This window comes from Martinezella rhizogenes (assembly GCF_027460065.1).
GTDB lineage: Bacteria > Pseudomonadota > Alphaproteobacteria > Rhizobiales > Rhizobiaceae > Agrobacterium > Agrobacterium rhizogenes_C.
In genome coordinates this window covers 1-57,671 of the sequence record NZ_JAPYZZ010000026.1, presented here as the reverse complement: position 1 = coordinate 57,671, position 57,671 = coordinate 1, and the positions used below count along the sequence as shown (strand labels likewise).

At 56.9% G+C, this 57,671-nt stretch carries 44 protein-coding genes and 4 pseudogenes (1 of these 48 running past the window's edge); 22 read left to right on the top strand and 26 right to left on the bottom strand.

Annotated features, from left to right (window positions below; genetic code table 11):
* Positions 1–705, bottom strand: partial view of a 4-aminobutyrate--2-oxoglutarate transaminase gene (locus tag O8B93_RS25530; RefSeq protein WP_269712645.1) — the 5' portion only. The gene continues 576 nt to the left of window position 1, outside the view; the window shows 705 of its 1,281 coding nt (coding positions 1–705); the start codon lies at positions 703–705; its stop codon lies off the left edge, out of view.
* Positions 706–849: 144 nt separating this feature from the next.
* Here O8B93_RS25530 and O8B93_RS25525 point away from each other — a divergent pair, with 144 nt between their 5' ends.
* Complete coding sequence (locus tag O8B93_RS25525; RefSeq protein ID WP_269712643.1) at positions 850–3,303, top strand: GcvT family protein; 2,454 nt, start codon at positions 850–852, stop codon at positions 3,301–3,303.
* A gap of 283 nt (positions 3,304–3,586) precedes the next feature.
* Here O8B93_RS25525 and fabG read toward each other — a convergent pair whose 3' ends face one another.
* Genes fabG through O8B93_RS25480 form a run of 9 tightly spaced genes read right to left on the bottom strand, consistent with a single transcriptional unit; the run spans position 3,587 to position 12,980 of the window.
* Positions 3,587–4,327 carry a 3-oxoacyl-ACP reductase FabG gene (fabG, locus tag O8B93_RS25520; RefSeq protein WP_269712642.1) on the bottom strand — a complete coding sequence of 247 codons (741 nt, stop codon included), beginning with the start codon at positions 4,325–4,327 and terminating at the stop codon, positions 3,587–3,589.
* Positions 4,324–4,767, bottom strand: coding sequence for a MaoC family dehydratase (locus O8B93_RS25515; protein ID WP_269712640.1), 444 nt, complete (start codon positions 4,765–4,767; stop codon positions 4,324–4,326). Before O8B93_RS25515 ends, fabG begins: the two co-directional genes overlap by 4 nt.
* A 1-nt stretch (position 4,768) precedes the next feature.
* Positions 4,769–5,176: a Zn-ribbon domain-containing OB-fold protein gene (locus tag O8B93_RS25510; RefSeq protein ID WP_269712639.1), complete on the bottom strand. Its 408-nt coding sequence runs from the start codon at positions 5,174–5,176 to the stop codon at positions 4,769–4,771.
* Complete coding sequence (locus O8B93_RS25505; protein WP_269712638.1) at positions 5,176–6,348, bottom strand: thiolase C-terminal domain-containing protein; 1,173 nt, start codon at positions 6,346–6,348, stop codon at positions 5,176–5,178. Before O8B93_RS25505 ends, O8B93_RS25510 begins: the two co-directional genes overlap by 1 nt.
* A 3-nt stretch (positions 6,349–6,351) precedes the next feature.
* Positions 6,352–8,076, bottom strand: coding sequence for an ABC transporter permease (locus O8B93_RS25500; RefSeq protein WP_269712637.1), 1,725 nt, complete (start codon positions 8,074–8,076; stop codon positions 6,352–6,354).
* A complete protein-coding gene (locus tag O8B93_RS25495; protein WP_269712636.1) occupies positions 8,073–9,620 on the bottom strand; it encodes an acyl-CoA carboxylase subunit beta in 1,548 nt (515 codons plus the stop codon). Before O8B93_RS25495 ends, O8B93_RS25500 begins: the two co-directional genes overlap by 4 nt.
* A gap of 10 nt (positions 9,621–9,630) precedes the next feature.
* On the bottom strand, positions 9,631–11,196 hold the full coding sequence (locus tag O8B93_RS25490; RefSeq protein WP_269712635.1) for a class I adenylate-forming enzyme family protein: 1,566 nt from the start codon (positions 11,194–11,196) through the stop codon (positions 9,631–9,633).
* A 31-nt stretch (positions 11,197–11,227) separates the two neighbouring features.
* Positions 11,228–11,860, bottom strand: coding sequence for a TetR/AcrR family transcriptional regulator (locus O8B93_RS25485; RefSeq protein ID WP_269712652.1), 633 nt, complete (start codon positions 11,858–11,860; stop codon positions 11,228–11,230).
* Positions 11,861–11,885: 25 nt separating this feature from the next.
* Positions 11,886–12,980, bottom strand: a complete 1,095-nt coding sequence (locus O8B93_RS25480) for an extracellular solute-binding protein (protein ID WP_269712634.1) — start codon at positions 12,978–12,980, stop codon at positions 11,886–11,888.
* Between the two features lie 196 nt (positions 12,981–13,176).
* Between O8B93_RS25480 and O8B93_RS25475 the strand changes: the two genes are divergently transcribed.
* From O8B93_RS25475 to O8B93_RS25465, 3 genes are read left to right on the top strand one after another with little or no spacing between them, the layout of a single operon-like run.
* Complete coding sequence (locus O8B93_RS25475) at positions 13,177–14,316, top strand: ABC transporter ATP-binding protein (RefSeq protein WP_269712633.1); 1,140 nt, start codon at positions 13,177–13,179, stop codon at positions 14,314–14,316.
* 14 nt (positions 14,317–14,330) lie between these two features.
* Positions 14,331–15,998 carry an acetyl/propionyl/methylcrotonyl-CoA carboxylase subunit alpha gene (locus O8B93_RS25470; protein WP_269712631.1) on the top strand — a complete coding sequence of 556 codons (1,668 nt, stop codon included), beginning with the start codon at positions 14,331–14,333 and terminating at the stop codon, positions 15,996–15,998.
* 1 nt (position 15,999) lies between these two features.
* Positions 16,000–16,542 (top strand): thioesterase family protein, encoded by a 543-nt coding sequence (locus O8B93_RS25465; protein WP_269712629.1) that lies wholly within the window; start codon positions 16,000–16,002, stop codon positions 16,540–16,542.
* 310 nt (positions 16,543–16,852) lie between these two features.
* Here O8B93_RS25465 and O8B93_RS25460 read toward each other — a convergent pair whose 3' ends face one another.
* The 6 genes from O8B93_RS25460 to O8B93_RS25435 form a co-directional block, all read right to left on the bottom strand.
* On the bottom strand, positions 16,853–18,505 hold the full coding sequence (locus tag O8B93_RS25460; protein WP_269712627.1) for a GMC oxidoreductase: 1,653 nt from the start codon (positions 18,503–18,505) through the stop codon (positions 16,853–16,855).
* 80 nt (positions 18,506–18,585) lie between these two features.
* Positions 18,586–19,668 (bottom strand): ABC transporter ATP-binding protein, encoded by a 1,083-nt coding sequence (locus O8B93_RS25455; protein WP_269712625.1) that lies wholly within the window; start codon positions 19,666–19,668, stop codon positions 18,586–18,588.
* A gap of 7 nt (positions 19,669–19,675) precedes the next feature.
* Complete coding sequence (locus O8B93_RS25450) at positions 19,676–20,560, bottom strand: carbohydrate ABC transporter permease (protein WP_269712624.1); 885 nt, start codon at positions 20,558–20,560, stop codon at positions 19,676–19,678.
* On the bottom strand, positions 20,560–21,447 hold the full coding sequence (locus O8B93_RS25445) for a carbohydrate ABC transporter permease (RefSeq protein WP_269712622.1): 888 nt from the start codon (positions 21,445–21,447) through the stop codon (positions 20,560–20,562). Before O8B93_RS25445 ends, O8B93_RS25450 begins: the two co-directional genes overlap by 1 nt.
* 98 nt (positions 21,448–21,545) lie before the next feature.
* On the bottom strand, positions 21,546–22,778 hold the full coding sequence (locus O8B93_RS25440; protein WP_269712620.1) for an ABC transporter substrate-binding protein: 1,233 nt from the start codon (positions 22,776–22,778) through the stop codon (positions 21,546–21,548).
* Positions 22,779–22,836: 58 nt separating this feature from the next.
* Positions 22,837–23,790, bottom strand: coding sequence for a sugar phosphate isomerase/epimerase family protein (locus tag O8B93_RS25435; protein ID WP_269712619.1), 954 nt, complete (start codon positions 23,788–23,790; stop codon positions 22,837–22,839).
* 222 nt (positions 23,791–24,012) lie between these two features.
* On the opposite strand from O8B93_RS25435, the gene O8B93_RS25430 reads away from it, so the two are divergent.
* Together O8B93_RS25430 and O8B93_RS25425 are read left to right on the top strand one after the other, a co-directional pair.
* Complete coding sequence (locus O8B93_RS25430) at positions 24,013–25,083, top strand: LacI family DNA-binding transcriptional regulator (protein WP_269712617.1); 1,071 nt, start codon at positions 24,013–24,015, stop codon at positions 25,081–25,083.
* Positions 25,084–25,701: 618 nt separating this feature from the next.
* A pseudogene (locus tag O8B93_RS25425) lies at positions 25,702–26,344 on the top strand (beta-galactosidase); the annotation flags it as partial.
* Between the two features lie 135 nt (positions 26,345–26,479).
* Here O8B93_RS25425 and O8B93_RS25420 read toward each other — a convergent pair.
* Genes O8B93_RS25420 through O8B93_RS25405 form a run of 4 tightly spaced genes read right to left on the bottom strand, consistent with a single transcriptional unit; the run spans position 26,480 to position 30,992 of the window.
* Positions 26,480–27,349, bottom strand: a complete 870-nt coding sequence (locus O8B93_RS25420) for a carbohydrate ABC transporter permease (RefSeq protein WP_269712616.1) — start codon at positions 27,347–27,349, stop codon at positions 26,480–26,482.
* Positions 27,350–27,390: 41 nt separating this feature from the next.
* Positions 27,391–28,362, bottom strand: coding sequence for a carbohydrate ABC transporter permease (locus tag O8B93_RS25415; protein WP_269712615.1), 972 nt, complete (start codon positions 28,360–28,362; stop codon positions 27,391–27,393).
* Entirely contained in the window at positions 28,359–29,849 is a 1,491-nt protein-coding gene (locus O8B93_RS25410; protein ID WP_269712614.1) for an ABC transporter substrate-binding protein, read from the bottom strand. Before O8B93_RS25410 ends, O8B93_RS25415 begins: the two co-directional genes overlap by 4 nt.
* 30 nt (positions 29,850–29,879) lie before the next feature.
* Positions 29,880–30,992 carry an ABC transporter ATP-binding protein gene (locus O8B93_RS25405; protein WP_269712613.1) on the bottom strand — a complete coding sequence of 371 codons (1,113 nt, stop codon included), beginning with the start codon at positions 30,990–30,992 and terminating at the stop codon, positions 29,880–29,882.
* Positions 30,993–31,747: 755 nt separating this feature from the next.
* Here O8B93_RS25405 and gloA point away from each other — a divergent pair.
* From gloA to O8B93_RS25390, 3 genes are all read left to right on the top strand, one after another.
* Positions 31,748–32,158: a lactoylglutathione lyase gene (gloA, locus tag O8B93_RS25400; protein WP_269712612.1), complete on the top strand. Its 411-nt coding sequence runs from the start codon at positions 31,748–31,750 to the stop codon at positions 32,156–32,158.
* A 40-nt stretch (positions 32,159–32,198) separates the two neighbouring features.
* Entirely contained in the window at positions 32,199–33,152 is a 954-nt protein-coding gene (locus O8B93_RS25395; protein ID WP_269712611.1) for a C-terminal binding protein, read from the top strand.
* 95 nt (positions 33,153–33,247) lie between these two features.
* The gene (locus O8B93_RS25390; RefSeq protein ID WP_269712610.1) at positions 33,248–34,657 is read left to right on the top strand and encodes an FAD-binding oxidoreductase; all 1,410 of its coding nucleotides are present in this window, start codon (positions 33,248–33,250) and stop codon (positions 34,655–34,657) included.
* Positions 34,658–34,827: 170 nt separating this feature from the next.
* On the opposite strand, the gene O8B93_RS25385 is transcribed toward O8B93_RS25390, so the two are convergent.
* The gene (locus O8B93_RS25385) at positions 34,828–35,262 is read right to left on the bottom strand and encodes a hypothetical protein (protein ID WP_269712609.1); all 435 of its coding nucleotides are present in this window, start codon (positions 35,260–35,262) and stop codon (positions 34,828–34,830) included.
* Between the two features lie 3 nt (positions 35,263–35,265).
* Positions 35,266–36,924, bottom strand: a complete 1,659-nt coding sequence (locus O8B93_RS25380; protein WP_269712608.1) for a GMC family oxidoreductase — start codon at positions 36,922–36,924, stop codon at positions 35,266–35,268.
* Between the two features lie 581 nt (positions 36,925–37,505).
* Here O8B93_RS25380 and O8B93_RS25375 point away from each other — a divergent pair.
* The 11 genes and pseudogenes from O8B93_RS25375 to O8B93_RS25325 form a co-directional block, all read left to right on the top strand.
* The gene (locus O8B93_RS25375; protein ID WP_269712606.1) at positions 37,506–38,876 is read left to right on the top strand and encodes an aspartate aminotransferase family protein; all 1,371 of its coding nucleotides are present in this window, start codon (positions 37,506–37,508) and stop codon (positions 38,874–38,876) included.
* Between the two features lie 68 nt (positions 38,877–38,944).
* On the top strand, positions 38,945–41,020 hold the full coding sequence (locus tag O8B93_RS25370; protein WP_309568518.1) for a hydantoinase/oxoprolinase family protein: 2,076 nt from the start codon (positions 38,945–38,947) through the stop codon (positions 41,018–41,020).
* A 112-nt stretch (positions 41,021–41,132) separates the two neighbouring features.
* Complete coding sequence (locus O8B93_RS25365; protein ID WP_269712603.1) at positions 41,133–42,872, top strand: hydantoinase B/oxoprolinase family protein; 1,740 nt, start codon at positions 41,133–41,135, stop codon at positions 42,870–42,872.
* Positions 42,873–42,923: 51 nt separating this feature from the next.
* A complete protein-coding gene (locus tag O8B93_RS25360) occupies positions 42,924–43,343 on the top strand; it encodes a nuclear transport factor 2 family protein (protein WP_269712601.1) in 420 nt (139 codons plus the stop codon).
* Between the two features lie 80 nt (positions 43,344–43,423).
* Entirely contained in the window at positions 43,424–45,010 is a 1,587-nt protein-coding gene (locus O8B93_RS25355; RefSeq protein WP_269712600.1) for a GMC family oxidoreductase, read from the top strand.
* A gap of 140 nt (positions 45,011–45,150) precedes the next feature.
* Positions 45,151–46,038: a fumarylacetoacetate hydrolase family protein gene (locus O8B93_RS25350; protein WP_269712599.1), complete on the top strand. Its 888-nt coding sequence runs from the start codon at positions 45,151–45,153 to the stop codon at positions 46,036–46,038.
* 167 nt (positions 46,039–46,205) lie between these two features.
* Entirely contained in the window at positions 46,206–47,186 is a 981-nt protein-coding gene (locus O8B93_RS25345) for a MurR/RpiR family transcriptional regulator (RefSeq protein ID WP_269712597.1), read from the top strand.
* 275 nt (positions 47,187–47,461) lie between these two features.
* Positions 47,462–48,208 carry an electron transfer flavoprotein subunit beta/FixA family protein gene (locus tag O8B93_RS25340; protein WP_269712595.1) on the top strand — a complete coding sequence of 249 codons (747 nt, stop codon included), beginning with the start codon at positions 47,462–47,464 and terminating at the stop codon, positions 48,206–48,208.
* Between the two features lie 25 nt (positions 48,209–48,233).
* Complete coding sequence (locus tag O8B93_RS25335; protein WP_269712594.1) at positions 48,234–49,163, top strand: electron transfer flavoprotein subunit alpha/FixB family protein; 930 nt, start codon at positions 48,234–48,236, stop codon at positions 49,161–49,163.
* Positions 49,163–50,482: pseudogene (locus O8B93_RS25330) on the top strand (NAD(P)/FAD-dependent oxidoreductase); the annotation flags it as partial. The gene O8B93_RS25335 and the pseudogene O8B93_RS25330, both read left to right, overlap by 1 nt.
* A 14-nt stretch (positions 50,483–50,496) precedes the next feature.
* A pseudogene (locus tag O8B93_RS25325) lies at positions 50,497–50,982 on the top strand (4Fe-4S dicluster domain-containing protein); the annotation flags it as partial.
* 448 nt (positions 50,983–51,430) lie between these two features.
* Here the strand turns inward: O8B93_RS25325 and O8B93_RS25320 are convergent.
* Positions 51,431–53,572, bottom strand: coding sequence for a methyl-accepting chemotaxis protein (locus tag O8B93_RS25320; protein ID WP_269712592.1), 2,142 nt, complete (start codon positions 53,570–53,572; stop codon positions 51,431–51,433).
* A gap of 15 nt (positions 53,573–53,587) precedes the next feature.
* Positions 53,588–54,517 (bottom strand): substrate-binding domain-containing protein, encoded by a 930-nt coding sequence (locus O8B93_RS25315; RefSeq protein WP_006311550.1) that lies wholly within the window; start codon positions 54,515–54,517, stop codon positions 53,588–53,590.
* A 406-nt stretch (positions 54,518–54,923) separates the two neighbouring features.
* Here O8B93_RS25315 and O8B93_RS25310 point away from each other — a divergent pair, with 406 nt between their 5' ends.
* Both O8B93_RS25310 and O8B93_RS25305 read left to right on the top strand, forming a co-directional pair.
* Positions 54,924–56,231, top strand: a complete 1,308-nt coding sequence (locus O8B93_RS25310) for a pilus assembly protein TadG-related protein (RefSeq protein WP_269712590.1) — start codon at positions 54,924–54,926, stop codon at positions 56,229–56,231.
* Between the two features lie 23 nt (positions 56,232–56,254).
* Complete coding sequence (locus tag O8B93_RS25305; protein WP_269712588.1) at positions 56,255–56,458, top strand: hypothetical protein; 204 nt, start codon at positions 56,255–56,257, stop codon at positions 56,456–56,458.
* 22 nt (positions 56,459–56,480) lie between these two features.
* Here the strand turns inward: O8B93_RS25305 and O8B93_RS25300 are convergent.
* Positions 56,481–57,422, bottom strand: a pseudogene (locus O8B93_RS25300) (IS3 family transposase); the annotation flags it as partial.
* 25 nt (positions 57,423–57,447) lie between these two features.
* Positions 57,448–57,671, bottom strand: a 224-nt coding sequence (locus O8B93_RS25295) for a transposase domain-containing protein (RefSeq protein WP_269712586.1), incomplete at its 5' end; no start/stop codon positions are given.

The following is a 57,671-nucleotide window of genomic DNA, read 5'->3' as shown; positions in this document are numbered from 1 at the left end:
CAGCAGAATGCCGTGCTGGTCCGCAATTTCCCGAAGCTTCGTCATGAAGGCTTTCGGAACCTCATAAAAGCCGCCTTCACCCTGGACCGGCTCGATGATGAAAGCCGCAACCCGATTTGGGTCGACGTCGGCCTTGAACAGTTTCTCGAGTACTTGCAGGCTATCGTCGATTGACGTGCCATGAAGTTCCACGGGGAAAGGTACGTGAAATACATCAGGCATCATGGCGCCAAAGCCGGCCTTGTAAGGCACGACTTTGCCCGTGAGAGTCATTCCCATGAATGTGCGGCCGTGAAATCCACCGGTAAATGCAATCACCGCTGAGCGGCCGGTTGCCGCCCGCGCGACCTTTACGGCGTTCTCTACTGCTTCGGCCCCGGTGGTGACAAAGACCGTCTTCTTTTTGAAATTGCCCGGAACCGCGTCGTTCAGTCGCTCCGCAAGTCGGACGTAATTTTCGTAAGGCACGACCTGATGGCAGGTATGGGTGAAGCGATCGAGCTGATCTTTGACAGCCGCGATAACCTTGGGATGCCGATGGCCGGTGTTGACCACCGCGATGCCGGCGGCGAAGTCAATATAGCGGCGCCCCTCGACGTCCCATATCTCCGCGTTCTGCGCCTTCTCTGCATAAATTTGGGTGGTGACCCCTACGCCGCGCGATATTGCATCGCTGCGACGGTTGGAGATGTCGTGGTTTAGCATCAGTAGTCCTCTCGCGTTAACGGGGCGCGCTAATTCTGCCCACGTGCAAAACTCAACATATTTTCTGTAGAGTTTCAATATCAGTGTGTTATTGTTCCTGCAAACAATTTGTCCTGGTCACTCAAGCTCGAAGGAAAATCTCCCATGGAAATGCCCACACAGGCGGACGTCGTAATCGTCGGCGGTGGTATCGCAGGATGCTCGATCGCTTACCATCTGACCAAGCTCGGGATCACTGACGTTGTCCTATGCGAACGGCAGCAGTTGACGAGCGGTACCACCTGGCATGCGGCCGGCCTTGTGACGCAACTACGCGCGACACGGCGCATGACTGAGCTGGCCCAATATACGGGAGAACTGTTCGGTCTTCTAGAAGAGGAGACCGGTCAGGCGACAGGCTTCAAGCAGAACGGTTCTCTACGCCTCGCCAAAACTCAAGCTCGTTACGAAGAGTTGGCCCGTGGCGCGTCCATGGGCAGGAATTTTGGTCTTCCTGTAGAGGCTTTGACCGTCGATCAGATCAAGGAACGCTGGTCACCGATCAACCCTGAGGGTCTCGTGGGAGGCTTCTGGTTCCCGAAGGATGGTCAGGTCAACCCCGCCGACGTGACGATGGCCTATGTCAAAGGCGCCCGGATGGGTGGCGCCAAGATAAAAGAAGGTGTCAAGGTAACGCAGATCCTGACCGAAGGTGGGAAGACGGTCGGCGTGATGACTGACAAGGGCCGGATCTCAGCTAAGAAGGTCGTCATCGCGGGCGGGATGTGGTCGCGCGACCTGGCCGCCGACATTGGCGTGACGATCCCATTGCATGCAGCCGAGCATTTCTATGTTGTAACGGAGGCAATTCCGGGCTTGCCGCGCGATCTGCCGGTCATGTTCACGGCCGACGAATGGAGCTACTACAAGGAAGATGCTGGCAAACTTCTTGTCGGCTTCTTCGAGCCGGGCGCAAAACCCTGGGGGCAGAAGGGCATTTCCGAAAGTTTCTGCTTCGATACGATCCCGGAGGACCTGGATCACATCAGCCCGTATCTCGAGATGGCGATGGAGCGTGTCCCTGTCTTACAGGAGACTGGCATCCAGCTCTTCTTCAATGGGCCGGAAAGCTTCACTCCGGATAACCGTTATCACCTTGGAGAGACGCCGGAGATTGATGGGCTGTTCGCCGCCACGGGCTTCAACTCCGTCGGTATTCTTTCGTCGGGTGGCGTTGGCAAGGCGATGGCTTCTTGGATTGCCGACGGACGTCCGCCTGTCGAATTGCTCGACGTCGACGTTCGCCGTACACAGGCTTTCCAGCGAAACAAGAAGTACCTTGAAGATCGTTCCGTCGAAACGATCGGTTCTTTGTACGACATGCATTGGCCAGGAAAACAGTTCGAAACCGCGCGTGGCGTCCGTCGTTCGCCGTTCCACGATCGCCTGATCTCCTCCGGTGCATTCATGACCGAGCTTGCTGGATGGGAGCGTCCCGGTTTTTATGGGGCCGCCGATGAAATCGAGAACATCGAATACTCGTATTCCAAGCCGAGCTGGTTCGACAACGTTGCGGCTGAATGTGCCAACACCGCGGAGAATGTCTCGCTCTTCGACCACAGCTGCTTCATCAAGTACATGGTCGAGGGTCCCGACGCGTTGAGGGCTCTTAACTGGATCAGCGCCGCCGAGTGCGATGTTCCTATCGGCAAGGTGGTCTACACGCAGTGGCTCAACGAGATGGGCGGCATCGAGGCAGACGTCACCATCACTCGTCTTGCCGAGCAGTCGTATCTCGTCGTGACCGTCGCTGTCTCCCAGCGACGCGATATGGCATGGTTCAAGCGGCGCGTGCCCAAGGACGCCCAAGTTTACATCACCGACGTTACTTCAGGCCTTGCGATGCTGGCGCTTTGGGGTCCGAAGTCGCGCGAACTTTTGTCGCGTGTCTCGCCGGACGACTTCTCGAACGAAGCCTTTCCCTTCGGAACCAGCCGTGAAATCGATCTTGGGTATGCACGTGCGCGCGCCAGCCGTTTGACTTTTGTCGGCGAACTCGGTTTCGAACTGTATATCCCTAGCGAGATGGCTGCCCACGTCTACGATGTTCTGACGGAAGCAGGGCAAGCCCTCGGTCTCAAGAATGCAGGTTTCTTCGCCCTCAATTCAATGCGCATGGAGAAAGGATATCGCCACTGGGGTCATGATATCGGCGAGGAGGACACACCGCTGGAAGGTGGCGTCGGTTTTACGGTCGCACTCGATAAGTCTGGCGGCTTCATCGGCCGCGATGCGCTGGTACGCCAGAAAACCGAAGGTGCGCTGAAGAGGCGGCTCGTACAGGTCAAGGTAACTGCAGGCGACGACGTTCCGCCGATGTTATTCCACTACGAGCCGCTGCTGCGGGACGGGGTTATCGTGGGATCGGTCATGTCTGGCGCATACGGCCACCGTGTGAAAGCATCGCTGGGCCTCGGTTACGTATCAAGTGATGAGGGCGTCACCAAGGAGTGGCTTGCCGGTGGAAAATGGGAGGTCGAGGTCGCGATGAAGCGCTACGCGATCGATATCCAGTTCGGCGCTTGGTACGATCCGCGTGGCGAAAAGGTAAAAGCCTAAAAAACGAAGTCGGGAGATGAGCCATCACCTCCCGACACTATCCCGCGAAACATTTCCCAGTAGGTGCAACCTTGCAGCTTGGCTTGGTCGCTTGAGCCAGCGGTCAAACATCCTGACAAGGCAAAGATGGTCCGCTATCCGAGGAACGGTGAAGCATTCTGCCGTTCCTGCATCCCGGCGCTGGAGCATGTCGGTCTAAACGGAATCGTTGGACATGCTTTATCTCTTTGTTTTATCGCATTTTCCGGACGTAAAACCGCTACGCAGTTTTACTGGAAATGCTCTAAAGGGCCGATCCGCCATTCACACCGAGCACTTGGCCGGTCACATAGCTGGCGTCGTCGGATAGCAGGAATGCGATCACCGACGCGATCTCAGCCGGTTCGGCCTCCCTCCGAAGGGGGATGTTGTCCAGCCAGCCTTTTCGAATATCTTCCGGAACGGCTTCGACCATCGGCGTGGACGTGGTTCCCGGCGCGACAGCGTTGACGCGTATGGCGTTTCTGGCCTGTTCGAACGCGACCGTGCGGGTAAGGCCTACCAATCCCGCCTTGGCAGAGGCATAGTTTGACTGCCCGAAGGCGCCCCAACGGGATTCAGAGGACAGATTTACGATGGCGCCGCCGCGTCCGACCATCAAAGGCACGATCGCCTGGCATCCAAGCCATGCGCCCTTTAAATTGACATCCAGAACCGCGTCCCAGTCATCCTCAGCCATCTTCAGCAAAGACTTGTCGCGCGTTAAGCCTGCGTTGTTCACAAGACCATCGGCGCCGCCGAAGGTCTGCTTGATCTTCGTAGCGGCGTCCTGCCAGCTCTGGCGATCGACGACGTCGAGGGCGACTGCAATCGATTGGCCGAAACTGTTATTGAGTTCGTCGGCGGTCGCCTGTGCGCCTTGAATATTGCGGTCGGCGACAACCACCGTGGCACCTTCTTCAGCAAGACGAATTGCGGTGGCTTTGCCGATGCCTTGCGCGCCGCCAGTGACTATTATGATCTTTCCTTGCAACCCGCGCATCATTGCTCTCCTCCGATAAGGTATTTGTTGTATCCGTCCTGCACGACTTCACCTCGTTGGTTTGTGATGGTCACTTCAACCTCCACCACACCCCGCGCGGGATCCTTCGAACTCGGCCGTTTCGACTTGACGGTGTAACGCTGAGTAATCCGGTCGCCTGGGAACACCGGAAGGAGCATCTTCCGCTGTGTCTCGAGAAATCCGAGTATCTTCCAGGCAGACAATTCGAAGCAGTTGAGGCCTTCGCCAATCGAATGGACGAGTAGTCCATGCGCTATACGCGAGGGAAACTTGGTGTTCTCGCGAACCCATTCCTCATCCATGTGCAGGGGATTGAAATCGCCGCTCAGCCCCGCGAAATTGACAATGTCGGCCTCGGTAATCGTTCGGCCTGCGGACACGTAGACCGCACCTTCAGAGATATCGTTGAATACAGTTTCCATTTCAGGCCTCGACGAAGCACGGCATTTTGACGCCAGGGTGAATTTCGCGGAACACCACCTTTAGCGGCATGTCGCATCGGATATTTTCCACCGGCGTGTCGATCACCCAACTCGTGATGCGTGCGCCCTCTTCAAGGTCAACCAGCGCGATGACGAACGGCGTCATCGATGCGAACTCCTTGTGAATTGATCGATTGACGACGGTGAAGGAGTAGAGGGTCCCTCGGCCAGAGGCCTCGACCCACTCTGGCTCGCGCTCCGGATGCCCGACAACGCGAGCGCGGGGATACATCTGTACCGTGCCGGTGGCTGGATCCTTCTGGACGAGCAGGATGTCGCGCTGTGCGGCAATGAACCAGTGCTCAGAGAGCGCGTTGTGGACGGGATAGACTGGCGTCATGTCGATCATTACTTGCCTCCAAGAATGAGAGTGGCAGTGGCCGAGAGCCATCCCCCCGTGCCGTTGACGAGGCAGAGTTCAGGTGAGCCGAGCTGGAGGCCGGGACTTTCGCCCCGGAGCTGGCGGACCGCCTCGATGATCGCGAACATACCTCTGCGCCCGGCATGGTTCGATGAGAGGCCACCACCATCGGTATTGATGGGAAGCCGCCCATCAGGCCGGATGCCGCCGGCAGCGATGAAGGCACCAACCTCGCCTTTCGGGACAAAGCCAAGCGCTTCCAGCGAAAGGGCGACCGTGATGGTGAAGGAATCGTAGATCTGTGCTACCTTGATGTCGTTCGGCGTCACCCCGGCAGTTTCGAAAGCCCGGCGGCCGGAGTGCGCCGCAACCGTGGTGGTCAAATCCTTCATCTGGTTCATCTGGCCGTGGCTGATTGCTTCGCCGAAACCCAGGATAGAAGGGCCGCCTCGTCGGCTGTCGCGTACCCTCTCCTTGGATGTCACGACGATGGCGCCTCCAGAATCGCTCACGACGCAGCAGTCCAGCTTCCGAAGGGGAGTTGAGATCATTGGAGATGCGAGTACGTCATCGATCGAAATCAAGTCGCGGTACATAGCGTGAGGATTGGGGTTTGCGTAGCGCCGAGCTTGCACCGCGATCTCAGCCAAATGTTCTGGCCGAAGTCCATAATCATGCATGTATCGCGTTGCCGCCAGCGCGTGTGCCGAGATGGTCGAAACACCGTAAGGCACTTCGAATTCACCGGGACCTGTCTGGCCTGTGTTGAAGTCGCTTGCGTTCAGCGGCCACGAGCGCCCGGATGAAGCGTAGCTGACGATCACCGTGTTGCAGAGGCCTGCCTTGATCGCGGCCACCGCGTTGCCGACGTGGCTGAGAGGAGCTGCTCCGCCGATATCCGTGCTGCAGACCCATGAGGGGACGATACCCACGTATTCAGCGATCTCGACCGCATTCAACTGCCAGCCGGCTTCCGAGGGAAATGATGCGGCTGTTGCGAAACCGTCCACGTCCGACAGAGACATTCCGGCGTCGGCGAGGGCCTCGGCGATGACCTCGGCATGGATCTGGTAGGGATGAATCCCAGGCGCCTTTCGACGCGGGGACTCGTACGCGCCCACGATGCACGCGGAGCCGCTTGGGAAACGTTCGGTTGTCATGGGTTAGCTTCTCGCTTTCGTGACAATTCTGCTGGATGTGAAGGATTTGACTGCGATGATGATCGTCCCGATAAACACAGGTGCGATCACGACTGTGGCGACAGCAGACACTGCAGGGGTTATTCCGCTCTTCAGGAACGAATAGATCGTTACCGGAAGGGTCTTATCGAGCCCGGTCTGGAACATGGCCAGTACGGCCTCGTCCCACGATGTCACGAAGGATATTAGGAATGCTCCGACGAGTGCGGGCATGACGATTGGCACGACAACGTTCCAGAAAGCGCGTCCGTTGCTGGCTCCCATGGTCCAAGCAGCCTGTTCTATCGAGACGTCCACTGCCGCAAGGGCGTTGGCAAGAATGAGAAAGACCAGGGGAAGACACAGCACCGAATGAGCGATGACCAGGCCGACGTCGGTTCCGATGAGGCCAAGTCGTCCTTGAACGTCGTAGATACCAATACCCAGCAAGATGACCGGAACGATCAGCGGCATTATCGCCCCTACCTGAATGACTGATTTCAGCATCATGGACTTCGAGCGAGTGCCGACACGCGCTAGCGCTAGGCCACACAGGGTTGCGCATACCGCGGTCATTACGCCGACACGTACGCTCTTGATGAAGGCATCGATCCATATCGGCGAGGTGAGGGCTTCGATGAACCACTTCGTGCTGAAGCCTACCGGAGGAAACTGGATTTGCGTCGTCTCGGTGACTGATGTCGGAATGACGACAAGCAGCGGGAGGATAAGCAGGATCAGATCGAAGACCAGAACGGTGACGCAGAGGGCAGTGACCGGCGTGGGGCGCAGTGGATCGCGTGCGGTTGCGCCGCGCGAGCCTTGCTGGACTGGCGAAAGCATGCCCCTGCCGCCAATCTTGAGCGCCAGCATATAGCCGACCACGGATACCGCAAGCAGCAGAATACCCATGGCCGCAGCCTTGCCCCATTGATAGTTTTGCACCTGTTGCTGGATAAAGATGGGGATTGTCAGGTTATGCGGGCCGCCCAGGATGGCTGGCGTGAGAAAGAAGCCTAGACCTAGAACGAAGACCAGCACGCTGCCGCCAAGAAGCGCGGGCCGAACCTGCGGGAAATAGATGTCAAGGAATACTCGCCGTTCCGACGCGCCCATTGTGCGGGCAGCGGTGAGAAGGGAGGTGTCGATCGACATCATCGCCGAGACCAGGATCAGGATCAGGTATGGCAGCAGATACGCGACCATCCCCAGGATAGTTGCAAATGTATTGTATAGCAGAGGCAAGGGACCTATCCCGAATATGCCTGCCAAGGAATTGACAATGCCCTGCTGGCCGAGGATCGTCGTGAACGCGAAGAGGCGAACGATAATCGAAACCCAGAATGGCATCAGCACCAGCACCAGCATCAATGACGATGTTTTCCTGGAAAGTCGCGAGATCACGTATGCCGCCGGGAAGGCGAGCAGCACCGTTACGATCATCGATACGAAAGCTAGCATCACACTGTGCAACGCCACCTGACGAAGCAGGTCGTCTTGAACGATCGCGGTATAGTGACCGAAATAGAGCGGGTCGGTGAAGTTAGATCGGCCTTTCTCATGCAGGCTGCGCATGATGATCGTCACGAGCGGCCATCCCAGCGAGACCGCGAGAATGAGAACGGCTGGGAAAAGCAGAACGAGACCTGCTGAGAAGCGCCCCAACGGCTGCTTTCTCCCGACGGGCGAGGTGACGGGCACATAGCTCATGTGGTTCGTCCCTCCATTGGCATACCGTAGTAGAGCGCGAGGAGGCGTGCGAGATACTTGCGGGTGTCGCGCGGGTCGATCATTTCCTCGGCCCCGAACTTCTCAACGGCCCGCCAGATAGACGTCTGCTCCTCGAAACGCTTTGTGAGCTTTTCCTTAAGCGCAGCGCGTTCGTCGGCTGGCGCAGCGTCGAGCTCTGCTCGGAAAGCTGCCTCGACGCCGCCTTCGATGGGCATGTCGCCCCATGCGGCGCTTGGCCAGATCAAGCGGAGGCTGAGCGGATTGCGGCTTCCCGTGGCTACGCCGCCGAGACCAAAAGAGCGCCGGATCTGAACTGTGATGACCGGTACCTTTGCTTGCTGAATTGCACGCAACGCCATTGCACCGAAGGTGAGCACGCCTGCTTCCTCGGCTTTCGGGCCGACCAGGAATCCTGGCACGTCGACGAGGTAGGCAATTGGGATGTGGAACCGGTCACAAAGCTCGACAAATTTGGCTTGCTTCAGCGATGACTGGACATCCAGCGATCCGGCGACGAAGCGGGCGTCAGAAGCCAGAATGCCAACCGTCCGGCCTTCGATACGCGCAAAACCGGTCCTAAGCGAACGGCCGTAGTCCGGCGCGATCTCGAAGAAGCTGCCTTGGTCGGCGACACAACGGATCAGCTTGTGGACGTCATATGCCCGTCTCAGGCTCGGCGAAACGATCGAGAACAGGTCGTTCTGGTCTCCCGCCGTCCAATCCTCAATAACTTTCGGGCGACGGCTCACGTTGTCAGGCAGGAAATCGAGGACTTGTCGTATCTGAGCAAGCGCCCCGTCCTCATTCTCTGCAGCATTGTCGATCAGGCCGGACGCGCGCGTGTGGACGGCAGTCCCCCCGAGGGCGAATTTATCGATCTCCAGTCCCAGAGCCTGTTTCACGACCGGTGGCCCGCCGGCGAATAGGCAGCCGTTATCAGACGTCATCACCGAAAAGTGTGAAATGTGTGCGCGGGCTGCGGAGCTGCCCGCTGTCGGGCCAAGAACTGCTGCCAGCACGGGGACGTGCTGAAGCAGGTCGAACATCGGAAATGTCGGATTTGCGGACTGCAGTTCAGGATAGCCGATCGCGTCCTGGAGAAGGATGGAGCCGCCAACGCCGTTAATCAGCATTACGAGCGGGATTTTGTAGCCAAGAGCGAACTCCTCGATGAAGCCACCCCATCCGCCCTTGTAGCGCGCCAGATGAACGCCGGTGCCGCCACCTTCGACACTGTAGTCTTCGGCACCGATCGCAACCGGGCGACCATCGATCTCGCATAGGCCGCAGACGAAAGTCGAGGCGAGGGGAGAACCGTCTTCCGTCGGCGTGGTCACGAAAGTACCGATTTCGAGGAACGTGTCCGGATCAGCAAGCTTGGCGATCCTCTCACGGGCGGTCGAGCGGCCATAGCGATGTTCGCGTGCGATGCGGTCTGGGCCGCTCGATGCAAGCGCGACCTCGCGCCTACGGTCCAGTTCCTCCAACAAAGCCTGCCATTCGGGGCTAACATTCTGGGTCATTGGATACTCCTCAGACTTTCACGAGCTCGGCGCAGATCTTGGCGAGCTCCGTCTTGTCGATCTTGGTTGCGTTGCGAATTGGAAAGTTTTCAACGAAGAGGATGTGCCGCGGCTTCTTGTATGAAGCCAGCTGCGTCAAGAGGAACGCCATGATTTCGGCTCCCGATCCGGTCACGTCCTTGTTTCGTGGAACAATTGCTGCGCACACGACCTCGGTAAATTCGGGGTCAGGGAGACCTACGACGGCAACGTCGAGGACCGTCGGATGCTGACGGATCACGTTCTCGATTTCGGCCGGATAGATGTTCTGGCCCTTCGATATGATGACATCCTTGCTACGGCCGACAATGGAGATCCATCCGTCCTCGTCGATGGTTGCGAGGTCCCCTATTTTCAGCCAGCCTTCGGATACGGTCTCGGCGTCGAGTTGCGGAGCGTTCCAATAATTGCGCATCACCGACGGGCCGGCAGTCCAAACGTCTCCGACCCCCCCGATGGGGACATCCTTACCATCGGCGTCGAGCAGTCGGATTGACTGACCTGGAGAGCAACGTCCGACTGAGCCGGGATGAAGCTCTATGTCGTCGCCCTCGATCAAGGTCGGCAGACCCGATTCAGTCGAACCGTACGCGATAGCGAGGTCGATGTGTGGCCAGCGACGTCGTACTTCCGCCATTAGAGCTGGCGGGCAGTTTTCGCCGCCGGTGTACCACCACTTCATCGACTGAAACGGCAGCGGATCGCGCTCGTCGGCGTCGATCATGTTCGGGTACATTGAGGGGAAGATGAGCGAGTGCGTGACACTCCACTTCTTGACAAACTCTCCTAGCCGTTCAGCACTCCACCCGCGGCTCGGCATGATGGCGACCGTGCCCCCAACGAGGAATGTCGGTATGGAGCTCTCGTTTAACGCTGCGGTGTTGTACATCGGCGCGTTGAGGAGCATCACGGCACTTTGGTCGAGATGACGGAAAAGACTGGCCTGCTGCATCGCGCACCACATCACCGCCAATGATCGCATCACCACGCCTTTAGGCTTCCCGGTCGTGCCTGACGTATACATGATCATCTGGGTGTCATGGGGTATCGTCGAAGGAAGGGGCGCACACTCGTCAGTGAGAGCTTCATATTCGATGCCGCCGGAAGCAGCCTCGAGCGTCACGATCTGCGGTGCAGCCGTGAGAGCGTCCATCGCTTGAGCCGCCACCCTCGCAGTCTCGGTTTCCACGAAGAATGCCTTCGCCTCGCTGTCCTCGAGGATCAAGGCGACCTCGCTCGACGTCAGACGAAAACTTACCGGAACGAATACGAGGCCGGCAAACGCACAGGCGAAGTAAAGTTCGAATATCTCGCCTCGATTGAAGAGCATTGAGGCAACGCGGTCACCAGTCTGCAGGCCCATCTCCCGGAGCGCGCCGGCCAGTCGGCGCGCTCTTGATCGCAACTGCTTGTAAGTCAGCGATCCATGCTCCCAGATGAGAGCCGTCTTGTCCGGCTGATGCAGAACCTGCGGACCTGCATCTCCGAGAATAGAGGATACGGTCCACCCGAGGGTAGATGAATTCACGTACGACATGTGCGTTCCCAGTTTGGTTTATTCTCGTCCGCTACGCGGATGCATATTGGGAGGGCGGCGTCGGCTCGCCCTTTTCGCCCGGCGGTTCGCTCGCCAGGCGTCTGATCCAGTATCGAATGGGCGATTGCTCCCGCAATTGCATCATAACTCCTGGATCGAGCAGGGAGTGGATGCTCAAACCGTCGGCAAGCCCGACGAGGTCGGCGGCGACGCGCTTCGGGTCGAGATCTGGCGGCAGGTCGCCGTGGGCCTGTGCCTGGCGGATGGCCCGCGTCGCCGACTTTCGCCACCCGAGAAGGTAGCTCTCGAGTTCCTGGCGCAGATCTTCTTCCGTCATTCCCTCAGCGTAGAAGAAAAAGAATATCCGGCAGAGAGCGAGGCGTCGCTTGTCAAGCGGGATACTGCCTTCCAGAATTTGCTCAAGGGCAGCGATGCCCTCAAGCGTATTTATGACGCGTGTGTTATGTTCGGCAAGAATCTCGGCAGCCCTTCTAAGGCCTCCCAGCAGCAGGTCCTTCCGGTTCGTGAAGTAGTGTCCGATGACGCCGGTGGACCAGCCCGAACGATCTGCAACCTCTCGGATGGTGGCGGCGGAAATTCCGGCCCCCGAGACGATGTCTAGCAGGACATCGCAGATTTGCTTACGACGTTCGTTATGATCCACCAAGCGAGGCATATCGGACTTTCTCTTAGTTGAGGGCGACCCAACGGTTGAAGCGATCGACTACGTTCGTGATGTTTTTGGCGTAGTAGTCGGCATTTTCTTCAATCGCCTGCTTAGCATTATCGCCTGCTACGATCCATGGGGCGAGATCTTCGCCGTATGCGGTACTGTCGAGCCCGACGATGTCGGTCGTGTAGGTGATCCCCTTGACCAATGCCTTCTGGCCTTCGGTGTCCCCAATGAAGTGGGCGATCATCGCTTGTCCCGCAACCGCGTTCGGCGCGCCGTTTGGCACAGCGTACACAGCCTGCGAGTACAGTGAATTCTCCCAAGCGATTGCCAGCGGCGCCTTGTCGTTCGTGACCGCCCCATAAACGCGGCCGCTCCACGCGATGCCCATTGCACATTCGCCGCTCGAAAGCAGTCGGATGGCATCGTCACCGTTCGACCACCAGAGGATATCGGACTTGATGCTGTCGAGTTTGGTGAAAGCCTTGTCCAGATCGAGCGGGTAAAGTTTGTCGCGAGTTATACCGTCCGCCAGCAGAGCCGATTCGAGCACGCCGCCGAACTGCGGGTACTTGAAGAGGCAGCGCTTGCCGGGATAGCGCTTGACGTCGAAGATGTCGGCAATGCTCTTCGGTGCGCTGTCCTTGAACTTGTCCTTGTTATAGGTAAAGACGATGCCGTATCGCAGGACATCGACGCCGTAGTCGTCGTGCGCCGTGGGATTGATCCTCTTGAAGTCGACGATCGAGGGATCAAGCTTCTGCAGATACCCGGCGTCACGTGCCTTGATGAAGTCGCCCTTGGTGGGGAATTCGATCATGCTCCACGGAATGCTGGCGCCGCTGTCCATCGCGGCAAAGAATTTGGTCATGTCGGAGTTGAAATCTCCCTTGACCTGAACGCCGGTCTCAGCGACGAAATCCTTGATCACGGTCTGTTCGCGAGTGCGAGTGGTGGCGCCGCCCGAAGCGTCGTGCCAGACAAGCTCTCCCGATATTTTAGCTTTGACATCTGCGGGCAGAATGTCCGCCGCCATAGCAGCGGCGGCGACCGAAAGCGTTGCGAGTGCTCCGAGCGCTATTGCGGCTGTCTTGTTAGTCCCGTTCCCCATTGCACTGTCCTTCCTTTTTACCTGGACGTTACATAACAACTGTAACAAAAAGATTCGGGACCGCAAGGCTTGATCAACTTTTTTTATTACAACGGTCTTGATAAAAAAGCGGTCACGGCCCTAAGATGACCTCAATGGCCGCCGCCGGAGCGGCCCGGACGCTCCGGCGAGGCAGAGATAAAAAGGGAACTGCACGATGAAGATACAGCGCGTTGAAGTGGCGAGGAGTAGCGCCGGGGAGGGCAATGGCAATCGCGCCAATGGCATCGACGTCACGGGCGTGGAAGTGCGCTTTGCAAACGGCTTCTATGGATTGAAGCAATCGAGCCTCAAGATCGAACCAGGTTCTTTCTGTACGTTGCTTGGCCCCTCAGGGTCGGGGAAAACAACGCTTCTTCGAACGATCGCTGGTCTTTTGACCCCCAGTTCGGGAAAGATTTCCATCGGTTCCAACGAGGTGACAAATCTTCCCGTTCAGGCACGTAATATCGGCTTCGTGTTTCAGAATTACGCTCTGTTCCCTCACATGACCGTGGCCCAGAACATCGAATATCCGCTCAAGCTCCATAAATGGCCACAGGACGACCGCCGAAGGCGCGTCCACGAAATCCTTGAGCTGATCGAGCTGCCACATGCCGCTGATCGAGCGATAGGTGAGCTGAGTGGCGGACAGCAGCAGCGGGTCGCTATCGGTCGTGCTCTCGTCTACCATCCCGCGCTCTTGCTATTGGACGAGCCGATGGGGGCACTTGATCGACGCCTTCGTCAACAACTCGGTGCGGACCTTCGTGAAATCCAGCAACGGACAGGCATCACGACAGTCTACGTGACCCATGATCAAGAGGAGGCGTTCATCCTTTCCGACAAGGTCGCGATCATGGATGGTGGCGAAATTCTTCAGTACGACACGCCGTCGGAACTCTATTTCCGGCCGAATTCTCGGTTCGTTGCCCGGTTTCTCGGAGAGGCCAATATTGTCGAGGTGACGAAGCTCGAAACGGCGCCCGACGGCAGGATGAAGGTGACGACTCGCATCGGTAGCATTCTCTTGAAATCTTCCGCTTTCCAATTTCTCCAAGGCGCACCTCATTCTGTCGTTCTGCGGCCAGAAGATCTAATTTTGAAGCCATCAAACCAGGCAGGCCCGGAACAGGCGACGCCGATTCCGGTAAAGATTGTGAAGGAGCTCTTTCTGGGGAGCCGCTGCGTCGTGACCGTGTCGGACCCCTCAGGCGATACGCTCCTTGTCGAATGCACCAAGTCGCAGATCCCACCGCAAGGCAGCGACGTGTGGCTGACGTGGAATCTGGCATCGGCAGTGCTCATTGATCGCTAGTTCGGGAGGACGAAATGAAGAAGATACTGATTGCAAACCGTGGCGAGATCGCCCTGCGTATTGTACGTGCGTGCCGCGACGGGGGATACAGATCCATAGCTGTGGCTTCGGAAGCCGACATGCAATCCATGCATGCCCGTGCAGCGGATGAAGTCCATGCGCTGAAGGGAAACTCGCCCCTAGAGACCTATCTGAACCAGCGGGCAATTCTCGATATCGCCGTGAAAAGCGGTGCCGACGCGGTGCATCCTGGGTACGGCCTCCTGTCTGAAAATGAGACCTTCGCGGCAGCAGTGGAAGCTGCTGGCCTTGTCTGGATTGGCCCTTCGGCACATGCAATAAGCCAGCTCGGTGACAAGGTGAAAGCCCGCGCTATAGCCCGAAAGGTTGGCGCACCGCTTCTACCGTCACTCGACGACGGTGGAACCTCTCGCGAGAATGCACGGGAGTTCGCAGAGAAGCACGGGCTGCCGGTTATCATCAAGGCCCAAAACGGCGGTGGCGGGCGGGGAATGCGTATCGTCAGGGAGTTGAGCGAGTTGGAGCCGATGATGGCGGCCGCTGAGCGCGAAGCGGGGCTGGCGTTTGGGCGGCCAGAATGCTTTGTGGAAGTTTATGCCGAAAACGCCAGGCACGTCGAAACGCAATGTCTGGCGGATAAACATGGAAATGTCGCCGTCCTCTCTACGCGCGACTGCACGCTCCAGCGCCGGCAGCAGAAGCTTGTAGAAGAAGCTCCCGCCCCGTTCTTAGATGATGATCAGTTAGAGCAGCTAAAGAGGGCTTCGGTCGGCATTCTCATGGAGGTTGGATATTGCGGCGCCGCCACGTGTGAATTTCTAGTGACAGAGAAGGGCGAGATTTATTTCCTGGAGGTGAACACCCGCGTTCAGGTCGAACATCCGGTCACTGAGGAAGTGACGGGTATCGACATTATCAGGGAGATGTTCAGTATCGCCGAAGGGAACCCGTTGCCGTTCTCGGACATGTTCGTGAGGGGACATTCCATCGAATTCCGTATCAACGCCGAAGACCCATGGGCTGATTTTCTCCCAGTCCCCGGGAAGATCAAAAGGATGCTGTTGCCAGGAGGTCCAGGTGTACGTCTGGACTTCGGATATGTTGAGGGCGACACGATCCCACCCTATTACGATTCTCTCATCGGCAAGCTGATCGTGACCGGTCGAGATCGCAAGCAGGCTATTGAGCGAGCTGCGCGCGCCCTCAACGAGTTTTCGCTCGAAGGTGTCAAAACGGTGGTTCCGCTTCATCGCGCGATTATTCAGCGACCGGAATTCGCTGCTGAGCGGCGTGAAGATTTCGGGGTTTATACTCGTTGGATCGACGTTGAAATGCAGAGACTCTCCGAGGAAGCTGTTGCCCTTCAGGCAGAACCTGTCACGGTGAAATCCTTGGCCGAAGTCACATCCTTGGTACTTGCCGAGGAGATCCGTGAGGTCCCGACATATCGTGCCGGCATTAAGGCTCCCCTCTCAGGCCTCGTACTCGAGCTTTGCGTAAATGAAGGCGACAAGATTGCTTGCGGTGACATTGTGGCAGTCATGGAATCTATGAAGATGGAGCAGTCGATAGTCGCTGAAGAAAGCGGGGTCGTGACAAAAATCAACGCCGCCAAAGGCGCATTCATTGAAATGGGTGACGATTTGATGGGGATCGATTGAGATGCCAGTCCTGACTTTTGAAGCGACGGCCGCTGACGATCGACCGCAGGAGAATGCTCTTTTGACGCTCGAGACAGTCGTCGAAGGGCAATGGATCGACTACAACGGGCACATGACGGAGTGGCAATACTATAAACTGCTGGCTGATGCAGGTGAGAACTATCTGCGTGCAATGGGCTTTACCGAAGAATACCGGCTTAAGGGCTTCAGCTTCTTTTCCGTAGAGGGACACCTTCGAAATCTAAGGGAGTGCCGCCACGGGACACCACTGCGCATCTACACGGAAACGATTGGTTTCGATGATCTCCGGCTCCATATCTATCAGTATGTCCTGGACGATACGAGAGGCTTGGTCCTAGCTACCGGTGAACATATGATGGTGCATGTAGACACGGGTACGCGTAGCGCAGTTCCGGTGGGTGATTACATGAGAGGCTGCCTCCGAAGCGCTTTGGAGAAATGGCGACCACTCAATATGCCGAAGGGTCTTCACGCATCAATTACTCCAGTTAAGGACGCAACGCCTTCGCTCATCAAGTCATAATAGCCCACGGAATTCAGCAACGTCAGAGCCTCTCGAGCGTGCTTCGTACGACGCGCGATCCTCTTGAACGTTCTCCTGCTGAAAAGCCTTGCTATTGTCGATGGGTGCGTTTTCAAACGACATGATGTCGTGAAGGTCAAGGTGCATGAGGAATAGCGAACATCAATGCCCCTTAACTCGCATTCGCGCGCGCTGAACCGCGTGCCACATACGCCATGAAGCCGTACCGCGAGAATTCCATCAGACCGGTGGCCAAGAGTTCGATTCCGCTTCCGAGCGTAGAAATACAACTTTGCCCGCTGAAGCGTGCCTACAACTGTCCTGCCCGGTACTGGTCAACGAGGTTGCGACAGGCGCGGATTGTCAGAGCCATGACTGTTAGGGTCGTACCGGCGATGCCGCTGCCGGGAAAGGCGCTGGCATCAGTGACGATGAGGTTCGGCACATCCCAGAGTTGATTGTAGGGATTGAGCACCGAAGCTTCCGGGGTTTCACCCATGCGTGCGCCGCCCGTTTCATGGATTGCCGCGCCCATGCACATGGTCTTGCGGAACCAGCTGCGGAACATGAAGCGGCTGAAGGCGTCGGCCTCGGGAAAAGCGCCCTTGCCCATCTCCTTGAGGCCGGTGGGCGAACCGATGAATTCAAGATCGCCGCCGACTTCCCTGATCATGGCGGTCAGCGTTTCCTCCTGGCGGCGAAGCAACTCCTGCTCCTCCGCCTGCATGACGCAGCGGATATGCGGCACAGGAATGTCCCAGGCGTCCTTACGCCTGACATCGAGCGTGATGCGATTGTCGGCATAGGGTAGCATGCGACCGAAGCCGAAGAAGGCGAGACGCGCGTCAGTGTGGCCGGAGACCGGCGTCCGGCCGACGCTACCCTGGTAGTCGAAATCGCCACGGGCAGCGTCGCCCTCGCCGAAGCGGGGTATGAATATCCCGCCCGATGGATTGTAGAACGGATCTGTCGGAGCGGAGCCATCGGAAGCCCAACCCTGCGCCTTCGAAAAGGAACCGAAGGCGAGGCACGGAAGCTGATCCATGAAATAGCGGCCAAGTGCACCCGAGGTGTTGCCGAGCCCATCGGGATGTCTTGCCGAAGCCGAATTCAAGAGCAGCCGTACGCTCTCTATCGGCGAGGCGGAGAGAACCACGATCGCGGCGCGTGCCGCCGATACTTGTCCGGTATTGCGATCAATGAATTCTGCGCCGGTGGCACGTCCGGTTTTCCCGTCCGTGGTGATGCGGCGAACGACGGCATCGTAGCGGACTGTCAGCCTGCTGGTGGCCTTGGCTTCCCGCAGCGGTCGCGGCATGCGTTCGGCATCCGGCGCGATGTAGCGCCAGGAGACGACGTGCCTTTCCGGCCAGCGGCTTTCGACCGCCTGTTTGAAGATCTGTTCGGCGGGCGTCAGGCTTGCCGGTTTGGCATAGACGCCGTCCGGCAGCGTCGACACATCATCTTGGTTGCCGTAGAGCCCGAGATAGGTCTCCACTTCGTCGTAGAAAGGTGCGAGCTCGTCATAGGAGACCGGCCAGTCAACACCCTTTCCCGCGCGTGATCGGATCTTGAAATCGTCATCGGTCCAGCGCAGCAGCACGCGGCCAAAACTGTGGAGGCGTCCGCCGCCCTGGCGACCGCGGATCCAGAGGAATGGCTCGCCCTTCGGCGTCGTATAGGGGTTCTTGCGGTCGTTGACGAAGAAATGGCTGAAGCGCTCGGTAAAAAACGCCGCCCGCGCCTGGATCGGCTGGCCCTTGATCGTCGCCCGCGCGCGCTCCCAGATATTGATGCTGCCAGCGGGCGCCTTCTTGCGCGCGGGATCGAAATCCTTCGGCCCGACAGCGGGGCCGGCCTCAAGAAGCAGCACCGAAAGTCCCTGCGCCGTCAGTTCTTTGACCGCGAAGGAACCCGCCGCGCCGGAGCCGATCACCAGTGCATCATACACAATCTCAGACATTTCCAAATCCTGTCCTGGTGCAATTGCTCAAAACCGCGCGCAACGCGCCGGCAATTGCGGGAAAACAAAGGGACGAGGCATCACAGCCGCGATCCGTCAGCGCCGAAGAGCGACGCCTTGGCGATATCGAGCCCAGGAGCCACGGCGTCGCTCGGCTGCAGGATGACGTCGCCCATCAGTCTTAGCGAGAGACTTTGATCCGCCCAGTCAAACCAAACGACGGCGTCCGAACCCATCGGCTCGACGACGGAAACACGGCCGGGAATGATGGGCAGGCTGCTTGCCGCCCCATCGGGTACAAGATGCTCAGGGCGAAAGCCGAGCGTTGCCGGTCCTTCCGCCGCGCCTGCGCTAAAGGAATAGCCGGAGAGATCGACGGCGAGCCCCTTGCTCAGGAAGACCGGCGAGGCGGCGGCGCACTCGATCATGCCCTCGATGAAATTCATTGCCGGCGCGCCGATGAAACCGGCAACGAAGAGATTGGCTGGACGGTGATAGATCTCGGCCGGCGAAGCGAGCTGCTGGATCACGCCATCGCGCATGATGGCGATACGATCGGCAAGCGTCAGCGCCTCGACCTGATCATGGGTCACGTAGATCATGGTGTTGCCGAGGCGCTGATGCAGCTTCTTTATCTCGACGCGCAATTCGTTGCGCAGCTTGGCATCGAGGTTCGACAGCGGTTCGTCGAAAAGGAAAACATCGACTTCGCGCACCAGCGCCCGGCCGATGGCGACGCGCTGGCGCTGACCGCCGGACAACTCGGCAGGGCGCCTGTCGAGCAGCGCGTCGAGATGGAGTAGCGCGGCCGTGCGGCCGACGCGGGCCTCGATCTCGGGTTTCGGCAGACCGGCGACGCGAAGGCCAAAGGACAGGTTCTTGCGGACCGACATGCGTGGATAGAGCGCGTAGGACTGAAAGACCATGCCGATGCCGCGGTCCTTCGGCTCCTCCCAGCTGACGTTCTTGCCTGAGATCCACACCTCGCCCGAGGTGATGTCCTGAAGGCCGGCAATGGCGCTCAAAAGAGTTGACTTGCCGCAGCCGGAAGGACCGAGCAGGACCAGGAATTCTCGGGGAGCGATATCGATCGACAGCTTCTCGATCACTGTATGGTCGCCATAGGCGATCTTCAGATCCTTGACGGAGACGGCAGATTGCATGGAAGCATTACCCCTTTACTGCGCCAGCCGCGATACCGCGCACGAACCAGCGGCCGGACAGGAAATAGATGGCGAGCGGAATGATCGCGGTCAGGATTGTCGCCGCCATGTTGACGTTGTAGGTCCGCTCGCCCATCGTGGTGTTGACGATATTGTTGAGTTGCACGGTCATAGGCAGGTTGTCACGCCCGGCAAAAACAAGACCAAGCAGGAAATCGTTCCAGATGCCGGTGAACTGAAGCATAGAGACCACGGCCACCATCGGTACGGCGATCGGCAGCATGATCTCGAAAAAGATGCGCCAGAAGCCGGCGCCGTCGACGCGAGCCGCCTTGCAGAGCTCCTCCGGCACGCTGACGAAATAATTGCGGAAGAGCAGCGTCACCAGCGGCAGGCCGAAGATGACATGCACGAAAATGATGCCGGCAAGCGAATTGTATAGGTCGATATTCGCCATCACCCGGACCATCGGATAGAGGAAGATCTGGTAGGGGATGAGGCCGCCGGCCATCAGCAGGCCGAAGAGCAGATTTGCCCCGCGCGGCCGCCAGAGCGACAGCGCGTAGCCGTTGACGGCGCCGATAAAGACCGAGAGCGTCACCGCGGGAAGGGTGATCGCCACCGAATTCCAGAAGCCGCTGCGAATGCCGACACAGACGGTCCCCATGCATGCGCCCGACCAGGCGGTCGTCCAGGCGGAAAAATCGAGCGCCGCCGGCAAGGCGAATATCTGCCCGAGCCGGATTTCCTCCATCGACTTCAGCGAGGTGACGACCATGGTGTAAAACGGCAGAAGAAAGAAAAGTGCGGCAACGACCAGGAAGGCATAGAGGCCGATGCGCCCGGCAGTGATCTGTGCCGGCTTCGGGCCGTTTGGATGAGGACCGGCCATCACGCGGCTCCCTTCGCTCTGTAGCGCATGTGCATGACGTAGCGAAACGGTGCTACTGCGATGATCACACCGAGGACAAGCACCGTCGCGCCGGCGGTGGCGAGGCCGAGGTTCTGGCGACCAAACAAATTATCCATGATGAATTTCGCTGGCACCTCCGTCGCATTGCCGGGGCCGCCATTAGTCATGGCGACGACGATGTCGTATGTCTTTATCACCCCCATGGCGAGCAGCATGCCGGCTGCCGCCAGCGCCGGCCCGAGCTGCGGTAGAACGATCGAGACATAGATCCGCCAGACGGGAATGCCGTCTATCCGCGCCGCCTTCCATTGCTCGCCTTCGATACCGCGCATGCCGGCGAGCGCAATGACCATCACCAGCCCAGCGCCCTGCCATACGCCGGCAAGCACCAGCGCATAGATCGCCATGTCACGATTGACCACCCAGTCGAGGACAAAACTCTCCCAGCCGAGCGACCGCACGCTCGCCTGGATACCGAGCGTCGGATTGAGCATCCATTGCCAGATCAGCCCGGTTACCACGAATGACATGGCGTAGGGATAAAGAAATATGGTTCTGAAGGCGCTTTCAAAGCGGATTTTCCGGTCCAGCGCCGCGGCCAGCAGGAAGCCAAGCAAAAGGCAGCCCGCGACGTAGAGCACGCCGAAGATCAACACGTTTTGCAGCGATGCAAGCCACTTGGCGGAAGCAAACAGCTTAGAATACTGGGCAAAGCCGACATAGGTTGAAGACGGAAAGAGCGTCGAGTTGGTGAAGGACAGGCGGATCGACCAGACCATGGTGCCGACGAAGACCATGAGCGCGACGAACCAAGTCGGCAGCAGGGCGATCGTGGCGGAAAGATTGGGTTTGCGTTTGATGGGCATCGACCAACTCGTTGACGGATGAAAAGCGGGGGCATGCGCCGCCGCGCATCGCGGTCGGCAATGCGGCGTCGGATCAAGCCGACGCCGCAGGCGCTGCTCTACTCGAAGACGGCGAAGAAACTCTCGGCCGCAGAGGCCGCATCATTCGAACCACCGCTCCAGTATTCATCGATGAAATCGTCGAGCGCACCGACCTGCTGGGGAGTAAGCACGATCGCCTGATCCGGGACAATCGCACCTGCAGCCATCAGTTCGACACCCTTCTGCGCGCAGACATCCAGCTTCGACTTGTCGACGTCTATGCGCATCGGAACCGAACCCTTCTTCAAGGCGAAATCGACCTGCACCTGCTGATCCATGACGACTTCGGCGAGAAGTTTCTGCGCTTTGTCGGTCGCTGCATTGCCGGTCTTCGGGAACCAGAGGGAATCGGCGATGTAGACCATGCCTTTGGATTCCGGCACGATCATGCAGCCATAGTCCTTGCCCGGCTCCTTGCCGGCGACGGTGAATTCGCCCTTCGCCCAGTCACCCATGAACTGCACGCCGGCCTTGGCGGTGATCAGCATGGCCGTCGCGTCGTTCCAGTTGCGGCCGGCGGCACCCGCATCGACGTAGCCGCGCAGCTTGCCGAGAATTTCGAAGGTCTTCTTCACGCCGTTAGTGGAGGCCTGGCTCTTGTCCTTGCCGACATAGATATTCAGGAAGCCGTCGATTCCGACCTGCGAGAGTAGGATCATGTTGAAGACCTTGGTCTGCTGCCAGGGCTGGCCGCCCCAAGCAACCGGAACGATGCCTGCAGCCTTCAATTTGTCTAAGTCGGCGAAGAACTCGTCCCAGGTCTTGGGCTCCTCGGCGATGCCGGCCTTCCCGAAGGCTTCCTTGGAATAAAAGACCCAGCTTTCGCCATGGGCGCCGGTCGGCGCGAGATAGACCTTGCCGTCATAAGAGATGAGGTCATGGACCGATTTCGGCAGGACGTTGCCCCATTTGCCGACATCAGCGACGCCGTCGATCGGATTGAACAGGCCCTGGTTGATGAAATCTGTGGCCGCAAGACCGATGACGCCCTGTTTGGCGCTTGGCGGATCACCGGCGACGACTCGGTTCTGGAAGGCGGCGTCGGCGGCGCCGAAGCCGGCAATCGAGGAATCCTTCCAGACACCGCCTCGCTTTTCGAATTCGGTCTTGATGACGTTGAGGGCTGCCGCTTCGCCGCCCGACGTCCAGGACGACATGATCTCGATTGTCGGCTTGTCCTCAGCGCGTGCCGAAGCGAAGAGACCGGCGAATGCCACACCGGTAAGAAAAAGCTTCATCATGGTCTTCATTGTTCCGCCTCTTGAAAATGCCCTCTTTTTGGGGCGTTCATTGTCTTGGGAAGAATTGTCAGCGATAGATCGGCAGGAGTGCCTGCCGGACGAGCGTCAGGCCATTGGCGATGTCGCGGACGGGATCCGGCGCGGCATCGAGTTCGAGGATCGCCCAGCCTTCATAAGCACGGTCGCGCAGCAGCCGGATCCAGGCAGGCCAGTCGACGCGCCCAAGGCCTAAGCCGCAGAAATAGGGCTGGTGGCGTTCGTGGATATGCCTGTCGATCAGGGTCTCGGCGGGCATGGGACCGATCGCGTCCTTCCAGTGGGCGATGATCATCCGCTCATGGTGGCGATCGACAAGCTGGACGGGATCGGAGCCGGCAACGATGATATGGGCCGTATCCGGGCACATATGCACATAGGCCGGATCGGTTAGAAGCATCATCAGGTCGACATCGCGCGCTGCGGCAAAGATCGAATGCGCTTCGGTGTGCAGCGCCAGCCGTACGCCCTTAACATAGAGGGTCGCGCCTAGCCGGTTCAGGAAATCGGCGATCACCTTGGCGCGGTCGAAATCGTAAAACTGCACCGGCTGGGCGCCGAGCGTCTGGCGAAGCGGCGCGCCGATCACCATGATGTCGCTGCCGCAGGCTTTCAGGAAATCGGCATAGCGCTCCGCCTTGTCAATCAGTGCGCGCTGGGCCTCAGGCTCGGTGAAGTCGCCCGCCGCTTCCAGTTCCGCAAAGAAACCGCTGCAGAGAGTCAGGCCGCGTCTTGCCAGCTCGGCCGCAAAGGCGTCGACGGAATCATAGGTCTCGATGGCATCCTGCCAATTGAACGGAGAAAAGGTCAGCTCGACGCCGGTGACGCCGGACGCCTGGACGCTGTCGAGAATCTTGTCCCAGAAGGCACGGGGTGCGGTGCGCGCATAGTCGATGATCGCGTCATGGCTCTCGACCCCCCAGAAGCCTGGATCGAAGAACGTCACGAGATCGACGCCGAAGCGGAGCCTGTCGCTGGTAGCCATAATCCATCCATTTCTAAAGGCATGACTTACCTGCGTGCGGAAGAGCGGTTCCGCATCCAATAAATCATGAATTTTCAAAGCATCAAGAAATGGCAATCGTTTGCCATGCCTAGATGATAATCAAGCTGGTTTTTTAAGCAAGCGATTTTTGGCAAACGTTTGCTATAAATCACCGGATGCCATAGAGTTGCAATTCGAAGCGTCCGGGAGAATGAAATAAACGTGAATAAAAACAAAGATGTGGCCGTAGAGGAGCAGTCAAGCGCATTGATGGCCGACGTCGCGCGGCTTGCCGGTGTTGCCATCTCGACCGTCAGCCGAGCGCTTGCCAATCCGGGCAGAGTAAATGAAAAGACGCGCGCCAAGATCGAGGTGGCCGCGAGGCAACTCGGCTACACGCCGAATGCGATGGCGCGTGGCCTTAGGGTCGGCAAGTCCAATACGATCATGATCATCTTGCCTGGATCGCCTTACTACGGCGCATCGCAAATCATACCGCAGGTCCTGCAGAGCATCAACAAAGCCCTGATCCAGGCAGGATACAATCTGATGATCGCCAATCTCGATCGCGAAGAAGCCTCCGAGCGACATATCCTTAATCTTGCCTTCGGCGGAACGGTTCAGGGTGCCATCATCTTCTCGTCGAAACTTCCCGAGGTCGACGGGCGCTCTCCCGCGGGCGCTGGGCTGCCGATCGTCTCCATGCTGTTCGACATGAGTGAAGTCGGATTGCCGAGTGTCGTGACAAATGACCGTGAGGCGATACGTGACGCGACGACGAAACTGATCGGCCTGGGCCACCGGCGGTTCCTTTATATTGCTGGTCCAGAGGGCAACTACCATGATGTCGAGCGTTACGGCGGAGTTGTTGAGGCATTGAAGGAGGAGGGGCTTGCCGAGGAGGCCGTTTCAATATCCGGCGGTGATCTCGAATACCAGCACGGCTTCGAAATCGGTATTCGCGCGTTCGAGGACTTCATGAAGCTTTCGGTCAGGCCGACAGCCGTGATCGCGACAAGCGACGATATGGCGATCTCCTTCATGAGCCGGGTTCAACACGCGGGTCTTGCGATACCTGACGACCTCTCCATCGTCTCCTTCGACGGCTCTCCCGTCTGCGAATTCTGCTCCCCTCCACTTTCGACGATCAAACAGCCGGTGGAAGAGATGGGGCGCACGGCGGTAGATCTCCTGCTTGCGGCCATTGATCAGACGCAAAACTCGTCGCCAATGCGCATTGTCATTCGCAGCAGGCTTATCCTCCGTAAGAGCATAGCCGCTTCGAAGAGTTGAAGATGGCGCAGGCTGGTCGTACAACCTTGGGAAAAACTGCAGGCGTAGCTGCCGAGTTTAAGGGCGATGGATCGGTTCGTCTCGTGGTGGCCTCTGCCAGAGGATGCTTCATCAAATGTTCAGCCGTGCTGTCATGGGTCAAAGCCCGGGCAAGTGCTGTTAGCGCTTGCCCGGGGAAACGAGCCGACGTCGCGCCAGTCTTTCAAAAGTTCGCGGGTAGTCAGTTCTGATTGCTGGTCGGCGGTGGCTTGCATCGTCAGTTCCAAAGCGCCGAAAACAGGCACCTCGAGGGCTCCTTGGCCCGATAGCTTTACATGCGCAGAGTTCTACGCTCAGGCAAATGCTGAAGCGATTTGACATTGTCTAGAAAAGTCTGAGGTCGGACGGGCATTCCAAGAATGCTGGTTGCCGTTAAAGCCACGAGCCGCCGCCCAACGCCACGGTAGGATTTACTGGTGTATTGAACGACGAACATCCGGACTGTGGGCAATGTTCATAGACTTTCGGGATAAACGGGCGCTGTCGCCACCTTGATATGCAGGTCGATCTGACATCGTCCGGACGCAGGCGACGTGATCCGCACCAAAAGCGCAGCTTTTCACTGGAAGCCGAAATGGGATGTTGCGGTCGCCTACTTCGGTTTCATCCGCTGGTTTTTTGTTGTTCGATCGCGCGATCGGGATGCTCGCAGCCGAAGGCGTGAAGACCATCTTCTGCATGCCGACCGCAACGCCACCTACCCGGAAGTGCTGCGCGTCGATGAACGTGGCCGAACCGCCTCGCACGGTTCACGTCAGCATGCCGATACCAACAGCGCCGTCTACCGTATGCACAGCCGGCCCACTATGGAGGCAACCCGAACTTCATCGGTTGGTAGACCGATAACGAGCTGAACACGACCTCCACATCTTATTCCGAAGCGAGCGAGCGCGAATTCCGACGCTTTCTGCGCGGCCGATACGAGACGATCGACAAGCTCATCCTCGCCCACGCGACGGCAGCGTTTCAGCACGACCAGGTGGAAATCCTGTGTGGGGTAAATCCCGAGTGGTTTATCTTCCATAATCTCGGGCGGTTGGAGGATATCGACTTTCGTGGCCAGTTAGGTCAGGATCTCGATTTCCTTGGCTTCGACGTCTACCCTATGCTTTACGATGAAATGCGCCGTACTGGCGGGTACCCAGCCACGCAGGCGCTGCATCTCGACGTTTGCCGGGCCTATTCCGGCAACTTCATTGTGCCGGAGCAGGCCTCTGACTTCCGCGTGTCCTAAGCGCGACGGTACACCCGAGGGATAGTGTGAAGCCGTCGTTGATCAGGCTGGTCTCAAGGTCGCCCACGAGGAAAGGGGGATTTGGGTAGTTTATGTATTGATGACGATAGAAGTGGCTGCAGGCTATTTTACCGCGCCGCCAAGTGAGAAACCTGCTTTGAATTGACGAGACATTCCGAGAAACAGGAGGATCACCGGGAGCGAGTAAACAATCGAATAGGCGGCTATTCCACCGTAGTTGATCGAGTTCGATCCCATGAATCCGAACAGCTGAACAGGGGCGGGCTGATGCGCCAGGCGGTTGATTAAAACAACCGGCATTAGGAAATTCCCCCAGGCGTTCACGAAGCCAAAAATCGCGGAAGAAGCGAGACCGGGTCGTGTCAGCGGCAGAATAACACGGGTCAATATCTGAAACGTGCTGGCCTGTTCGAGTGCCGCGGCCTCCTCGAGTTCGACCGGTACGGCGTCGATGAAGTTTTTTAGCTGGTAGATCTGGAACGGAATAGCGGTCACACCGAGCAGAACTCCCGTCGGAATGATTGACAGCCACCCCAGCGTCGAGAACATTTTATAAACGGGAACAATCAATATCGAGATTGGAACACCAGAAAGGAACAGGATGGTCAACAAGAGGGGATTCTTGAAAGGAATGTTGTGTTTTGAGAAAACGTAGGCGGCAGTGAATGCTGCAACTGTTCCAACAACCGTTGCGACCGTTGAAATAAGGAGGCTATTGCCGAGCGCGGCAAGGTTGCTCGCCTGGATTGCAACCAGGTAGTGCTCGGCGGTAAGATCGGGAGACCTTAGCTGATTTGTTGCGCCGTGATCAACGGAGGCAAGCACCATCCACAACATCGGCAGCGCGAAAAAAGCCGTCAGAAAGATGGCTGTCGAATTTGCGACAACCCACTCTGACGTATATTTGTTCAGTCTGTTTGCTTTCTGCCCAAGGGGTGAGCGTAAAGCTGGAACGGCAGAAATATCCCGCATCGCATTAACCTTCTATAGTGAGCCTGAGGCGAAATTCTTAATTATTGCGGACGGCGAGCTTTTGTCGCCCAAACGAACATCCCGCCGAGTCCAGCGGATAGAAGTACCATCACATTGCCCAATAGAGCGGCATAACCCAGGTTGTGAAACTTAAATCCCTGTTGATAGGTATAGACGGGAAGAATATTCGTTTCGTTATTCGGACCTCCGCCCGTCATCAGATATATCAGCGTGAAGTTGCCAAACGTCATCAGCATCATGAGCAGTGCGCATGTTACGATTGTTGGTTTAAGCATCGGCAGGGTTATTCGCCGCAATGACTGAACGGAAGTGGAACCCTCCAACTGGGCGGCCTCCATCAGGTCGCCAGGTATATTGCGAAGAGCTGCGGAAAACATGGTCATAGCCAGCCCGGCCAACGACCAGGCGTTTGCAGTCGAAACTACGAACATGGCGTGCTGGTATAGAAGATCAAGGCGCTGATTGCCGGCGAGGATAGAGATGAGACCCGATTGAGCACTCGTTGCCATCCACAAAAAAGCGATGGTGGTTGGCGGCAGCGTCCAGGCAAGGATGGCGGCGGCGCTTGTTATCCATCTTATCGGGGCCGAGCATTTCTGTATTGCCAAGGCCAAGACCAATCCGAGCAATGTGGTCGCAATTGCACCCGACCCAACGACGAAAATCACGGTAAGCCAGAGTGATTTGTAGAAGATCATGTCGTTCAACATGAATATGATATTGCGTAGTCCGGTGAACCGGTAATTGACGGCGTTGACCCCTATCAGTTGGAGATTGGTGAAGCCGAGATAGACTGCATAGAGGACGGGCCCAAGAAAAAGCGTGGCAAGAAGCAACGCCGCCGGGGAGAGCAGAACGAAGCTTATGGCGTTCACACGCGGCTCGTCCAGACGCGGGCTATTCTCCGGCCGGGAAGCGATCGAACCTGCGTCCTCGGGGCCAGTCGAACGAACTGGCCCCTCGTCGGTTCTATGTGAGTACTTCGAATTCAAGGCATGGTCTCCAGGTTTTCCTCTCCCACCTGGTTCGCCATATAGGATCGCAAGATCTTTACACCCTCATCGATCGTCGTCGCGGGCTTCAGCACCATCGCCTGGGTTGCCTGCTGAAACGCATTGCCCCAAATCGGAAACTCCGCCTGGGACGGCATTCCCCTGGAGGTCGCGCTCAAATCAGCAAATGCCTTCTGGAAGGGTGATCGGCTCAGCGAGAGATAGGAATCGTCGGACTTCAAAGACTCTACGGCTGGCACAACCGCCACCCAAGCGGCGATATCCTGCATGTTCTGCTTTTCCTGCATGATTTCGATGGCTGACCAGGCGAGGTCGGGATCCGAAGGGTTCTTGGACATGGACAAGACGACCCCGTTGAAACTACTTCCGGTTCCTGGTGCCTGTCCTTCAGATGTCGGAACTTCGGCAAAGCCGATCGTCTCTTCCTTATCGTCCCAGCAAGGAGCGCATACGTTCTTGCCCCAGAACATCGGGATCCAGTTTCCAGCAAAGGAAATGCCGAACTTGTGGTCATGCATTGCCTGGGCTGGGTTGTTGGCGCCGTTGGCATCCATCATTTGTGATGTTGGCGCAAGGAGACCTTCTGTCGCCGCGGTCTTGTAGAAGTTGAGAACTTCTCGGATGCCCTTGCTATCGACGACCCATTTTTTCGTTTGGGTGTTGTAGATGGTCGGTGTGCTCGATGCGGAGAGAAGCAGGCCGGGGCCTGCGACCACGCCAAATGTGCCCTGGGCTGTTCCTGTCACGACGTAGAGGGGCGAGGCGTCCGGAGACGTTTTCTTGATCGCCCGTGCGGCGTCAAGAATGTCGTTCCAGCTTTTCGGGGACCAATCCGCAGGAAGGCCTGCCTTGCTGGTCAGAGTACGATCAAAAAGCATGCCATAGGTGTTGATGCCCTGTGCTACCGAATAGACTTTGCCATCGAACTTACCAGATTCTTTCACGGCATCAGGAACCTCCTTCCACCAGGATGCATCGGCGACCCTGTCATCGAGCGGGGCGAGAAGCTCACTGGCTGCGAATTGGCCGACGTTAATATCGAAATATTGGACAATATCCGGCTTTGTGTCCGCCGAGTTGTAGAGAAGGCTGAGTTTGGTGATGAAATCATCGTAGGTGCCGGGCACGGGGACGAGTTCCATCGTGTCACCCGGATGTTTCGCCTCAAACTGTGTTTTGATCGCTCCAAACCATTTTTCGGCTAGCTTGGGATCGGCGAACGTCCAGTTGAGTGCGAATGCAACCTTTACATTTGCAGCCTGTGCAAAGTCCAAAGGTAATATGGAGAAAGCAGTGGTGGCCATAAGTGCGGCCAGGTAGTATCGATGGAATATAGGAAGCTTGGACCTAATATTTTTTATTATTCCAGAATCGATTTGTGGTGATGTGGGGGATTGATGGCGGTTGATGCCAGATTTTTTGTCCGAGTTGATGCGCATCAGGGTGTAAATATTTCGCGCTTGCATGTGTATTTCTCCCGTTTTTGAGTTGTTCCACTAATTTTTATTGTTTGACCTGAATTTTATGCTTTTCCCGGTTTCTGAATCGAAAAGATGCAGATCTGCGGGATCAAAGACCAAATCGACCGAGTCTCCGCGCTTCACAGGAGCAAAGCTCGGAAATTTGGAATTCACTTCTGTTCCCTCGACATCGACCAAGACAAAAGTGTCCGACCCGGTCGTTTCGAGCGATGTAACAATGCCCGTTATTTTCTCGGTACACCTTGAAGGTGCATCCTTTATCCATTGGATCTCATCCGGCCGAATACCCAATTCGATCTTGCCTGACAGCCGGTCCTTCGGAAAATGACAGCCCTCCATTGAAAAATTCGTGCCGAAACAACGGATGTTGACGGTCTCGCCTGCGAGGGAAACATGAGCCGGGAGGATGTTCATGCGCGGTGAGCCGATGAACATGCCGACGACCTTGTTGGCCGGTGCACGATAAAGTTCCGCTGGCGTTGCAACCTGTAGAATGTGGCCATGATCAAATACGGCGATCCGGTGCCCCATGGTCATTGCTTCAACCTGATCATGTGTGACGTAAACGGCCGTCACACCCAGTTGCCGCTGTAGCTCGACAATCTCTGTGCGCATATGAGTGCGCAAGCTTGCGTCCAGATTTGACAGAGGTTCATCGAGAAGGAATATCCGGGGACGACGGATCATCGAACGCGCCAGGGCTACTCTCTGCCGCTGCCCACCGGAGAGTTCGCTTGGAAAGCGGTTCAGCAACGTATCGAGCCCAACAAGACTTGCTACCCTGTCAATTCCAGCCGCGACGTCAGATTTCTTATCACCACGAATCTCGGGCCCAAACGCAAGATTCTGGCGGACCGTCATATGCGGGTAAAGCGCGTAACTTTGAAACACCATTGAGATGTTGCGTCGACCAGGCGGCGTCAGCGTTACATCTTCATTCCCAAGCATGATTTTGCCGTATGTCGGGGTTTCCAAACCCGCAAGCATTCGAAGAGTTGTGGTCTTTCCGCATCCGGAAGGGCCGACGAACACCATGAACTCGCCATCTTTGATTTCGAGGTTGAGGTTTTCGATAGCGGTGTGCGTACCAAATTGCTTCCAGACATTTGCGAAAGTGACTGAAGTCATAAGCTCTCCTTCACAGGGTCAATCGACTGCTGAAACTGAATGACCTAGAGGGCAATGTGCACCGGAGCGCTTGCGCAAGCGTGCGCCGCTAATCGCTCCGGGCGCGAGACTTAGCTTCTCTCGCCCTTGATCCCCTTTTTTTGTTGAAGGCAGTGAACACTATGATCCGATATTGTGTCAATGGGATCATGTGATCCAATCAATTTATTTGTCGCTCGTCTGCGTGCCCTTAAATTGAGAGGGGCAACGTTGGCGTTCACGCAAGAGGGTGTAACTGCATGCATACTTGTCGCTGGCTTGCCCGTGCTGACGTCAATCCAGCAAATTTCGTCGAAGGCTTTTTTCTCAACCCGGTCCGGAAAGGAAGCGGGATTTTGGCAATAAGCGGAGACGCGTTCCCCCCGCCTTCGTCCCGAGCGGAAGAAACATGCTCAGGATCACTTGATCCTATTGACACATCATAGGATCATAGTGTTCACTGGTTTGAAAGCAAGGGAAACGTGCATTCGGGTGCAGTGTGGTTTCGCCAATGCTTCGTAATGCATTTTATTCGGAGCCACTTTTCCGGTTGGCAGAGCCGTATGCCGCGAATGACGCTGACTTGGGACCGACCCAGTCGGATGCCTGAAAAACGGCTGACCGCCCATCCGCGCTGCGAGGTTTGCCAATGGGGTGCTGGACGCGCCCGATGCTGGCGAGTCCGAGGTAGCTGTCGGGCATGGCTTGCGGGATAAGTAATAGAGAGGACAATATTGATGAGCGAAGCTAAATTTCGGGTAATGCACACAATGGTGCGTGTAAAAGACCTTGATAAATCAATTGATTTTTATACGCGGCTTTTGGGAATGCGCTTGTTGCGCAAGTTAGATTATCCTGAAGGCAGGTTTACACTCGCCTTCGTCGGTTATGGTCCGGAAGAGTCCCACGCGGTGATCGAACTCACCCACAACTGGGATCAAGAAACTGCTTATGAGCTTGGGACCGGCTACGGGCACGTCGCACTCGGTGTCCGGAATATCTACGGCATCTGTGATGAGTTGGCGGCGAACGGCGCCCGGATTCCCCGACCTGCAGGACCCATGAAGCATGGGACGACCGTGATTGCCTTCGTCGACGATCCCGATGGATACAAGATCGAACTGATCGATCTCGACACGACGAACTGAAGCCCCATCAAATTCTTATCAAATGCGGAGAACTGGCAAGATGACTATGGCAAATGAGACGGGGATTATCCTCGTCGCTCCCCACCGCTTCCCGAATGTAAACAGAGAACGTGCGCTCGCTGAACGCTTCGGTCGAGAGATGGTGGTTGCCGAGGATCAGGAATCTTTCAGCAGTCGCATGGCCGATGCGGAAGTGGTCATGGTCACACCCTACGCCAAGATGACGGCGAAAGAATTTGGCATGTTGCGGCGCTGCAAGGCCGTGGTGCGTTACGGCGTCGGCTACGACAACATCGATGTTGCGGCTGCAAATAACGTCGGCGTTCCCGTGACCATTGTTCCCGACACGGCGTCCGAGGAAGTCGCGTCACATGCTTTTGCGATGGGATTAAGCCTGGTGCGGCGAATCCCGCAAGGTCAGGCTGCCATCAGCGCGGGCGAGTGGGCGGGAATGATTGGTCTGGATACACCTAAACTGTCGAACCTCCAGGTTGGCATAGTTGGAATGGGTCGCATCGGGAAGCTGGTCGCCAGATGGTGGGCTGCTATCGGCGCGAAGGTCCATGCCTTTGACCCAGTGTCAATCTTTTCAGATGTCCCTGTCGCGACCCTGAAGCAGGTGTTGGAAGAGTCGGACGTCATCTCACTTCATCTGCCGCTCACCGCAGATACCCGCCACCTTATCTCGGCTGAGGTATTGGAGCGCATGCGTCGCAATGGGGTGATCATAAACGTTTCGCGCGGTGGCCTGATCGACGAGGAGGCGCTCGCCATTGCTCTTCGTGCAGGACGTATTGCCGGCGCAGGCCTCGATACGTTTGCCCAGGAACCTTTGCCGGTTGGCCATCCGTTACGCGCTGCGCCGAATACGGTCTTTACCCCTCATGTTGCCTGGCGTTCGACCACGTCACTGGATGCGTTGCAAGAACAGGCCGTGGAAAGGGCGCGGCGGGCGCTTCAGGGAGAAGCCCTTCCCGATCTGGTGACGCGGTAACGCTCTCGGTGTTTGAGAACTGCATTTGTGATTGTCGCCGACTTGGGTGCTGAAAAACGGATGCGGGTCAGGCGTCGATAAACGGAACATTGCCGATGCAACAAATCGACAGCGTGCTTTTGGATCTGCCTGCCGAGGTGGTAACGAAAGACCAGGATATCGTATCGTCCTACGTCACGGATTTTCGCCGACAGTATTTCGGAGCGACAACCGCCTTGTTGCGTCCACGCAATACTGCGGAAGTTCAGGCGATTATCCGGGCATGCGCGAAGCATAAGGTTGGTCTTGTACCCCAGGGGGGGAATACCAGCTATTGCGCCGCAGCAACGCCGAACGCCGATGGGCAGGAATTGCTCATCAGTCTGGAAAGAATGAATAGGCTCCGCGATCTGGACCCCGGAAATCTCTCCGTCACCGCGGATGCAGGCATCATACTCAGCGATTTGCAGCGGGCCGCCGATGATGTGGGCCTATTGCTGCCCCTCGCTTTGGGCTCACAACAGTCATGCCGCATCGGCGGCAATCTCTCGACCAATGCCGGCGGAACCAACGTCGTCCGATACGGGATGGCACGCGATCTGGTGCTCGGGCTTGAAGCCGTATTGCCAGACGGATCGCTGTTTAGCGAGCTAAACCCGCTTCGGAAGAATAATTCAGGCTATGACGTGAAGCAGCTTTTCGTCGGGGCTGAAGGAACGCTTGGGGTTATCACCGGCGTTTCCCTCAAGCTGGCAAGGAAACCCAGCCAGACGATTACCGCTTTTCTGGCTGTGCGCGACATTGCCTCGCTTGTTACCATCCTCGATGCGGCCCAGATACAAAGCGGAGAGGCGATTACGTCATTCGAGTATATTTCCAGCACGTCATTAAATCTACTCCTCAGCGCCAAAGGCCATCTCAGGAATCCGCTTGGGGAGGAAAGCGCGCATTACATCCTTCTGGAGGCCGCGACTTCCTCTCCTGCATTGAACCTGGGAGAATGTATGGATGTGCTTCTTGCCGGGCTGTTCGAATCCGGATTGATCAGCGATGGCACAATTGCCGCGAGCAAACAGCAACGGGCAGACCTTTGGCATCTGCGCGAGACTATACCCGAAGCCGAGGTTCACCACGGCGGATCGGTCAAACATGATATTGCGGTGCGAACATCCCGCCTTGCCACCTTCATTGAATCGGCGTGCCAACTGGTTCGCAGTCATCGGAGCGATGCTATTCTCTCGGTCTACGGCCATGTCGGTGACGGCAACGTCCATTTCAATATTCTCTCCCCTGAAGGACATGACAAGGAAGGTTTCAAACGCTACGTGGAACTGAATATCTCTCCGGAAATCTACAAGTTGGCGTTTGAAATGGGAGGAACGTTCAGCGCTGAATATGGGATAGGGCGCGTCAAGCTGGATCTATTGCGGCTCTATGGCGCCGAAGGGAAAATCGACTTGATGAAACGGATAAAGACAGCGATCGATCCGCACGGGCTGCTGAACCCCAACAAAGTAATCCCCTAACACCATACACATGGCTGGAATTTGACGATGTAGCCGCCCCGGCCTCCACGGCTGTCGGAAGGCATGCTCTCGACGAAAGAGAAGTTCCGGCGAACGGATCCAACCACAAGTCGATCAAAGTGGAGTGGACGTTTCGCGCAGTGACGTGACAAGATTTCTGTTTTTCAGATTTAGGCGGGTGCTGATTTTTCCCGGACATCCAGAAAGACGGCTCCTCTTGATTGGATCCGTTCGACCGTCTCCATGATCTCGTCGTAGTCCGGCGTCTCGTACAAGGCTTCCTGTCCCGGATACCGCAACTTTCGGACAACAGCGTCGTCCAGGAAAAAAGCGCCGGCAATCAAGAACGAAATGACATAGAAATCGTCGGCGCCGAGAGAGCGGATTGTGTCCAGTGGATTGTTCGGCCGCACGTCAGGGAGCCGGGACAGCGCCTTGAAAAATGCCGGCGCCATATCGTCGCGCTCCTTCAGGGCGCGGGGCAGCAGGCGATCCAGCATGCCGGCTTCCATGGCGGAAGGCATGTCAAAATTTGCGTCTGAGGGGATAAGGGCGTCGGCGACCCATGTAATCCTCGTGTGAAAGTCATCACTGATAGTCGTCACGGCTTAAAATCCCACCTTTTGCGCTTCGGCAGCCCGGCTGACTGGCTGAGAGCGTCGGTTTTCAATAATGGATTCGGCGTTTCGCAGCGCCAGCGCGGTCACAGTACCGGTTGGGTTGACCGCACCCGACGTCGGCATGACGCTGCCGTCCATGACGAAGAGGTTTGGCACGTCATGCGAACGCCCAAACGAATCGACAACCGATGTGCGTGGATCGCCGCCCATTCGCACCGTTCCGAGTATGTGCCAGCCGGTCTCTCGCATCAGCGGCGTTTCCGCCACTTCATACGCACCCGCTTCCTTCATGGAATCCGATGCGCGCGCCAGGTTGTAGTTCAGGAGATCCGTTGTGTTTTGCGATGCCTTATACCTGACCTTCGCGGCGGGCATCCCATGGGCGTCAGCCAAATCGGGATCGAGAGTAACCATATTTTTCTCATCTGGCAGATCCTCCGCCATGATCCCCCAGTAGGCTGAGCGCCCAAACCGCTTGTGCACGGTTGCATGGAAATTTTCGCCCCAGACATCATCGTTGCTGCCCCATGGCCAACTTCCCACCGATGCCAGAGGGCCGCCCATTCCCATGAGCTGCCATTTTGCTCCTCGGATGAAATTCGTATCCTTGCGGGTCTCGGCAAATTCCAGCGAGTAGGCCCGTTGGCCATAAGGTCCCTGCCAATTTTCGAAAAAATCGTCGAAAAGCCCCGTTACGGTCCTGTAGGGGTGCATCATCAATCGTTTGCCTACCAGGCCGGAGGAATTTGCCAACCCGTTCGGGTGGTCGCTCGAAGCCGAGTTCAAAAGTAGTCTGGGCGTGCCTATGCCATTGGCCGAAACGATGACAGTCCGGCCTGGCTGAAAATGTGTATTGCCTGTTTCCTGGTCTACGTAGGTAACGCCCGTAGCGAGACCGTCGGCTCCGGTTTCCACACGCATAACGCGCGCGTTCTGCACAAGTTTCACACCAAGTTTGATGCATGCGGGCCAATGTGTACGATCGACGGAGGCCTTGGCGCCGTCAAAGCAACCCCAAGCGCAGGCGCCGCGACGAACGCAGGGCAAGAGCCCATTGTGCCTCACCGTTGCTATCGAATTGCTACCGGGCCACCAGTGCCATCCAAGACGGTCATGTGCGCCGGCAAACTTTTTCTCCATCTTTCCCATGGGGAAGGGCGGTAGCGGGATATCAAAACCGGGCGGATACGCCGGGTCGCCTCCAACGCCGGAAACTGCAAAATCATTCTCGACTCTTGCATAAAATGGTTCCAGGTCGGCATAGCTCAATGGCCAGTCGTCCGCGACGCCATCCACTGTCCGTACTCGAAAGTCGCTCGGTTTCAGCCTATGCCAAGCGGCTGTATAGACGATCGAGCTCCCGCCAACTCCATTCCACATCAGCGGTTCGACGTCCGAATCCGCAACATTGATCGGGTAGTCGGAGGAAGACTTTCTTCTGTTGGGGTTTGATGAAAAATGCTGAGATTTGGTCAGTTCGAACTCTAGACCCGAATGCCGAAGCTTCGTGTAGTCAGGGTAGGCACCCTGTTCCAGACAGATAACCGACATTCCCTCTTCCGCCAAGCGTTTTGCGGCGACCGCTCCAGACGGACCGGCTCCCACAATCACAACGTCATAAACGGTCTTTTGGTCCATATGAGTCATCTAACGGCCTCCTCAAAAGCATTCGAATTGTGTCTTCGGCGCGGCTTCACAATCGGAATATCGCCTAGCCGCAGTTCCCTCAAAGCGGTCGGTTTGGACACGTAGCGCAAGTCCGCAGCATATCAGGGAGCAGCAAAGTCACCGGCATGTGGTTTACGATTTTCTTCACGGACTGGCGGCCCCGGTTCCAAGTCAAATAATCTTTCCGAGAAGTGTTTCTATTTTCATGAGCGCCGATACACCCATGCTCTCTATCCTGGGCAATCAACATCATGATCCAGATGTATGTCAAGTGGATCAACTGATCCAACGCCAAGATTCACCCGTTTTCTGAGTTCAATTCGGAATTTGTCGGAATTCATGGGAGTGCCCGGAAGTCGAGGCAAGCCACGAGTTGGTTGTCTCATGGCGATATGTTTTCGCATATTCTTGTGCACGCCTTTCTCCGCCATATGCGACTGCGGACTGAGGCGAGAGCTTTTTCACAAGCTAGAAAAACAGGCTTGGATCACATGATCCTGTTGACATCATTTAGGATCATGTGTCTACTGTCGCCTATTAAAGAGCGGATGGAGTATTCAATGAAATCGGGTCCAGAGCACAACAGCGGTAACGCAGTTTCAACCATCGGTGAGCGCTCCGAGGCCGCCTATGAGCGAGAGCGAAAAGTGGTCCCGGGAGGATCTATGCGGGCGGCGTCGTGGCTCCAACCGCATCCGCCCTATGCTGCGCGTGGTGAAGGATGCTGGGTCATCGATATCGACGGGCGGCGACTTCTTGATTGCGCCAATAACTTTTTCTCGCTCATCCATGGCCACGCATATGGCCCGGTTCTAGATGCGGTCCGCAATGCGATGACCAGAGGCACGGCATTCGGAATGCCGACCGAGAGTGAAATCCTTCTGGCCGAAGCGCTGGCCGCCAGAAGTCCGCGGATGGAGCAGACCCGTTTCTGCAATTCGGGAACCGAGGCTGTCCTGGCCGCAATTAAGGGTGCGCGAGGCCTGACCGGTCGATACCGGATTGCCAAGTTCGAGGGCTGCTATCACGGTGCGTATGACTGGATGGAGGTGAGCCTCGATCCTACGCCTTCCAATTGGAACGACGAGAATGGTGATCCTGCATCCATACGTTGCAATGCCGGCACACCGGCTTCTGTTCTTCAAGAGGTGGTGGTTCTCCCCTATGATGATCCCCAGCGTTGCGCCGACATTCTTCGACGCGAAGGTGGCACGCTGGCTGCAGTGATCGTCGATCCAAATGCTTCGCGTGCCGGGGCAGTGCCGATGTCGAGAGAGACAACTGTCGTCATCCAGCAGGCTTGTGCCCGTGACGGCATCATCCTCATTGCCGACGAAGTGATCAGCTTCCGTCTTTCCTATGAAGGCGCTTCCCCTCTTTTCGGTCTCGAACCAGATCTGATCACGACGGCCAAGATCATTGGCGGCGGATTGCCGATCGGAGCCGTCTCTGGGCGCGCTGAATGCATGTCGGTCTTCGATCATTCCGCCGGCAAGCCGAAAGTGTCGATGGGAGGCACGTTTAGCGCCAACCCACTCAGCATGGCTGCAGGCCTGACCTCGCTGGAGCATTACTCTCGGCCAGTGGTGGATCGGCTCAACAAACTTGGCGATGTCCTGCGCGCGCGAATTACCAGTGGGCTTGCGGACGCTGGCGTGGCTGCAACGGTCACCGGGATGGGGTCGCTGTTTCGGCTTCATATCGGAGCGGGGAAGGTCACCGGCTATCGTAGTGCTTTTCCGACTGCGGAGGCTGCAAAGCGCATCCGTCGGGTCCAGTTGGCCATGTTGGATGAAAACGTCCTCCTCACGCCCAACTGCTCCGGGTCGCTTTCCAGCCCGATGACCGAGGTCGAAGTCTTTTCGATCGCGGATAAGCTGGTGCGCGTCGTCGAGCGAGAGTTTGACACACACCGGGGCTCGGCCGTTTGAGGCCGGGGGCTCAGTAGCCTGTGACAGAAGATACTAGATATGGTGAAGCAATGATGAGTGGACAGCCGATGTTAATTGCACCCTACCGCGTCGGAGTTGATATCGGCGGTACCTTTACCGACCTTGTCATGGTTGACTCCAGAGGGGCCGTGCGTGCGTTTAAGGCTCCTTCGGTTCCTTCCGACCCTACGGAGGGTGTGCTTTCGGCGATCCGACTGGCGGCCGGCGCTTTGGCGATCGACGTCGAAACCTTCCTTTCCAATACCGAATTGTTTGTTCATGGCTCGACCATTGCCACAAACACGCTGCTTGAAAAGAAGGGTGCAAAGGTCGGTCTTCTGGTTACCGAAGGCTTTCGTGATTCGCTGGAAATCAGGCGCTCCATGCGGGAGTTTGTCTGGGATCACCGAAAGCCGTTTCCGGAAGTCCTGGTGCCCCGTTATCTGCGCCTCCCCGTCACCGAACGACTGGAGCAGGACGGTACAGTCAGAGTTCCTTTCGATCCCAATTCAATCGCCGCCGCCGCACGTATTTTCGAGGAAGAGAGTGTCGAGGCGATTGCGATCTGCTTTTTGCATTCCTACGCGAATCCGGCCCATGAAAGAGCGGCCAAGGCTGAACTGAAGAAGCTTCTTCCGCATGTGTGGGTCACCGCCTCATCGGAAATCGCCCCGACCATCGGCGAGTATGAACGGACGTCGACGACCGTCGTCAATGCCTATGTCGCGCGCCGCGTCGTGCCATATCTCGAGAGCCTTTCCCAGCGACTGTCGTCGCTAGGGCTGAAGCGCAAGCTGTTGATGATCCAGTCGAACGGAGGAGCGATTTCGATCGACGAGATCGGACACGCGCCTGCCAGCCTGGTTCTGTCGGGTCCGGCGGCGGGCGTCGGCTCTTTGAAGTTCTTCGGTCAGGACACGGGATCTGAGCACCTCATGTCAATCGAGGTCGGTGGAACAAGCTGTGATGTGACGTTGATGGAACATGGTATGGTCTCCATGACCGACCAGATCGTGGTCGATGGTTACCATCTGAACATTCCCTCCGTTGACATTCACACAGTCGGCGCAGGCGGAGGCACGATCGCCTCTGTGGACGGCGCGGGGCTTCTGAAGGCCGGTCCTGAAGGTGCGGGCTCGACCCCCGGACCGGCATCTTACGGTCGTGGCGGCACCCGCCCGACCGTGACTGACGCCCAACTCGTGCTTGGACGGCTAAAGCCGGGTCCCTACGCGGGCGGCGTTATCACCCTGGACCGGGAAAAAGCGGTCGAGGCGATCGAAACGCATGTCGCAAAACCTCTCGGTCTCAGCGTCGCGGATGCAGCCGCAGGTATTATTCAACTCGTCGAACAAAATATCCTCCACGCTGTCGAGCAGGCGTCACTCGAGAAGGGTTATAATCCAAGGGCGTTTACGCTCGTTGCATGCGGCGGAGCAGGCCCCTTGCATGGCCCATCAACAGCAAGGCTACTTGGCTGCTCAAGTCTTTATATTCCACGGCTGGCAGGCGTGTTTTGCGCATTCGGAATGTGTAATTCCGACCTGCGCCATGACTATGTCCGCAGCTGGCTCAAAGAGCTGGATAACATGGAGGTCTCGGGACCGGACCAATTGGAAGCGGCTTTTGCCGAATTGCAGGCGGAAGCAACGAATGTACTGGGACGCGAGGGCTTTACCGGTGAGAAAGCTGTTCTGAATCGTGCTTATGACCTGCGTTATTTTGGACAGCAATGGACCATACCCGTGGAGTGCTCCTCGACGGATGCAGTGACAATACGGTCGGCGTTTGAGCAGGTCTATCAGCGTCTTTTCGGTTATGTCCAGCCTGCGGGTGCAGTTGAGGTCGTCAATCTCCGGTTGGCTGCGGTCGGTAAGCTGAATGCATTGGAAGTTGCCACGGCGTCGGCAATCGTATCCGACCCGCTGGCGATTTCGCGCCGGCCGGTCTGGATCAACAAGGAACTGGGTTTCGTTGAAACGCCTGTTTACGACGGTACGGTTCTGACCCCGCGCCAAAAACTCGTGGGACCTGCCATCATAGAAGAGGCGACGACCACGCTTATTCTCGGTGCCGGCGACAAGCTGACGATGACCGATGCCGGCAACTATCATGTCGAGATTTTGCAGGGCGAGGCCGCATGAACAAGCACAGCATCCTTGGCCACGATTTGAAAACCACCGGATCTTTGGTGTTTCGGCGGTTGAACTCTCCGGAAGGTGAATTGGTTTTTACTAGAATTGACGAGGTCGAACTATGAGCGCTGTTTTATCTCCAGAATACGATCCGGTCCTCATTGCAATCCTGCAGCGACAACTGGATCACATCAGCCTGCAGATGGGCACAATCATGACCAGGACAGCGCGCAGTCCGATCTTCAGCCAGAGCCATGACTTTTCATGCTTCCTGAGCAATGCGGACGGTGAGACGATCGCTCAGGCGGACGGCCTGCCGATCCATTCCGGCAGTGGCGGATTTGCCGTGCGGGCCGTCCTTCGTGATTTCTCCGGGCGTATCGAGCCGGAAGATGTCTTTATTTTGAGCGACCCCTATGCGGCCGGAGGCAATCACCTGCCCGACTGGACCCTCATACGTCCCGTTTTTGTGGAAGGCGAACTCTTCGGCTTCTGTAGCAATCGCGCCCACCAGTCCGATATTGGCGGCGGCGCGGCCGGTACTTACAATGCCAGGGCGACCGAGATTTTTCACGAAGGAATTCGCCTGCCGGTCCTCAAGTTGATCGAAAGGGGCCAGTTGCGTGACGACCTGTGGCGGATGTTGCTGCTCAACTCGCGCTGCCCGGATCTGCTGGAAGGCGATCTCGGCGCGATGATCGGCTCGACACGGATCGGCGGTCAGCGGCTGGCTGACGTCATCGCCCAACTTGGCGTCAAGAAGGGGCGCGCTTATCTCGACGCTCTTCTCGACTATGGCGAGCGGCGAATGCGTCAGGCCATCTCCGAGCTGCCGAACGGTGTCTGGCATGCCTCGGACTTCAGCGATACCGATTGCTTTGAGCTTGTCGATATTGAAACGCGTATAAAGATGACTATCGACGAAGACATGATCACCTTCGATTTCACGGGTACATCACCGCAGATCAAAGGTTTCAAAAATAGCGGGATCGCCAACACGCATTCAGCGGTCTATTGCGCGCTCTCGGCTTTCCTTGATCCCGCGATCCCGCACAACGAGGGCACCTACCGGTGTGTGAAAATTATCGCGCCTGAAGGCAGCGTGGTGAACGCCCTGCCTCCCGCACCTATGACGATGAATACTGTGTTCCCGGCGATCGACATCATGAATGCATGCTGGGGAGCGTTGGCCCAGGCGGATCCCGAGCGTGCCTGCGCAGGCTGGGGCAAGTCGGTGTTCGGCATCTCCTCAGGCAAGAAACCCGACGGGAATGTGTTTGTTCTCTACCATTGGCACGGAAGTTCGGGCGGCGGTGCGGTCAAGGGGCGCGATGGATTTGCAACTTCAAGCCATCAGATGACGCTCGGCGGCATGTTCATCCCTAATGTCGAAACCTATGAGCAGTCCTATCCGATCCGCGTGCATCGCTACGAGATGCGGTGTGATACCGGGGGAGCCGGCCAGTATCGCGGCGGAACCGGTGTCGATTACGTGGTCGATGTGCTGGCGGGCGGCGAACATCTTCTCAGGGGAGAAGGCGCTCGCAAAAAGACAGCCGCTGGCGTCAATGGCGGGCATTGGGGTGAAAAGGGGTCGATCAGGGCCTTCGATCTGGCGACGGGAGCGGAGTTGTATTGCCCGCCCTACGGCGTTGAAGAGGTCAAGCCGCTCCATTTGGTGATCGAGGCTACGGCCGGCGGCGGTTGGGGACATCCGCACCAACGCGACCCCCTTTCCGTCTTGCGGGACGTTCGTGATGGCGTCGTATCCCAACAGGCGGCACTCGACATTTATGGTGTCGCGATATCCGCCGATGGAAAATCCATTGTATCGACCGAGGGGCGTCGGGTGTCTGCATAATTTCACGGTTCAATACGATCAACGCCCACTTAACGATAAAGGGAAACCCACATGAGCAAGAAACGTGCGAGCGATATTCTTCGTGAGTACCATGAAGCATGGTCGAGCGGAGATGTTGAGAAGGGTTGCAGCTACTATGCTGAAAATCTTGTCGTCCATATGGGGGGGACGCACCCTGTTCTATCCGGAGACTTCCATGGCGCCAGCGGCTTCGTCGAGGGGTGGGTGAACAAGGTCGCGGCTTATACCGACAGATGGATCGTCGGTGGCGAGGCCGGGCATGACGAACTCATCGCAGAATCGGACGACGCCATTTTGATCATGGTCCATGAGATTTGGTCGCGCGGCGACAAGCAGGTTCGTACAGACCGGCTGGCCGCCTACCGCTTCGAAAACGAACAGATTGTGGAATGCTGGTTTTGCGACATGCGTCAGGCGGAAGTCGATGCGTTCTTCTCGGGCATACTCTAGGCGGATCGGTTCCTTATCGGCGCCTGTTCACGTTCGGATGCAAGTTGCTTTCGGTATACAATCAAAATTAGGATGATGTGATGCCCGATTTTATCGTGGTAGGCGGAGGATCGGCTGGATGCGCGATTGCGGGTCGGTTGAGCGAAGATCCTGATGTCTCGGTTACGCTATTTGAGGCCGGTCCGAGGGACAGCAGCATTTGGATCCGCTTTCCAGTCACGTTTTATAAGTCCTTCAAGAGTTCTCTCCTTCATTGGTACAAAGTCGAGAAACTCCGCCATCAAAATGACACCGAGCCAAATGTCGGACAAGCGCGCGTTCTCGGCGGCGGTAGCTCTCTTAACGCGATGATCTATATGAGAGGCGCACCATCTGATTTTGATCGATGGGTTGATCATGGAGCCGAAGGTTGGGGTTACAAAGATGTTCTCCCCTATTTCCGCAAGGCAGAAAACAACGAGGTCTATTCGAACGATGTTCATGGTCAGGGTGGACCATTGAGCGTTTCGAACCAGCAATATACCTTGCCGTTGACCAAAGCCTGGGTGAAGGCCTGCCAGGAGGCGGGGATACCCTATAATCCGGATTTTAATTCTGGAAACCTTCAGGGAGCCGGGCTCTACCAACTGACGACGAAGAATGGCCGTCGATGCAGTTCGGCTGATGCTTATCTTCATCCAGCTAGAAAGCGTCGAAATCTCAAGGTTGTTACCAACAAGCAGGTCACCAAGATCCTTATAGAGGGCGGTCGCGCTATCGGCGTTCAGTATGTCGAGAATGGCCGCGTCGAAACCATGCGAGCGGAGCGGGAGGTCGTCATATCCTCTGGGGCAGTCGGATCGCCGCGCCTGCTTCAGCTTTCGGGAATAGGGCCTGCCGCCGAACTTCAGCGGGCCGGAGTTCAGGTGGTTCACGATCTGCCAGGCGTCGGGCAAAACCTGCAGGACCATACCGACTGCTTCCTGATCTATAACCTGAAGTCGAACACGAGCTACGACAAATACAAGAAACTTCGGTGGCAGGCGGCTGCGGCAGCTCAATATGCGCTTTTCGGATCTGGTCCGATTACCTCGAACATCTGCGAAGGCGGAGCGTTCTGGTGGGGAGACACATCGGATCCAACGCCCGACCTTCAATACCATTTCCTGGCCGGCGCCGGCATCGAGGAGGGGGTGGAGACGACGGCGAGCGGCAATGGATGTACGCTGAACGTCTACGCCTGCCGGCCGAAATCCCGGGGTCGGATCACTCTGCGTTCATCTGATCCGAGTGTTCCTCCGATCGTGGATCCTAATTACCTCAGCCATCCCTATGACGTCGATCGCCTCGTAGACGGGATTCGCCTCGGACAGGAGATCATGGAGCAGCCATCGATGAAGGCGTTTGTCAGCGAGTCGCATTTGCCTGCCAAACCGTTAAAGACGCGTGCAGAGTTCGAGGCTTTCGTCAGGAGATATACTCAGGGAGCCTATCATTTCAGCGGCGCTTGCAAGATTGGCACGGACGAGATGGCTGTTGTCGACCCGCAGTTGCGCGTTCATGGAATCGATGGTCTGCGTGTTGCCGACACCTCGGTTATGCCGTTCGTCTCATCAAGCAACCTGAATGCCCCGGCGATTATGATTGGGGAGCGCGCTGCTGACTTTATGAAAGGCAACCGGCCCTAGGGTTCGAGCTATCTGCAGCCTTTTTGGGGCGATCGGTTTTCAGCAGTGGAAGAGGTGCCGGTCTGCGGCAATCGTCCGTTGTTTGACTTATGCAATTCTCACTTTTGACTTGAAAGCACCGGCACGGTGCAGGAGGACCAATGAAACTCGTTACGTATGACTCTGGTAACGCTTGGAAGGCAGGTATCGTAATTGATACATCGATCTTCGACGTGGATACGCTACTTGAAGGCGGGCCGGGCGGGCGCGGGGAGCCAATCTCATCGGTGCGTGAATTGCTGCGGCGACACGGGGGAGAGCTGCCACAACTCTCGGCGCGATTGACTGCGGCAGCCAGGGCGAACCCAAAAGCGAACGTCGGCCGGTTCGACAGGGTGCGGCTCGGCCCGCCGGTCACGGATCCTTCGAAAATTCTCTGCATTGGTCTCAACTACAACGACCATGTTGCCGAGACCGGCCGGGCGCTTCCGTCGTATCCCGACATTTTTGCGAAGTTTGCAAGCTCGCTGATTGGCCCTTTCGACGCGATATCATGTTCCAACATCACACCGAACCTCGATTTTGAAGGCGAGCTTGCAATCATAATTGGCAAGGAATGCCGCTCCGTCTCCGCAGAGGATGCATTGGATTTCGTAGCCGGCGTGACTGTCCTGAACGACATCACCGCGCGAGATCTCCAGTATCGTGGGACGCAATGGCTGGCGGGCAAGGCTGTGGACGGTTCGACCCCAGTCGGACCGGTACTTGTTACACTCGAGGAGGTTGGGGACCTTCAGAACCTCGATATCCAGACTCACGTCAACGGCGTGCAGGTTCAATCATCCAATACGAATCTCATGATTTTTCCGGTTCGCCAGTTGGTGAGCTATATTTCCTATTTTCTGGCTCTTTCCCCCGGTGACATCATCACGACGGGTACTCCCCAGGGCATCGGTGCCAAACGACAGCCGCCCTTGTGGTTGAAACCGGGTGATGTTGTTGAAGTGGAAGTGGAAAATGTGGGCATCCTGCGCAACATTATTCGCTGATACTCTCAAATCGTGGCCCTCGATTATTAGGAATAGCGGCCCACACGAATTCGCCTTGGGGATTCCCCCTAATGTTTGCACATGGTAGTCCTTCATTGCTTTATTTGGCCGATTGGGGAAAATGATCCACTTTGAAGACCATATATGGCCGATGTCCAGAGAGAGTTATGACCAAACCAGATGTGATCGAGCGAGTTAAGAAAATCTGCGTTGAGCTTTCAGGGCAGACGGTGGATGCGGCTCACTACCTCATCAACAATCCGGATGAAATTCCATTCTATACCATGCGTGAAGTTGCCAGGCGGGCCAACATCCAACCTGTCAGTCTCGTCCGGCTGGCACAAAAGCTGGGCCTTGCAGGATACGGTGAATTACGTCAGCAATTCATTGATATTGCACAGGAGCGCCAGCAAAGAGATCGACAATCTGTAAACCGTAATGAGCTTAGCGCGCGAACACTGATTGCGGAAATGGGTAAGAATTCCGGGCTACAGTCGTTTATCGATTCATTCTTCGCAACGGAACTGGCTGTCGTTGAACAGGCAAGGGCACATCTGTCGGAGGAAAAGCTCGAAAGGGCGGTGCAACTTCTTGCCCAAGCACCGAAGGTTTATATTATTGGTCGCCGAACTGCCTTCACGCCCGCTTTCACCCTTGCCTACACCTTACGAAAAGCGCGCCCTAACATCATTCTGCTGGATGCTCCCGGGGGAGCACCCGAAGGTCCACTGGACGATATCCAGCCCGGCGATGTCGTCGTTGCGGTGACTTTTGCGCCCTTCAATCGCGTAGTTCACACGTTGACAGAAAAAGCATCGCTTTCGGGAGCCCACATCATCGCGATCACCGACAGTTTTGCGGCGCCTATCAGTAAGTTTGCGGGGCCTTTGCATTTTGTAGCGCAGTCGTCTGGTCAGGCATTTCCCGAATCTGCGCTGGGAGCTATTGCCATCACCAACCTACTGGCCGCATTGACCATCAGCCGGCTTGGCGATGTGGCGCAACAGCGAATTCGCGAAAATGAACGGTTCCTAGTGGATTCGGGCGAATATCTTCTGTCCGCTTCTCCAAAGAAACGGCAAAATCTGCCCAAAAAAAAGAATGAACCCCTTCGGTCATCGAAAGCCAGAGGGGATGCTGCCGAGTAAACAAAGTTGAGCAGTTAGGACTGTATATCGACGTCAAAGCTCACGAAACCGGTGTAACTCGGCACGGTAAGCGGCGAGACGCCCTGTCAAGTGGAGCGGCTTCGATTTCATGGCGCATTGCAATGGCGATGCGTGGTATAGCAGGCAGATTTTCAGCGAAACGAGCGTTGAATCGACGATCGGGCAAACAATATCGATTCAGCATAAAGCCACCCGTATACTCGCGCGACAATGATTTCAACTCCCAACGAAAAAGATCGATAGGAAAGCCGCCGATGAAAATCCTTGTCCCCGTTAAACGAGTCGTCGACTACAACGTGAAAATCCGCGTGAAGTCGGATGGTTCTGGCGTTGAGCTTGCCAATGTGAAGATGTCGATGAACCCGTTCGACGAAATCTCGGTGGAAGAGGCCCTTCGCCTGAAGGAAGCCGGCAAGGCCGAAGAGGTCGTGGTCGTCTCCATCGGCCCGGCCAAGGCGGAAGAAACGCTGCGCACAGCACTCGCCATGGGCGTCGACCGCGCCATCCTGATCGAGACCGACGAAACCGTCGAGCCGCTCGCCGTCGCCAAGCTCCTGAAGGGCGTGGCCGAGGCTGAGCAGCCCGGTCTTGTCATCGTCGGCAAGCAGGCGATCGATGACGATTCGAACCAGACCGGCCAGATGCTGGCAGCCCTGCTCGGCTGGGGCCAGGGCACGTTTGCCTCCAAGGTCGTGCCGGCTGATGGCAAGGTCGCGGTCACCCGTGAAGTCGATGGCGGCCTGCAGACTGTCGAGCTGAAACTGCCAGCCGTCGTCACCACCGATCTTCGTCTGAACGAGCCGCGTTACGCCTCGCTGCCGAACATCATGAAGGCAAAAAAGAAGCCGCTCGACAAAAAGGCTCCGGCCGATTTCAGCGTCGACGTTTCGCCGCGCCTGAAGGTGCTGAAGACCGAGGAGCCCGCAGGCCGCAAGGCCGGCATCAAGGTCGGCTCGGTTGCCGAGCTGGTCGAAAAGCTCAAAGCCGACGGCGTCCTCTAAGGTTTCGGAAAAGGGAGATATTCTTATGGCCATTCTTCTTCTGGCAGAACACGACAACGCAACCCTTTCCGACCTGACGGCAAAGACGCTGACGGCGGCAACGCAGATCGGCGGCGACGTGCATGTGCTGGTCGCCGGTTCGGGCGCCAAAGGCGCTGCTGACGCGGCTGCAAAACTATCCGGCGTTTCCAAGGTGCTCCTTGCCGACGACGCATCCTATGCCAATTCTCTGGCAGAACCGCTGGCAGCGCTGATCATCTCGCTTGCACCTTCCTATGATGTGATCCTCGCACCAGCCACCGCATCTGCCAAGAACGTGCTGCCGCGCGTGGCAGCGCTGCTCGACGTGGCGCAGGTCTCGGAAATCATCGAGGTCGTATCGCCTGACACCTTCAAGCGGCCGATCTATGCCGGCAATGCCATCCAGACGGTGCAGGCAAGCGACGCCAAGAAGGTGATCACCGTGCGTCCGACCGCCTTTGCAGCCGCCGCCGAAGGTGGTTCGGCACCGGTCGAGACGATCGCTGCTGCAGAAAATCCCGGTGTCTCCAGCTTCGTTTCCGACGCGCTGGCCTCATCCGACCGTCCGGAACTGACCTCTGCGAAGATCATCATCTCCGGTGGCCGTGCGCTTGGCTCTTCGGAAAAGTTCAAGGAAGTCATTCTTCCCGTCGCCGACAAGCTCGGTGCCGCCGTTGGCGCATCCCGTGCGGCCGTCGATGCCGGTTATGCGCCGAACGACTGGCAGGTTGGCCAGACCGGCAAGGTGGTCGCGCCGCAGCTTTACATCGCCGCCGGCATTTCGGGCGCCATCCAGCATCTGGCGGGCATGAAGGATTCGAAGATCATCGTCGCCATCAACAAGGATGAAGAAGCGCCGATTTTCCAGGTTGCCGATTACGGTCTCGTTGCTGATCTGTTTGAGGCACTGCCGGAACTGCAAAAAGCCCTTTGATGACGGAAGCGATGGAACTGCCCGAACGCGAAGCGATGGAATTCGACATTGTGATCGTTGGCGCGGGTCCTGCGGGTCTCAGCGCGGCCATCCGGCTGAAGCAGGTCGAGCCGGATCTTTCGGTCGTCGTTCTGGAAAAAGGCGCCGAAGTCGGCGCGCATATCCTCTCGGGCGCCGTGGTCGATCCCATCGGCATCGACCGGTTGCTGCCCGGCTGGCGGGAAGAGGAGGGGCATCCCTTCAAGACCGAGGTCAAGGACGACCAGTTCATGTTCTTGGGCCCCGCCGGCTCCATCCGCCTGCCGAATTTCATGATGCCGCCCTTGATGAACAATCACGGCAATTACATCGTCTCGCTTGGCCTCGTCTGTCGCTGGCTGGCGGAAAGGGCGGAAGCGCTCGGCGTCGAGATCTATCCGGGCTTTGCCGCCACCGAAGTGCTTTACAATGACGAAGGCGCCGTCATCGGCGTCGCCACGGGTGATATGGGCATTGAGAAAAATGGCGAGCCGGGTCCGAACTTCACCCGCGGCATGGAGCTGCACGGCAAATATGTGCTTGTTGGCGAAGGCGTGCGCGGTTCGCTTGCCAAGCAGCTGATCGCCAAATTCGATCTGTCCAGGGATCGCGAGCCCCAAAAGTTCGGCATCGGCATCAAGGAACTCTGGCAGGTCAAGCCGGAACACCACAGACAGGGCCTCGTGCAGCACTCCTTCGGCTGGCCGCTCGGCTTCAAGACCGGCGGCGGCTCGTTCCTGTATCATCTGGAGGATAACCTCGTCGCCGTCGGCTTCGTCGTCCACCTCAACTACAAGAACCCCTATCTTTATCCCTTCGAGGAATTCCAGCGCTTCAAGACGCATCCGGCGATCCGCGACACCTTTGAGGGCGGCAAGCGCATTTCCTATGGCGCGCGCGCTATCACCGAGGGCGGTTACCAGTCGGTGCCGAAGCTCACCTTCCCCGGCGGCGCGCTGATCGGCTGTTCGGCCGGTCTCGTCAATGTGCCGCGTATCAAGGGCAGCCATAATGCGGTGCTTTCGGGCATGCTGGCGGCGGAAAAGATCGCCGCGGCCCTCTCAGCCGGCCGCGCCCATGACGAGGTGGTCGAGATCGAAGCCGAATGGCGCGACGGCGATATCGGCAAGGACCTGAAGCGGGTCAGGAACGTCAAGCCGCTCTGGTCGAAATTCGGCACGGCTCTCGGCGTTGGCCTCGGCGGTCTGGACATGTGGACGAACCAGTTGTTCGGCTTTTCCTTCTTCGGCACGCTGAAGCACGGCAAGACGGATGCGCAGAGCCTCGAGCCGGCTTCGAAGCACAAGCCGATCNGCTCTGGTCGAAATTCGGCACGGCTCTCGGCGTTGGCCTCGGCGGTCTGGACATGTGGACGAACCAGTTGTTCGGCTTTTCCTTCTTCGGCACGCTGAAGCACGGCAAGACGGATGCGCAGAGCCTCGAGCCGGCTTCGAAGCACAAGCCGATCGCCTATCCGAAACCGGATGGCGTTCTGACCTTCGACCGCCTGTCTTCGGTGTTCCTCTCCTCCACCAATCATGAGGAGGACCAGCCGGTGCATCTACAGGTGAAGGACATGGAGCTGCAGAAGCGCTCCGAACACGACGTCTATGCCGGTCCCTCGACGCGGTATTGTCCGGCCGGCGTCTATGAGTGGGTGGAGAAGGATGGCAGGCAAGTCTACGTCATCAACGCCCAGAACTGCGTGCATTGCAAGACCTGCGACATCAAGGACCCCAACCAGAACATCAACTGGGTGCCGCCACAGGGTGGCGAGGGGCCGGTCTACGCCAATATGTAGGGGAAATCCGTGCCGCAATCCTGAAAGCAAAGAAGAGGCATTAATGGCACAAGCGGCCCGTCACGAAGACCGAGATCGAATTTGCTCAATATGTTGCTAGTCAGCCGGATGCGGCCAGCCTTGCGAATTCGATTTCCACAATGTTCGACGTAACTGTAGAGCAGTTGATTTCGATAGCAACATGGGTTGAGTAAGACGGCGCGCTTTCGCGATCCTGATAGAGTTGCGTCAACTCCAGCTGGCAGACCTTTATACGGGTCTCCGATGAAAGCGCAGCTGTTGCCGGCTGTCATTTCGACAGATCTTGGCGTGTCGGCTGGAAATGGTCAGTTTGCATGCCTGATGCTCTTGTTCGATATTCAATCTCCAGACTCGTATTGTGGCCGAAGAGGCTATGAATCCTCCGATTAATGCCGCGCGCCCGTGAGGTCGCGCGGCAGGTAGCTGCTTAAGATGCAATCGCGTAGGGCAGAAGTTCGGTTCCGTATTGATTGCCGGTTTTGAAATTTCCAATCAGCATGGCCAATCTCTCCGTCTCATGTGTAAGGCTCTGGGCGGCGGCAGTGGTTTGCTCTACCATCGCTGCATTTTGTTGAGTGACCTTATCCATCTGATCTCCGGCGGCGGAAACTTCTCGCAGACTGAGGGCCTGATCACGGGCTGAGACCGCAATATCCTTCACGGTCATGCTCATCGCGCCCACCTGCTTGACAATCTCGTTGAGAGAAACCCCGGAATCCCCGACCAGCTGAACTCCAACATCGACTTGTGTGGATGATGTGAAAATGAGCTGCTTGATTTCTTTGGCAGCATTTGCCGAGCGTTGAGCAAGCTCACGCACCTCCTGGGCGACGACCGCGAAGCCCTTTCCGGCTTCTCCGGCCCGGGCGGCTTCGACCCCGGCATTTAGTGCAAGCAAGTTAGTCTGGAATGCGATCTCGTCAATTACGCCGATAATGCTTTCAATTCGTGCCGAAGAGTTCTGAATTTCGTTCATCGCCGAGATTGCCTGGCCGACAATTTTTCCACCTCTCTCGGCATTTGCTTGGGCGGTGGAAACGGCATCATTGGCATGAGCGGCACCTTCTGCCATTCCGTTGACGCCACGCGTCACTTCCGATAGGGCTGCCACCGTTTCCTCGAGCGAGGCGGCCTGCTGCTCTGTACGGCGCGCAAGATCATTGGTCGCCGTCGAAATCTCGCCAAGTCCAGAACGGATCGTGCCAACGGCCTGGATGACGGCGCCGAATGCCCCTTCGAGGCTTGTTACAGATTCATTGAACCGATCGCGGATGACAGTATAGCGTGGATCCACTTCTCTAATCCGCGCAGTCAAGTCTCCCGAGGCCAGGGAATCCAGGCCTCTGGAAATTTCGATGAATGCCTGTTCCATTGCTGTCGCATCAGCAATACGCTCGTGCTCTTGGCTGCGCCTTTGCGTTTCTGATGCGAGCCGGGCGTCTTCTGCTCTAGTATCGGCGAGTGTCTTGGCGTGCTTTGTCTCCTGAAACACCATCAGCGAACGGACCATGGCACCAAGTTCATGGCGGTTCGCGGCGCCCGAGAACTCCTCGAGGTCTTCGCCTCGTGCCAATCTTTCCATTGATATAGCCATTTTCCGCACTGCGCCTGAAATTAATCGTCCGAGATAGTAGGAAAGAGCGAGGCCGATAGCGACTAATGCGACGCTGACAATCAAAGTAGTGGTTGTCGCAGAAGACATCGTTTGCTCGACTGAGGCGTCCAGCGAGGTCTGCGTACTTGCGACGGCTGTTCGAAGTGACTGAAAACCATTCGCGATTTCGGGAGCCAGTTCATTCAATTCCGTCTTGCGGATGTTGATGGTCTCACTCCAGACATCCCGCATCTCACGAAGGCGTGATGTGTAGTTTTGCATGAGCTGGGCGGCACCGGCAAGGCGGGTGCGCTGTAGTTCATTCTGGGCGTTTTTCGTCGCTGTCGTATTTAGCCCCAAGGCTTCGTTAAGAGCAGCTTGGGCCCTTTCGTAGGCTTGGAGATCACCTGTCGCGACAAAACGCTCTGAGGCATAGAGGCTACGATTAAGTGCTTCCAGTGTCTGCGTCGTGGCGTAGACCAATTGTAAGTCGTTCTGCCTCCACCCGCTCCGTAATACGTCATTCAATGCCACACTGGTCCAAGGGCCAAATTCCGTAACTTTCGATGCAAGCAAATCGTGGCGAGCTTGCAACGACACAATTTTGTCGAATGCCTGATCGTAAGCGGATATTTGTGTTCGGATGGTAACAAGGGCTGCCAGAAGGGCAGAATTCTGCGCAATTCGCGGATCATTATTCTCGAATGAGCGGACACCGGATTTGAAGCGCTCAACCAACTCCTTCGAGGGCGCGGACCGAAATGCCTCTACAGACATCTTAATATCATTTAGGCGATCGCTGTAGTTCGAAATTGCAAGGCTTTCGCCGACCGTGGCGCGGTAAGAGGAAAAAATTGCGGTGAGCTTATCCATGCCCGATACGACATTGAGCGATAGCAAACTCATGAAAAAGATCAGAGGAAGAAATCCAATCGTTATTTGAGCTCGTATGCTCAGTTTGTTCCAGTAATTCATCACAGCCTCACGAAATCAGTGGCTTTCCAACAAATATTGTTCGACATTTTGCCGAGTGACCAACTCGAATGGGATGTAAATTTCCCGCGGTATTGACTGGCCCTGAGCAAGTTTTAGCGCCGCTTCAACCGCGCCGGCTCCTTGGGCGGCTGCATTTTGAAACACGGTAACCTTAAGATCGCCGTCGCGAATTGCTTTAACTGCTGGCGGGATAGCATCAATCCCAGCGACGATGACTTCCTTTGGCCCAATATTGTTGCGCCGGAGCGCGCTGATGGCACCAAGCGCCATGTCGTCATTGTTGGCCAGGATTGCGTCGAACTCAACGTCGGCGGCAAGCCATTCCTGTACCTGCGCGTCGGCATGTTCCGGCGACCAGTACGCGGATTGGCGTTCAACAACCTTAAGACCGGAGCATTCGCTCGTCGCGATGACATCGTCTATGTCTTGCGTGCGTGCCCGGGCAGCGGCATGAAAGGGTTCGCCGACAAGTACAGCAATGCGACCTTTGCCGCTCAGGAGTTTGCAGACTTCCTTGGCCTGAAGAGTTCCGGACTCCTTTTCGTCCGATGCAACAACCACTTGGTTCGCGGGCAAATCTGCAACATTTGCTGGCACGTTGTTCACGAAGACAAGGGGAACACCGGCGTTTGACGCGATTGGAGTCAATTGAGCGCCCAGATCACCATCCGCAAGAAGAATTATTACCGCATCGACCTTTTGCGCGATCAGATCAGCGACCTGTCTCTTTTGGAGTTCACCATCACCTTTTGAATCCGCGCTAATAACTTTGGTTCCCGACATCTTACGGGCATGATCTACGAGTCCGTTTAGTAGCGTCGTGTTGAATTCGTCGAGGCCAGCTACCGAAATTCCAATTGTCGCTGCATTGACCGATGATGTTAACGTTAACATAAACGATAACGAAATAACGAACGTCCTCATTGTTCCCCTCCTCAATCCCAAACTGATCGGAGAATGATGAACAACTTAAGTAAAAATTGATTTAATCTCCCTTACGAACCGGCCCCTCATTCATCACTTCGATGAGGGAGGTAAGCTCCTCGGCCGAGACCAATAATTGCGCAGACCGGAGACAAGACGGTGTAAATAGCAACCTAAAAACGCGTTTTGCGCACGCATTGACGTTGTTGACCTTATAGATGCTGTTAGATTCAGGTCTCTTAAAATAAAAATATATATTTTTTGGTTGGTTGGTTGCGCCGCCTGTTTTCGATTGCAACGTTAGTTATTCAGGAAATTAGATTTATCGAAAATTAGTTGTCCTTTGAAACTGCCCTTCAACAATATTTGGCTAAGTCTCGCCTCCACAAGGGTTTCGGGGGCGAAGTTGAAAAATATCTGGCAGGATAAATCAGGGAATTTCGGTATTCTCAGCGCCTTGCTGATGGTGCCGCTGATCGGGGTTGCCGGTGTGGCCCTTGATGTGACGCACGGCATGACCGTCAAATCGGACCTGCAGATGGCGGCGGATGCCGCAGCGCTTGCGGTGGTTGCCGATACGTCGGCGAGTGTTCATAAAGCGAAGGAAATGTCGGGTGATGGTGTCGTTACGCTTGGCGGTGATGAAGCCTCGGCCTTCTTCGATGCCAACAAGCGGGCCAATTCGGACTACAAGCTCCTGTCTCTCGATGTGTCGGTGATCAAGCGCGGAAATGCCATCGAATCCTCCGTCGACTTTAAGGCATCCGTCGGGACCACGCTTTCGCAGATACTTGGAAAAGATCTCATCACCGTTTCGGGCAGGGCGACAGCCAAATACGAGACGGAAACCTTCAGCGACTTCTACGTCCTTCTTGATAATACCCCTTCGATGGGTGTCGGCGCCACACCGACCGATGTTGCCACCATGGTTGCAAATACGAGCGACAAATGCGCTTTCGCCTGTCACATCGTGAAGGACGGGGTGGTGGATACGAACAGCTATTATTACAAGGCTAAAAGCCTCGGCGTGACCACGCGCATCAATGTGGTCGCAAAGGCCACAGCGAGCCTTATGGATACGGCAAAGTCCATGCGCAAAAGCAGCAATCAATATCGTATGGCAGTCTATTCCTTCGGAGAGAAAGCCGAAGATACAAAGCTGCTTGAAGTCGTGCCGCTGACATCGGATCTGGCGATAGCGAAGAAGAAAGCCGCTGAAGTCGACCTGATGTCGATCCCCAAGCAAGGGTTCAACAACGACCAGCAGACGGATTTCGACCGGGCGCTGACCCAGATTGGTGACAAGATCGGCTCTTCGGGCACGGGCGCGAGTTCGGCGAGCCCGGAAAAGATCGTCTTCTTCGTGACCGATGGCGTCGGCGATAGCTACAAGCCGTCCACCTGCACCAAAAAAACGACGGGCGGCCGCTGTCAGGAACCGATTGACCTCAAATATTGCACGAAGCTGAAGGAAAAGGGTTTTCGCATCGCCGTGCTCTACACCACCTACCTGCCGCTGCCGACCAACGACTGGTATAATAGCTGGATCAAGCCGTTTCAGCCGGAAATCGGTGCACGCATGCAGTCCTGCGCTTCGCCGGGGCTGTTCTTCGAAGTCAGCCCGTCGCAGGGCATCAGTGATGCGATGACCGCGCTTTTCAAGAAGGCTATCACATCACCCCGCCTGACGGGGNCAAATATTGCACGAAGCTGAAGGAAAAGGGTTTTCGCATCGCCGTGCTCTACACCACCTACCTGCCGCTGCCGACCAACGACTGGTATAATAGCTGGATCAAGCCGTTTCAGCCGGAAATCGGTGCACGCATGCAGTCCTGCGCTTCGCCGGGGCTGTTCTTCGAAGTCAGCCCGTCGCAGGGCATCAGTGATGCGATGACCGCGCTTTTCAAGAAGGCTATCACATCACCCCGCCTGACGGGGTGATGAAGGACAAAGCCTTTAGCCTTCAGCCGATGGCGTGAAGCTTTTCGAACAGCTGATGATGGTTGCTATCGGCACGGTAGAACACTGCCGGCTCGCTGAACTGCACCGGGTTTGCCGGAGCCATTTGGTTTAAGTTATGGGCCATAGCGGGTTCGTCCAGCACGGCGTAGTAGCGTTCTTCAGCCTCGGCTGGCGGTATGTTTCCGATGGACTCCGTAAGTCGTCGGTGGTTGAACCAGTCGACCCATTCCAAAGTGGAGAATTCCACCGCTTCGAAATTCCTCCATGGCCCGCGCCGATGGATGACCTCGGCCTTGTAGAGACTGTTGATCGTTTCGGCGAGGCATTGTCGTAACTGTCGCCAACGCTTCCGACAGACGGCTCGATGCCAGCTTCTGCCAATCGCTCGGAATACCGAATGGACACGTATTGGACGCCGCGATCCGAGTGATGCACGAGACCGCCTCCATGAGCGCGACGCCGATCATGGAGTGCGCTGCTCTAGCGCATCTAGGACAAAGCTTGCGTGTGCTGTCCGGCTGGCCCACCAGCCGACGATGCGACGACGTCGATCACGAAAGCCGCATAGACGAAGCCCTGCCAGGTGGCGACATAGGTTAAGTCTGAAACCTGCAGCCTGTTTGGTGCTGGGGCTTTGAACTGGCGGTTTACCCGGTCAAGCGGGCTTGGAGCTGTCTTGTCCGAGTACGTCGTGCGGATTGGCTTTCCTCGAATGACCCCCTTGCAGGCTCATCGATCTCATAAGCCGGGCGACAGTGCAACGGGCGGTGTCGAAGCCCTCCCGCTGCAATTGCCGCCAGACCTTACGCACGCCATAGACCTGGAAGTTCTCATTGAACACCCGTCGTATCTCGATCTTCAGACTGATATCGCTGCGGGCGCGAACCGACAGGCGGTCCACATCCAAGCGCTTGGCGACGTTCTCGTAGTAGGTTGATGGAGCGTAAGCCTCCGGTGAAGGCCGCAGGTCAGGCCGCTTGAGCGTTGACGGTCGGCGGCGTCCAATTCCACGGAAGCAACTGCTCCAGCCTGGTAATCGGCGTGTCAGCGATGCGGGCAAGAACGTCGGCCAGCCACACCTGCGGATCGATGCCGTTGAGCTTTGCCGTCATGATCAATGTGGCCATAAAGGCTGCTCGATCTGCACCGCGGTCTGATCCGGCGAAGAGCCACGATTTTCTGCCGAGTGCGA

What these genes read in the sequence shown, in the direction of transcription:
- O8B93_RS25525 (WP_269712643.1), top strand. Translation starts at nt 850, where the DNA reads ATGGAAATGCCCACACAGGCGGACGTCGTAATCGTCGGCGGTGGTATC.
- fabG (WP_269712642.1), bottom strand. Translation starts at nt 4,327, where the DNA reads ATGATGCGCGGGTTGCAAGGAAAGATCATAATAGTCACTGGCGGCGCG.
- O8B93_RS25515 (WP_269712640.1), bottom strand. Translation starts at nt 4,767, where the DNA reads ATGGAAACTGTATTCAACGATATCTCTGAAGGTGCGGTCTACGTGTCC.
- O8B93_RS25510 (WP_269712639.1), bottom strand. Translation starts at nt 5,176, where the DNA reads ATGATCGACATGACGCCAGTCTATCCCGTCCACAACGCGCTCTCTGAG.
- O8B93_RS25505 (WP_269712638.1), bottom strand. Translation starts at nt 6,348, where the DNA reads ATGACAACCGAACGTTTCCCAAGCGGCTCCGCGTGCATCGTGGGCGCG.
- O8B93_RS25500 (WP_269712637.1), bottom strand. Translation starts at nt 8,076, where the DNA reads ATGAGCTATGTGCCCGTCACCTCGCCCGTCGGGAGAAAGCAGCCGTTG.
- O8B93_RS25495 (WP_269712636.1), bottom strand. Translation starts at nt 9,620, where the DNA reads ATGACCCAGAATGTTAGCCCCGAATGGCAGGCTTTGTTGGAGGAACTG.
- O8B93_RS25490 (WP_269712635.1), bottom strand. Translation starts at nt 11,196, where the DNA reads ATGTCGTACGTGAATTCATCTACCCTCGGGTGGACCGTATCCTCTATT.
- O8B93_RS25480 (WP_269712634.1), bottom strand. Translation starts at nt 12,980, where the DNA reads ATGGGGAACGGGACTAACAAGACAGCCGCAATAGCGCTCGGAGCACTC.
- O8B93_RS25475 (WP_269712633.1), top strand. Translation starts at nt 13,177, where the DNA reads ATGAAGATACAGCGCGTTGAAGTGGCGAGGAGTAGCGCCGGGGAGGGC.
- O8B93_RS25470 (WP_269712631.1), top strand. Translation starts at nt 14,331, where the DNA reads ATGAAGAAGATACTGATTGCAAACCGTGGCGAGATCGCCCTGCGTATT.
- O8B93_RS25465 (WP_269712629.1), top strand. Translation starts at nt 16,000, where the DNA reads ATGCCAGTCCTGACTTTTGAAGCGACGGCCGCTGACGATCGACCGCAG.
- O8B93_RS25460 (WP_269712627.1), bottom strand. Translation starts at nt 18,505, where the DNA reads ATGTCTGAGATTGTGTATGATGCACTGGTGATCGGCTCCGGCGCGGCG.
- O8B93_RS25455 (WP_269712625.1), bottom strand. Translation starts at nt 19,668, where the DNA reads ATGCAATCTGCCGTCTCCGTCAAGGATCTGAAGATCGCCTATGGCGAC.
- O8B93_RS25450 (WP_269712624.1), bottom strand. Translation starts at nt 20,560, where the DNA reads ATGGCCGGTCCTCATCCAAACGGCCCGAAGCCGGCACAGATCACTGCC.
- O8B93_RS25445 (WP_269712622.1), bottom strand. Translation starts at nt 21,447, where the DNA reads ATGCCCATCAAACGCAAACCCAATCTTTCCGCCACGATCGCCCTGCTG.
- O8B93_RS25440 (WP_269712620.1), bottom strand. Translation starts at nt 22,778, where the DNA reads ATGAAGACCATGATGAAGCTTTTTCTTACCGGTGTGGCATTCGCCGGT.
- O8B93_RS25435 (WP_269712619.1), bottom strand. Translation starts at nt 23,790, where the DNA reads ATGGCTACCAGCGACAGGCTCCGCTTCGGCGTCGATCTCGTGACGTTC.
- O8B93_RS25420 (WP_269712616.1), bottom strand. Translation starts at nt 27,349, where the DNA reads ATGCGGGATATTTCTGCCGTTCCAGCTTTACGCTCACCCCTTGGGCAG.
- O8B93_RS25410 (WP_269712614.1), bottom strand. Translation starts at nt 29,849, where the DNA reads ATGCAAGCGCGAAATATTTACACCCTGATGCGCATCAACTCGGACAAA.
- O8B93_RS25405 (WP_269712613.1), bottom strand. Translation starts at nt 30,992, where the DNA reads ATGACTTCAGTCACTTTCGCAAATGTCTGGAAGCAATTTGGTACGCAC.
- gloA (WP_269712612.1), top strand. Translation starts at nt 31,748, where the DNA reads ATGAGCGAAGCTAAATTTCGGGTAATGCACACAATGGTGCGTGTAAAA.
- O8B93_RS25395 (WP_269712611.1), top strand. Translation starts at nt 32,199, where the DNA reads ATGACTATGGCAAATGAGACGGGGATTATCCTCGTCGCTCCCCACCGC.
- O8B93_RS25390 (WP_269712610.1), top strand. Translation starts at nt 33,248, where the DNA reads ATGCAACAAATCGACAGCGTGCTTTTGGATCTGCCTGCCGAGGTGGTA.
- O8B93_RS25380 (WP_269712608.1), bottom strand. Translation starts at nt 36,924, where the DNA reads ATGACTCATATGGACCAAAAGACCGTTTATGACGTTGTGATTGTGGGA.
- O8B93_RS25375 (WP_269712606.1), top strand. Translation starts at nt 37,506, where the DNA reads ATGAAATCGGGTCCAGAGCACAACAGCGGTAACGCAGTTTCAACCATC.
- O8B93_RS25370 (WP_309568518.1), top strand. Translation starts at nt 38,945, where the DNA reads ATGTTAATTGCACCCTACCGCGTCGGAGTTGATATCGGCGGTACCTTT.
- O8B93_RS25365 (WP_269712603.1), top strand. Translation starts at nt 41,133, where the DNA reads ATGAGCGCTGTTTTATCTCCAGAATACGATCCGGTCCTCATTGCAATC.
- O8B93_RS25360 (WP_269712601.1), top strand. Translation starts at nt 42,924, where the DNA reads ATGAGCAAGAAACGTGCGAGCGATATTCTTCGTGAGTACCATGAAGCA.
- O8B93_RS25355 (WP_269712600.1), top strand. Translation starts at nt 43,424, where the DNA reads ATGCCCGATTTTATCGTGGTAGGCGGAGGATCGGCTGGATGCGCGATT.
- O8B93_RS25350 (WP_269712599.1), top strand. Translation starts at nt 45,151, where the DNA reads ATGAAACTCGTTACGTATGACTCTGGTAACGCTTGGAAGGCAGGTATC.
- O8B93_RS25345 (WP_269712597.1), top strand. Translation starts at nt 46,206, where the DNA reads ATGACCAAACCAGATGTGATCGAGCGAGTTAAGAAAATCTGCGTTGAG.
- O8B93_RS25340 (WP_269712595.1), top strand. Translation starts at nt 47,462, where the DNA reads ATGAAAATCCTTGTCCCCGTTAAACGAGTCGTCGACTACAACGTGAAA.
- O8B93_RS25335 (WP_269712594.1), top strand. Translation starts at nt 48,234, where the DNA reads ATGGCCATTCTTCTTCTGGCAGAACACGACAACGCAACCCTTTCCGAC.
- O8B93_RS25320 (WP_269712592.1), bottom strand. Translation starts at nt 53,572, where the DNA reads ATGAATTACTGGAACAAACTGAGCATACGAGCTCAAATAACGATTGGA.
- O8B93_RS25315 (WP_006311550.1), bottom strand. Translation starts at nt 54,517, where the DNA reads ATGAGGACGTTCGTTATTTCGTTATCGTTTATGTTAACGTTAACATCA.